The following is a 57,671-nucleotide window of genomic DNA, read 5'->3' as shown; positions in this document are numbered from 1 at the left end:
CCCCAAGTGCCTGAAGCATAATTTGGGAAATCCAGTGAATCGCGACTTTCCCACGCTTCCTGTATTGGCGTAATCACATCCCATGCTTCATCCACTTGATCCGAGCGCATAAATAGCGTCGCATCACCGTTTAATGCATCTAATAGCAGCGTTTCGTACGCTTCCGGAGATTGTGTAGAGCACGTGTCGTAATCGAAAATCATTTCCGACGGATTCAAACTCATGCTCAAGCCAGGCTTCTTGGTCATAAAGCGCAAACGAATATCCATCTGTGGTTGGATATTGATCGTTAAGCGATTTGGCATCAGGTTTTCCGCTGCCTCACCATTCGAAAAAGTGGAGTGCGGTACTGGTTTGAATTGAATCGTGATCGATGAATGTTTTTCCTGCATGCGTTTACCAGTTCGCAGGTAAAATGGCACGCCTTGCCAGCGCCAATTGTCGAGATAAAACTTGATAGCGGCGTACGTTTCTGTATTAGATTTTGGGTTTACACCGGATTCTTCGCGATAGCCGGGCACTTTTTTGCCTTGTAGCCAACCTTCGTGATATTGGCCACGCACTGCATATCGACTTACTTCTTCGGGCTTGATACGTCGGATTGAACGCAACACATCTACTTTGCGGTTGCGAATTTCTTCGGCTTTGAATGAAGCTGGAGCTTCCATCGCCACCATACACAGAATTTGCAACAAGTGATTTTGGATCATATCACGTAGCGCTCCCGCACCTTCGTAATATTCGCCCCGATTTTCAACACCAACCTGCTCCGCTACCGTGATCTGTACGGAGTCAATGTAATTACGGTTCCAAAGTGGTTCAAATAGCGCGTTGCCAAAGCGGAAAGCGAGGATATTCTGAACGGTTTCTTTTCCGAGATAATGATCGATCCGGTAGATTTGATGCTCTTGGAAAGTTTGGGTCAGCAATTGGTTCAATTCTACTGCTGTCTTTTTATTGTAACCAAATGGTTTTTCGATTACGATACGATCTTGCTCTGGCATGCTTGCCAGTCCAGAAGCATTGATGTTTGAAGTGGCCACGCCAATGAAACGTGGTGCGACCGATAGATAGAATAAACGATTTGCCCGCTCGCCCCATTCGGCATCTAGCGCATCTAACTGAGCTGCTAGCTCTTGATAGGATTCTGGTGTTTCAATATTCGACTGGAAGTAGCTCACCTGCGGATTGAAAACCGCCCATTTATCCGCTTCGGGAGCTCCCGTTCGCGAAAACTCAGTCAAACCTTCCTTTAAATGGTCGCGATAGGCATCATTGTCGAGTGCAGTTCTTCCCAGCCCGATGATGGCAAATTTTTCTGGCATCCAATCGTCCAGAAAAAGATTATAAAAGGCGGGAATTAATTTCCGCTTTGCCAGATCGCCGGTTCCTCCAAAGATGACGATAATCGCTGGTCTCGCTTTCTTACTTGTTTTCATGTGTAGACAAATATAACACTCGGTGTTAGCCCCATTGTGTATGGAAGATACCTTCGCGATCAATACGCTCGTAGGTATGCGCTCCAAAATAATCACGTTGCGCTTGTATCAAGTTTGTTGGCAAATTAGCCGAACGGTAAGCATCAAAGTACACCAACGCATTCATTAATCCTGCTGCCGGAATACCTTTCGATACCGCGAAGTTAATCACTGCTCGGAAATTTTCTTGTAAGCCCAATAATTGTTGTCCGATTTGCGCATCCAATAGGATGTTGCGCAAGTCTGGATTACGATGATAAGCTTGTCTGAAATCTTCTAATGCCGCTGCACGAATGATACATCCGCCGCGCCATATTTTTGTCACCGTCTCTAGTTCTAACCCGTATTTGTAAGTGTCGGATGCGACCGTCAGCTGTGCTAATCCTTGTGCGTATGTGATAAGCATGGCAGCGTGAAATGCATCTTTCAGCTGTTTTAATAGTTGATCTTCTGCTATGTCAGATGAGGAAGTTGCGTTCCAAATTAGCTGTTTTGCAGCTTCGATACGCTCCGGCTTGTATTTGGAGATGTCGCGCATATTGACGGCGGCATCGATTACTGGTACGGGTACTTGCAGATCCATCGCATTTTGAGAAGTCCATTTCCCCGTTCCTTTGGATTTAGCCCAGTCGGAGATGGCATGAATCAATGGTGTGCCGTCTTCGTCTTGTTGTTTAAGGATCTCGCCGGTGATTTCCACCAAAAAAGATTGCAATTCAGTTTCGTTCCATTGTGCAAATGTCTGTTGGATCTTATCGTCCGCGATGCCTGCACCACGTTTCATTAAGTCGTACACTTCTGCTAGCAGTTGCATAATACCGTATTCGATACCATTGTGCACCATTTTTACATAGTTACCGGCAGAGCCGCTACCTAAGTATGCTACGCAAGGATCGCCATTGACTTTGGCAGAGATCGCTTCAAATATCGGGCGCAAGCGTTCGTAAGCGACTTCGTCGCCACCGGGCATCATGCTTGGGCCGAATCGAGCACCTTTTTCTCCACCGGAGATTCCCATTCCGAAAAAGTGAATATTCTTCTCAGAAAGGTAGGTATATCGTCTTTCAGTATCTGGAAAATACGAATTTCCGCCGTCGACCAAGATGTCGCCTTCTTCCAAATGTGGAAGCAAACTTTCAATGGCGCTATCTACCGGCTTGCCCGCAGGAACTAACAACATGATGGCGCGAGGTTTGCGTATCGCGTCTACAAAAGTAGCTACATCAGTAGTCGCTTTGATTTGATGATTTGCTGCTGCTTCTGCCTGTAGCGAAGCAGCCTTCTCTGTGTCTAGGTCTAATCCAGCCACAGCAAAAGAATGATCGGCCATGTTCAGTAATAGGTTTCTGCCCATTACGCCAAGTCCTACTATACCAAAATCGTATGATTCCATAAACTAAACTCTGTTTTTGATGAGGATATAATGTTTGTCATTTTGTGCACAAAAGACCTATCAGGCTCGCACAAAATCAAACGTGATTCAAAGATAAAATTTTTCCTAAATAACAGTTGGTTAATCTGTTGAAATGACGCTCGATTAACTTGGATATTTAGCGACCAAAGGAATGGCACGACCTGCACCAAATGCTTTCGGACTTATCCTTAAGATTGGCGGTGCTTGGAAGCGTTTAAATTCTGCTCTGTTAAGCATATTTTGAACGCGCAACACCAACGCTTCGTCAAATCCTAATTGCACTATTTCTTGGCCGGATTTCTCCTGCTCAATCAATTGATAGAGGATGCTATCCAATAATTCATAATCGGGTAGGGAGTCAGAGTCCTTTTGATCCGGTCTTAATTCCGCCGAAGGCGGTTTTACAATTGTATTTGTAGGGATAATCTCGTGATGACGATTGATGTACTCAGCCAGTTGGTACGCTTGGGATTTGTACACATCACCGATCACACTAATAGCGCCTGCCATATCTCCATACAAGGTGCCATAACCTACCGATGCTTCACTTTTATTGGACGTATTAAGCAATATATGTCCAAATTTATTGGCTGTTGCCATCAATATGGTTGCACGAATGCGCGCTTGTATATTTTCTTCGGTAATATCAGGCTGCAAGCCGCTGAAAAGATCACTCAACGTTTCGTCGTAAGCATCTACCATGCTGTGAATGGGCACAATCTGATGATTGCAACCAGTATTGGATACCAAATCCAATGCGTCTTTTAATGAATGATCCGACGAATATTTGGATGGGAGTAAAATCGCCAATACGTTGTCTGCACCCAGTGCTTCGCAAGCCAAGGCGGCAACGATCGCCGAGTCCAATCCTCCAGATAATCCTAGCACCGCTTTTTTGAATCCAGATTTAGTAAAATACTCTTTAAGACCAAAGACGAGCGCAGCATGGATTTGCGCAATTTCTGATCCCGGAAGATATACTTCTCGGTGTTCTTTTTGCTGAAATTCACCCTTTTCCAAATTCAGTTCAGCAAAATCTTCTTCGAAAGCTGATAACACCGTGACAACATCGCCATTGCTATCCAACGCGAATGATCGCCCGTCGAAGATAATATCCGCATGTGCTCCCAACTGATTCAGGTAGATCAGCGGCGCATGCATTCGCAACACGGCGCGTCGCATAATATCTAAACGCGTTTGGTGATGCGTATACGAAAAAGGAGAGGCAGCAATATTGATGATTAAATCTGGTTTTTCTACCGCTAGATCCTGAATGATGTCGCCCATGTAGGTGTTGTCCACACCATTGTCCCACAAATCTTCACAAATCGTCAGGGCAATTTTTGTATCACCCACGATGACACAGTGCACCTCTTTGTTCGGCTCGAAATAACGATATTCATCAAACACATCATAATCCGGCAAATAGGTTTTCTTGACGGTATGCTTTATCTCCCCTTGCTCAATAACTAGTGCCGCATTAAACAAGTGCTTACCTTCCGAATGATTGTTGCGGATCGGGGCACCGATGATACAGGCAATGTCGCAACAAGCACTTGCAATTTCATGCAATGCTTTCTCACAAGCATTTAAATAAGCCTTATTGCGCAGCAAATCTTTAGCAGGATAACCGCCAATCGCCAATTCTGAAAAAATGATGAGTTCGTTTCCCTGCTTTTTAGCTTTGTGGATGGCTTCTATAATCTTTGCAGTATCCGTTTCAAAATCTCCTATATGATAATTGAGTTGAGCTAAAGCTATTTTCATGTGTAGAATGTTAAAATAATAGACCGATTTGGAGCGCTACGTAGGAAATTTTAGGTTCTCCGCCGTTGCGCATAGCGCGCGTAAAACCGTTATTGTATGAAGCACCTGTCAACAAGCCAAGGTTTCCTCCTAAATTCCATTCCACTCCGGTACCGATCTGCAACCCCAACCGTACTAAATCAGTGCCAGAAAGAGATTCATGATCCGCACCAAGTAAATCTGCCTTTTGTCTAGCTGAGACACGTACACCGGCCGTCACACCAAATTGCCCGTAGATGCGGCCAAAATCTTTTTCATCGGTTTTTAGCTTAATCGTGAGCGGCACCTCTGCGTACTTTAATCGGATCGAGTTGTTTATGGTAGAAGGAGCAGTGCCTTCGCGTAGCTGTACTTGTTCTGCTCTCAGGTCATTGATGATCAATCCCGTGGAGAAATAGTAATTTCGGGAAAAGCCGAAATCTGCTAACAAGCCATACCCAAATCGGTATCCAGGATTGCCACTATATTGTGCATTGTCAAAATTGAACCAACTGATGTTGGGGTTGATGACTAATCCAAGACGCATATTGCGTTCATAAGGATATCCTCCATATTGTGCTTGTGCGGTTAATGACACGCTGATAAATGCGATCGCAATAGCTGCGGTTAACAGAGTTTTACGGAATAGGGAATGAGGTAGTTTCAACATGAGTTAGTGTTTAAAAGAAAAGCACCTATCGAGGTGCTTTTCTTCTTTTTATATCGATTTATCGTTTTTCAATGTCTACGACGTCTCTTTTTGTTTCGCCGGTATATACTTGTCTTGGGCGGCCAATTGGCTCTTTATTTTCTCGCATTTCTTTCCATTGTGCGATCCATCCCGGTAGGCGACCTAACGCGAACAATACCGTAAACATTTCCGGTTTGAAGTTCAACGCACGGTAGATGATACCCGAATAAAAATCAACGTTTGGATATAATTTACGATCTATGAAGTACTGATCGTTTAGAGCAGCTTCTTCCAAACGGATCGCGATATCCAAAACTGGATCGTCAATACCCAATTTCTCTAAAATATCATCACAGGCTTTCTTGATGATCTTAGCCCTTGGATCAAAGTTTTTGTACACGCGGTGTCCAAAGCCCATCAAACGGAAAGGATCGTTTTTGTCTTTGGCTTTTGCCAAATACTTGTCCGCATCACCACCATCTTCTTTGATGGCTTCTAGCATCTCGATTACCGCTTGGTTAGCGCCACCGTGCAATGGACCCCAAAGGGCATTGATTCCAGAAGCAATAGATGCATACAAGTTGGCATTAGAAGATCCTACCATACGCACCGTAGATGTCGAACAGTTTTGCTCGTGATCGGCGTGTAGAATAAGAAGTTTTTGCATAGCGCTGATGATCGCAGGATCAAAAGAGCTTTCTGCCGTAACGTCAGAGAAAAGCATGTTCATGAAATTCTCGACATAGTTTAAGTTCTTCTTAGGGTATACAATTGGGTGTCCAATTGATTTTTTGTGAATCCAAGAAACGATCGTAGGCATTTTGGCCAGTAGGTTGATAATAGTTTTATTATCTTCCTCTTTCGTAGCATTTGGATTTAAAGACTCTGGATAAAATGCAGACAGTGCACCTACAAGACAAGATAGTTGCCCCATTGGGTGAGATTGCGAAGGGAAACCTGCGAAGAAATTCTTCATGTCTTCGTGTATCAACGTTTGCTCTTTAATCTCCGAACGGAAGCTTTCCAGCTCTTGTTTCGTTGGCAGCTCACCATAGATTAATAAATAGGCAACTTCTAGGAATAAACATTTTTCCGCTAATTGCTCGATAGGATAACCACGGTAATGTAATATCCCGTTCTCACCATCTAAATACGTGATCGCACTTTTGGTAGCTCCCGTGTTTTTATAACCTGGATCTAAAGTGATGAATTCGGACTGATCTCGCAGTTTGGAGATATCTATTGCTTTCTCATTCTCGGTTCCAACGATTACAGGAAGATCGTAGGTTTGCCCATTTAAGTTTATTGAAGCTTTATTATCTGACATAATTTTCTGACTCGATTTCTACAAATGTATAAAAAATCAAAAACAGTTCGGCTGTCGATAAGCATTAAATTAACATGAAATCGTCATTTATGATGAGGTACACAAACTTCGTGAAAAGCGAAAAAAACTTTATCTACGATTTTTTCGTAAAAAGTTTTTTGTTTCTACGAACTTTTCGTAACATTGTGTAATCGATTGATACAGATATGGAAAAACTGACGATACAAGAAGAAGAAGCAATGCGTGCTATATGGGAAACCGAAGGTGGATTTATCCGAGATATCCTAGCCAATTTGCAGTCTACCGAAGAGATGCCCTACACCACATTGGCCTCTACCGTTCGTAATTTAGAGAAAAAAGGATATGTGCAAGCAGTAAAAGCAGGTAATGCCAAGCGCTACGAACCGGTCATTTCTGCGCAAGAATATAAAGGAAAGTTTATGAATGGTTTTGTGGGCGACTACTTCCACAATTCGTATAAAGATATGGTGTCTTTTTTCATTAAAGAGGAGCGCTTATCATCCGCAGAATTAGAGGAAATCCTAGACATGATCAAAAACAATAAAACGGCATAACATGGAAAATCTATTAATCTATATTCTGCAGGTCAATGTGTTGTTGAGCATCGTGTACCTCGGTTATGTGTTGTTGCTGAAAGGACTTACTTTTTATAATCTCAATCGTGGTTATTTCTTGGTGGGCATGTCATTTAGTTTCGTCTATCCATTTCTGGATGTAAAGAGCTGGTTTACGCGCCATGTAGAACCTATTGGTGAATTGGTGGATTTTATGCCGGATTTTGTGTCTACACCAGCTCCCGACAATCTCTATAGCATCAATAATGTGTTGCTTGCTGCAGTAGCAGTAGGTGCTACCATTTTCTTTTTGCGTCTGCTGATTCAGTCAGCTAGCGTGTTGCGCGTCCATTGGAATTCTTCGTCGGCCTTATGGCACAACCTTGCTTACCGGAATGTTCGCTTCCCGGTCGCGCCTTTTTCTTTTCTTCGGCAGATATACTTGTACCGCAAGCAGCACGATGAGCAGGAGCTCACCCATATTTTCAAGCACGAGTTGGTGCATACTAATGGTTTGCATTCGCTGGATGTACTCTTGACAGAATTGGTATATATCTGCTGCTGGTACAATCCAGTAGTTTTCCTACTGCGCAGGGCCGTACATCAGAATTTAGAGTTCTTGACGGATCAACAAGTGCTGAATCTAGGTATAGATCGCCAAGCGTACCAATACAATCTATTGCATGTTAACAGAACGGGATTAGCTACCCCGATCACAAATAAGTTCAATTTTAAAATGTTAAAACAAAGAATTATGATGATGAACAAAAAGCGTTCCTCCAAATTGGAGTTGAGTAAATATGCGATGCTGATTCCCGTTCTGGTACTCGCATCAGCTGCATTCACGGTAAACCGCGTGGAAGCCAATATCTATAATGCGGTAGAAAAGGGGAAAATTAGTGTGCTAAGCAATGATTTTTTAAAGCATGACGCACCGCTAACAGATACTGGCGCTCTATGCTTGGATGATATTCTTGGGGGAGAAAAGTTTGCTATGGTTGAAACGGTAGATCCGAGAGCCAAGGGGTTAAAGAAAATTGAGGCAGAGTATGCTGATACGACTGTGGTGATCGTGAAAGACGATACATCAAAGGGAGCTGACTCGGGAATATCGATCCGGAAACAGGACGGCGATCCACTGTATGTGGTGGATGGCATAGTAATGCTCCCAAAGGATTTTAAAAATTTAAGCCCAAATGATATTGAACGAATGGATGTTTTGAAAAACAGTCCCTCAATCGAACCTTACGGAGAAAAAGGAAAAAATGGTGTTGTATTGATAACAACTAAAGACGGTCCTTCAACCACTAAAAAGGTAACGGGCAGCGGTACATTTCAAAAAGATAGCACGATCACCAAAATAGTAAAAGTATCGAGTGGAAATGAACCAAAGCCATTGTACGTGCTAGATGGTGTTGTAATCAAGGAATCTGATATGGACGGTGTCGATCCTAATAGTATCGAAAGTATTAGTGTTCTTAAAGATAATAGTGCGCAGGCTATCTATGGTGAAAAAGCTAAAAATGGCGTTATGTTCATCACGACAAAGAAGCTGATCGACGAGGCAAATGTTGTCGAAAAGAAGGTCACAAGTCCATCTGATGCAATAGTGCGCGTTGTCAAGAGCAAGACAGCATTAAGTGAAAATCCCCTCGTTGTAATTGACGGAGTTATTCAAAAGGATGGCTTTGATGTCAAGACGCTTGATCCCAATGCAATGGAGGCTATGCAAATATGGAAAGATGAGAACGCTAAAGAGAAATATGGTGACGCCGGTAAAAATGGCGTTATTGAAATAACCACCAAAGCTGCAGTATCGAAATCTAAAAACAAAAAATAACCCTAAAATACCATTACATCTACTACCAACGGATCAACGCCGATCCCCACGTAAACCCAGCTCCAAAGGCTGCAAAGCATACCAGATCGCCCTCTTTGATCAATCCTTCTTGCCACGCTTCGGACAACGCGATTGGTATAGAGGCGGCCGTTGTATTGCCATAACGTTGGATGTTGCTGTAGATTTTCTCATCAGGCAAACCGAGTGTCTTTTGCACATATTGCGAGATACGAAGGTTTGCCTGATGTGGTATTAATAGATCGATATCGGAAGCCTGTAGATTGTTTTTTGCTAAGGCCTCGTGAATTACCTCAGGAAACTTTACCACGGCTTTTTTAAATACCGCTTGGCCATCCATGTTAGGATACGCCGTACCATCTTCCAGCATTTGCGGTGTCATCAGCATGCCGCCCAATTCTTGATCGGGCCATTGAGGAGGATTTTCCAATCCAAAGCCAGCAGCAGCGCCGGGATAGTACATCGCTAGTTTTTCTGCTTCAGCACCGTCCGAATGCAAATGCGTACTTAATACGCCTTTTCCAGCTTCGGTGGTTGGCTGCATCACGACAGCACCAGCGCCATCACCAAAGATCACGGATACATGTCTGCTTCGCGTATCAAAATCCATGGCAAAAGATTGCTTCTCTGAGCCGACGACAAGAATATTCTTGTACATGCCGGTTTTGATAAACTGATCAGCAATCGAAAGTGCATACACAAAACCCGAACATTGGTTGCGGATATCCAATGCGCCAATCTCGCCCATGCCCATATCCCGCTGTAAAAGTACTCCACAGCCTGGGAAATAATAATCTGGCGAAAGCGTGGCAAAGATGATAAAGTCTACTTCTGCCGCCGTAATACCAGCGCGCTCCAAAGCAATTTTACTCGCTTCAACGCCCATTGAGGTGGTGGTTTCGCCGATCCGATCCGCATACCGACGTTCCTGAATACCCGTGCGCTCCTGTATCCAAGCATCACTGGTGTCCATAAATTGGGTCAGATCGTTATTTGTATATACGTTTTTTGGCACGTAATGTCCTATGCCGGCTATCTTTGACTGAAACATTCTTTATTTTTCCGATTACAATGAAATCCCGACAAAAGTAGAGAAATTTCTAAAAATACCTTATTTTTGCGAACATGGGTACGGAGACCGCTACAGAGACATTTACGCTGGAAGAAATTCTGGCAGCAGCAAAGGATGGACATCGTTTGATCTTATGGAACGACGATTTTAACACCTTCGATCATGTTATCCACTGCATGATGCATCATCTTCAATACTCCGAAGGCGAAGCTTCGCGTATCGCTTTTAAAGTTCATACGGAAGGCAAGTGCCCCATCCTCGAAGGTTCCTACACCGAAATGGAAATATATCGTAAGATTCTTAAATCAGAAGGACTTACTGTCAGCGTGGAATAAGAGCTTATAGCAAGGTAATAATGCGGTTACGTGCGCCCAGTTACGACCGCAAATGCCCACTTTTGCTATTCGAAACTTATTGAATATGCTCTTAATCCGAAATATCAGCGTCGTTTTATTCCTACTACCGGTCTTATTACAAGCGCAGCAAAAAGCTCAAATCCGCGGTATCGTGGTGGATGCTGAAACTAAGGCGCCCATCGCTGGTGCTAGTGTCAATATCCTTACCCAAACAACGAAAGCGTACTTACGTGGTGCTCAAAGTCAGCAAAATGGCCAATTTTCTATTGACAATTTAGATGCCTCGACTTTTGCCTTGCGCATTTCCAATGTAGGATTCGATGATTATTTGCAAGAGAATGTTTCATTGACCGCAGGTCAACAACTCAAAATAGATACTGTTTTTTTACATACCGAGAGCAAAGTCATTTCGGAAGTTACCGTGCAGGGCAGAACGCCAGATATGAAAATCGGTATCGACCGTAAGATTTTTGATGTCTCTCAATCCTTAGTGAGTGCAGGTGGTACAGCCAGCGAATTACTAGCAAATGTACCTACCTTGCAAGTTGATCAGGATGGCACGGTAAGCTTGCGCGGATCGTCGAATGTTCGTATTCTCATAGATGGCAAGGAATCGGCTATGGCCGGATCAGATATTGCAGCATTATTACAAAGTCTTCCGGCAGAAGTCATCGACAAGGTCGAGATTATGACCAATCCATCTTCTAAATATGATGCAGAAGGCCAATCAGGTATTATCAATATCGTATTAAAAAAGAATGCACGTATAGGTTTTAATGGATCGATAAACGCGACCGGTGGATCTTTTGGTAATGCCATGGGGAGCGCAACCTTGAATTATCGAGATAGTAAGTTCAATCATTTTGGTAGTTACAATTTCAATCGTCGTGTTAATCGTGGCGACGGATTTAATGAGAATATTATCTATCGGGATAGCACCGGTGAGTTGGACGCGCCACGTCGCATTTATTCCGAAAATGACTCCCGACGAACAGGGCTAAATCACACAATACGTTTGGGGAGTGATTATTTCATGACGGACAAGACAACGTTTAGTCTGGCTGGAAACTTAAGCTTGCGCGATAATAATCGTAGGCAGGAACTGATGTATCAATACAATAATATTCCAGAAAATGGTCCGACAGGAAGTCGTGTGTCGCAGCAATATGAAGATGATCTGGGTTTTGATTTACAGTTTGACTTCCGTCAGGTTTTAGGTCGTCCGGGAGAGGAAATCACTGCTAACGCTTCCTATGGTTACAGTACCGAAGATGGCACGAACGATTTTAATGAAATTTTCGCCGGAACTCGTCTGGATATTGTTCGCCAGAACTTGACAACGGAAATGGGAAAAAACTATAATGCGCAAATAGATTATATATTGCCATTGGGTGAAAACCATAAGTTTGAAGCGGGATACCGCTCTATTATCCGTACGTCGGAAGATTCGCAATATTCATTCGTAGATCGTACGAATACAGGCAACTTAAATCTAGACGGCCTATTTAGTAATGAGTTTGACCTGAAAAATGAAGTGCATGCTGTCTACGCTAATTATCAGCGTATGCTCACTTCTAAATTGGGAGCACAGTTTGGTCTTCGTGGTGAGCAGATGAGATTAACCTCCACGTATTATGCCGTTGAATCTGAAGCGGCAGAACCGAGAACAGGACCGGCTACCAATGGCGGATTTGATTTCTTCCGACTTTTTCCGAGTGCCTATTTGACCTACGAAGTAGGCAATCAAGGCGATAAGATTCAGATGAGTTATTCACGTCGTATTCGCCGTCCAAATGGTTGGCAGGTCAATCCATTTCTTAATGCGTCGGACGAGTCTAATCTGCGCCAAGGTAATCCAAATCTAAGACCAGAAGATATACATGCGGCTGAAGTCGCTTACTCTAAATCGTACAATCGCTGGAATTTTGTCAGTTCGTTGTTCTACCGCCGTACCAGCGATATGATTAATCCTTTGCAACGTGATCCTTCGGAAATAGATCTTCCACAGGAATTTCAGAACGCTTCTTATTTTGTATGGGAAAACGTTGGACGATCTGATGATGCTGGTTTGGAGTTGATCTCCAAAGTAGATCTGGCACCATGGTGGGATGTCACTGCTAATGCCAATATTTTTAATAATCGCATCAGGCCAGACATTGAAGGCGTAGGCTTGAATCGTGTAAATACGATCAACTGGGATGGTAATTTGATGACCAATGTGAAGATTATGCCGACCTTCTCTCTACAAATGCGTGGCGATTACCGCAGTGGACGCGAACGCCCACAAGGACGTATGAACGAAATGTGGGGCGTAGATATGGCCTTGAAAAAAGATGTATTGCGCAACAAAGGCAGTATTTTGTTTAATGTTCGCGACGTATTCAATTCCAGAAGATTTGAGATGGAAAGCTTTCTGCCCGATCGCTATATCGCTACGGCCAACCGCTGGAACCGTCGGATGCTGACGCTGACATTTACGTATCGTTTTGGTGTTCAGGATCTTTTCAAGCGTGACGATAAGCGCAATGGTACGGCTCCTGAAGAAATGGGAGGCGGAGAGTTTTAAGTTAAATTTCCTTTTGTGGAATGCTTTACTTACTTTAAATAAAATTTTATAAATCTATGAATAAGAGCAAGATTTTCGGTGTATTGGGAGCCGTAGTTATGATGATGTCACATTCGGCATGTTCATCCAAAAAAGGAATGACAAACGAGGCAAATGTGCCGGAGCATGAGGTGCTAGATTTGCCGATGGTAAATGTTAAGTCATTCAAGAAAAACTCCGCAGGAGCACATGTAATTTTTGATGGTACATCATTAGAAGGATGGCGTGGTTATGCAAAAGATCACGTACCTAGCAAATGGACGATAGATAATGGTACGCTACATTTCAATCCAAAACCAGATGGTGTGCAAAACCCAGAAGGTGGAGATATCATCTTTGCATCAGACTTGAAAAATTTTGAATTCGAGTTTGAATGGAAAGTGGCAAAATCAGGTAACTCTGGTGCCTTCTTCTTAGCAAAAGAAGTAAAAGGACAGCCAATCTACATCTCGTCTCCAGAATATCAATTGTTGGACAATGAGAATCACCCAGATGCTAAAATGGGCGTAGATGGTAACAGAAAATCGGGTTCATTATACGATATGATTCCTGCTAAACCACAAAATGGTTTTCCATTTGAGCAGTGGAATAGAGCAAAAATCGTGGTAAACAAAGGAAAAGTAACTCACTACCAAAATGATGAGAAAGTAGTAGAATATGCTTTGTGGACGCCAGAATGGACGCAGATGTTGCAGGCTAGTAAATTTAGCGAAGCTAAATGGCCTTTGGCGTTCCACTTATTGAATAACGTAGGTGGTAAATCTAAATCTGGCGTGGTTGGTTTTCAAGATCACGGCGATAAAGTATGGATGAGAAACATCACCGTTAAAGTGTTGTAGTATCCAAAAATAATAAAACTGAAAAGCTCCTTCATGCTAATATGAAGGAGCTTTTTTTTTGCGCCGAAGATGCCTGCGCTGACATGCTATTGCGGTTATTAAAAAAGCTCCTGTAATTCTTTTAGATCCGAGATGCTATAATTGATGTCGCTTGGCACTGTTGCGGCTAGCGGATTGAAATAGATGGCATCCATGCCGAAATTTTGTGCGCCTCGTACATCGGCATCCAGGTTGTCGCCAATCATGATAGAAGTATCTCGATCTGCTTTTCCCTCTTGCAACGCATGTTGGAAGATCCGGCTATCGGGTTTATTAATACCGACAATCTCGGAAATCGTGATCGTTTTGAAGTACGTAGATAATTGATTACCGGCCAGCTTGCGTTCGCACGCATCCTGAAAACCGTTAGAAATCAAATGCAAAGTATAGCGCTCCTTCAAATAACGGAGCGTTTCATGCGCATTGGGAAACAAGTGCGTTTTATTGGGGCATACGGCCAAATATTCTTCCTCAAAATCCCAAGGAAATAGATTTGGATCTATACCCAATTCGGTAAATGTATCTTCGAATCGCAGTCTGCGTAGCGTTGGTTTATCGATTTTATTATGATGGTACAATCCCCATAGTCGGTGGTTGTTGCTCGTGTATGCCGTAATAAAGTTGTCTGGTGCAGCATGACCGACCAATTCTTCAAACTTGTACTTCACATACAAGTCTTGCAATGTCTCGGTCGCGTTGCGGTCAAAGTCCCAAATGGTGTGATCCAGATCGAAAAAGATGTCTTTTTTGTTGGTAAACATGCTACAAATATACACCAGTCGGCGAAAATGAGCTAAATTGCTATCTGTTCTTTTTGTCATAAAGTGTGGGTAATTTTCTTATGATCGCTTATTTAAGTATTTTTGTACTAGTTCAATTGTAAAGATGAAGAGAGCTCTTTTTTGGCTGTATGTACTAGCCTTTTATGCATTGTGTCAGCTGATTAGCTGGGGCTATATTTTTATCAAATATGTGCCGGAGCGTATGGGGATGATTATCGGAGAGGGAATGATCTTTCTGGCTATCTTTATTATGGCTGTCATCCGTCTCAAAAGCCACTTACAACGCGAACGGAATTACCATCAGCAGCAGCAAAATTTTCTATTGTCTGTTACGCATGAACTGAAATCGCCGCTGGCTTCTGTAAAGCTATATTTGCAGACCATTCTGAAACGCGATCTGGATCGTGAGCAGCAGCAAATGTTTTTGGGTAACTCTTTGAAGGATATTGAACGGCTCGATTATTTGGTAGAAAATGTGCTCTTGGCCACTAAGCTAGAAAGTAGAACGTTTAGTTTTCCAAAAGAAAACTTCGAACTGAGCGAGATTGTGAATAATGTGGTAGATCGCTTGCAGAAGAATGCTTGTAAGTCGCAACAGGCCATCGTGTCCAACATACAATCCGGTCTGATGATTCATGCAGATAAGTTTGCCATCATTAATGTGGTGAGTAATCTGGTCGAAAATGCGATTAAGTATTCGCCACCCTGTGCGCATATCAATGTGATTTTAGAACAGCGAGAAGAAGGTATTGTATTAGAGGTGGCCGATTTCGGAGAAGGGATATCGGATGTGGAGAAGAAGTTGATATTCAACAAGTTTTACCGTGTGGGCAACGAAGCTACGCGTAAAACTAAAGGAACCGGATTGGGTTTATATATAGTGAAATCTGTATTGCATAAGCATGAAGCGGCAATCCGTGTGAAAGACAATACGCCAAATGGAAGTGTTTTTGAAGTAAATTTTGGGAATTATGCAAGTTAAGCAACGTATATTATTAGTCGAAGACGAAGAGCATTTGTTAGAGGCCATCAAGTTAAATCTGGAAATGGAGGGTTACCGAGTAACCACCGCTACCGATGGGAAAAAAGCACTAAAAATATTCAAGGAAGAACGATTCAACTTGGTTATTCTGGATGTGATGATTCCAGAGATCGACGGTTTTCAGGTGGCGGAAACCATCCGCTTGCAAAACACCGTGGTGCCGATCATGTTCTTGACCGCTAAAAATAGTAGTGAAGACCGCGTTACCGGACTTAAAAAAGGAGCAGACGATTACTTGGTAAAACCATTCAACCTCGAAGAGCTCATTTTGCGCGTTGGCAATCTCATCCGTCGGGTGATGAAGGGTGATGACCTGAAAGAATTAAATTCGTATGTAATCGGCGATAAAACGATCTATTTCAACTCGTACGAATTGCATCATGCAGATGGCAGCATTACATCATTGACCAAAAAGGAAACGATGTTGCTCAAACTGTTAATCGAGCGCCGCAATGAAGCGGTGTCCCGAGAGCAGATTTTGGAGACAGTTTGGAATTACGATGTATATCCATCTACCCGCACGATTGATAATTTTATCCTGACGTTCCGTAAATACTTTGAGCCTGATCAGAAACGCCCGACATACTTCCACTCTATCCGCGGGGTAGGGTACAAGTTCATGGATCAGTAAGCTACCAACATCGTCTATGAATACCAGAGGGAGATTAATTGCGGCGGGAATTATATTTACGTTTATCGTTTACGCGATTACCGTGCAGCAATATAATATTATCGTGTATCTAGCTGGTGCACTGGCTTACCTTTTGTGGAGTCATCTGCGCGAAGGTACGGTATATCTTGCTACGCAAGCTTTCCATCGCCAAGATTACGAAAACACCAAAAAATTGCTTGCTGAGATTGATAATCCGGATCGCTTGCGCAAAGGTCGTCGTAATTTCTACGAATTTATGATGGGAAATATTGCGCTCAAAGAAGACCGGTTTGAAGAAGCGGAGTACCATTTTCAGTTGGCTTCACGTTTGCCGTGGCGAAAGGATTATGAGAAGGGTATGGTATTGGTTAATCTGGCTAATATCAATTTGCGCAAAAAAGACTATGAACGCGTGGTTGGTTATTTGGACGTGGCCGAACAATTGAAGCTCACCGCACGCCAAAAAAGTATCGTAGAAAAAATTAGAATAGAAGTTAATAAACATATATAAGTGAAAGACACCTTACAAAACGATTTGCTACTCCGCGCTGCTTGGTCGCAGCAAACTGAACGTCCGCCGGTGTGGATGATGCGCCAAGCTGGGCGATTTATGAAAGAATACTGGGAGATTAAGAATAAGTATTCGTTTCTGGAAATGTGCAAAACCCCAGAGATCGCGGCTGATGTCACCATGTTACCTGTCGATCTATTGGGTATTGATGGCGCCATTCTGTTTTCTGATATCCTCGTGACCGCCGAAGCGATGGGTGGAGATCTGTCTTTTGAGCAAGGTGTTGGGCCACGATTTGCTAATCCGATACGCACGGTAGCTGATATGGAGCGCTTATCTGTCGACTGTCTGGATCGTTTACAATATGTGGCAGACGCGATCAAAGTGATTCAGCAACGTTTGGATAAACGTATTCCGTTGATCGGTTTCGCTGGTGCGCCATTCACTATTTTGAGCTATTTGGTAGAAGGTGCTTCGTCCAAAGATTTCAAAAGAACGAAACTCATGCTGAATAATGAGCCCGAGCTGGCGCATGCTATTTTGCAAAAGGTTGCTGATGTAACGGTAGAATACCTAAATATGCAAATAGCTGCTGGTGTCAATGCGATTCAACTTTTTGATAGCTGGGCACAAGCACTATCGTGGAATGATTACCATGAATTCTCTCATCATTATAACAAATACATTATCTCGAAACTGAACAGACAGGATATCCCTGTGATCTCTTTCTGTAAGGGAAGTTCGGTATTTGCGCCGGTGATGGCCGAAGCCAAACCAGATGTGATTTCGGTAGATTGGAATGCGGATTTGTTGAATATTAAACAAGCATTGCCAGCTAATATCGCGGTACAAGGAAATCTTGATCCATTCGTATTGTATGCCGATAAGAAGGTGATTCGTGAGAAGATTTTGCAATTGTTTGAGCGCATGCGCGGTGTAGATGGCTTTATCTTCAATCTGGGACACGGCATTATGCCTGATATTCCATTCGATAATGTGAAATACGCGATCGAAGTCGTAAAAGAATTCAGATATTAAGCGAAGCGTACAAACGACTTTTAAAAATTATTGTTATACCAACGTGGGGTGCTTGTGTGATTGGCCGATTAATAGACACAAGTACCCCACGTTGCACTTTGAAATACGGTCATGATATACCTTTACGCTAAGTCGATACATATCATCTTCGTGGTTTGCTGGATGGCGGGCTTATTTTACATGCCGCGCCTGTTTATCTATCACACAGAGGCAAAAGCTAAATCGCCAGAAGTTTATAATGTGTTGCATCAGCAATTTCAAATCATGGAACGCAGATTGTGGTGGGTAATTACGACGCCAGCGATGTATCTCGTGTTCGTATCTGCATTGACCATGCTGTGGGTAAATCCGGCTTTATTATCGCTTGGCTGGATGAAGCTAAAATTGGCGTTTGTGGCCGGTTTGGCGGTATATCATTTCATGTGTCAACGCATGATGTTTGCCTTGGCCAATGAAAATCTGACGTGGACATCGGCACAATTGCGCTTGTGGAATGAGGTATCTACGATTTTTCTTTTTGCCATCGTATTCATCGTAGTTCTCAAATCCGCATTTCAGTGGATGTATGGTGTAGGCGGGTTAATAGGACTAGCCATTCTGCTCATGATCGGTATAAAAACGTATAAAAGATATCTGGCGCGAAAAGCGCAAGATCAAAACTAAAAAAATGAAAAAATTATTACTATTACTGGTTGCTGTAGCTGGATTATCTAATTTGCAGGCACAAGAGCACGATTGGGCGTTTGGTTTTTATGGAGATATGAATCTACAAGCGCCAGAATTTGGTGAGCGGGGTAGAGGCAGCTTCGGTATTCAAGGAAAGTACGATTTTGCATTGCATCATGGTGTGCAAGTGTTGGTGCATGGACAGAAAGATTTTGCTGCTTTTGGTGGAGATTATATTTATACTTTCCTAGATCGTACGACCAATAATTGGAATGTATTTGCTGGTGGTGGAGCAGCAAGTGAATACGATCGTATTCTTAGCTTTGACGATAACAATATCCGTAACGAAGACTATAATCAGCGTACCACGCTAAATGCACAAGTGGGAGTGAGTTATTATGTGCCAGATGTCGCGCTGTCGCTATATGCTGGTTACAAAATCAAATCAGAAGTGCGATTTAACGATGATCGTCCGCACTTCTTGATGGTCGGTTTACGCTACCATATCTGGTAAAACAATAAAAGCACCGTCAAGGTGCTTTTATTGTTTATTGGCCGTAGCTGATGTATTTTATTTCCAGATACTCGTCTAATCCGTGATGAGAACCTTCTTTACCGACACCGGATTGCTTCACGCCACCAAAAGGTGCCGATGCATCGGAGATCACGCCGGTATTTACGCCCACCATGCCCGATTCCAATTGCTCGCTGACACGATGGCATCGTCGCACATTTTCACTGTAAAAATATGCCGCCAATCCGAAAGGCGTGTTGTTGGCCGCCTGTATCGCTTCTTCTTCTGTAGAAAATCGGAATAATGCGCATATCGGTCCGAAAGTCTCTTCACTAGCGATAAGACTTTCTGGGTGTACATTCGTCAGCACCGTCGGAGCATAGAAGTTGCCTTCGAGCTGCGTACCCCCAGTTTCTACTTTTGCACCGAGATCTTGCGCATCTTGCACATGTTTGCTCACTTTCTCCACTGCTTTCTCGTTGATGAGTGGGCCGACTTTTACGCCTTCCTCCATGCCATTTCCGACTTTTAGCTTGCTGACTTCTTTGCTCAATGCTGTCGCAAAAGCATCATATATAGCATCGTGCACATAAAAACGATTCACAGAAACGCAGGTTTGGCCTGCATTTCTAAATTTGGCGGCTACGGCGCCAGTTACTGCAGCAGGTATATCAGCATCGTCAAATACGATGAACGGCGCGTTGCCGCCCAACTCCATCGATGTGCGTTTGATCGTGCTAGCAGCTTGTTCCATCAATGTTCTACCAACGCCAGTCGATCCAGTAAACGATATTTTGCGAATCAGCTGGCTGGTGGCCAATAATTTGCCAACGGCTTGGCTATTGGTCGACGTAATAACTTGAAATGCACCTCCCGGAATGCCTGCTTCTTGTGCTAACTTGGCAAAAGCCAATGCGGTGAATGGCGTTTGCGAAGCAGGTTTTAAGATTACAGTGCAGCCAGCGGCTAATGCCGGAGCAACTTTGCGCGTTAGCATCGCCAGTGGGAAATTCCAAGGTGTGATAGCTGCTACTACGCCTACACTTTGTTTGATGGTGAATAGTTTGTTTTCACTGCTAATCGCAGGAATAGTATCTCCGTACGCGCGCTTACCTTCTTCGGCAAACCATACAATAAATGAAGCCGCATAATCTACTTCTGCTAAGGATTCCTGCAACGGCTTGCCGCTTTCTAAGGTCATTACTTCGGCCAACTGTTCACGGTGTTCCAAGGTGAGCTGATATAACTTTTGCAATAGCGCGCTGCGCTCTCCAACGGGAGTTACTTTCCAAGACTTCCAGGCTTTATCAGCATATACGACCGCTTCCTCTAGCTGCTCCAATGATATATTTGGCACTTGCCCAATAGCTACATTGGTAGCAGGATTGAGCACGTCAAATTTTTCGTAAGCATCTACAAATTCTCCTTGTAGGTATGCTTTTTCTATTATCCAAGTATTATCATTCATAATCATCTTTTTATTATTTCAGTGTTGCTGTAGTTCGTTAGTTGTGTAGCATACAAAATAGCAACTGCTCTAAATTAAAAAAGGACGCTAGCGTCCTTTATGTTTTGATTATATGTTCTTTAAGCTATGACCCATTCGGTCACGTTTTGTTTTGAGGTAAAACTCATTGTGCGCATTTGCTGCAATCTCGATTGGTACATTTTCGATCACTTCCAGACCGTATCCTGTCAAGCCAGCACGTTTGGTCGGATTATTCGATAGCAAGCGCATTTTTGTGATGCCCAATGCACGCAATATCTGCGCACCTACGCCGTAGTCGCGAAGGTCAGGTTTGAAACCAAGCTGAATATTAGCATCTACCGTGTCGATTCCCTGTTCTTGCAATTTATATGCTTGCAATTTGTTGATTAGCCCGATACCGCGACCTTCCTGATTCATATACACGATCACGCCTTTTCCTTCTTGGTCAATGAGTTCCATCGATTTGTGTAGTTGCGGGCCACAGTCGCAGCGGCAAGATCCGAAGATGTCACCTGTAATGCAGGAACTATGTACGCGCACGAGGACTGCTTCATCTGGTTCCCAAGTACCTTTGATCAATGCTAAATGTTCTTCTCCGGTATTCTTTTGGCGATAGGCTTGTAATTGGAAATCTCCCCACGTCGTAGGCATCTGTACTTGCACGACTTCCTCGATCATTGAATCGTGCTTTAGTCGATATTCGATCAGATCTTCGATGCTGATGATTTTTAGATTGAAGCGCTTGGCTACTTCCAACAAATCTGGAAGGCGCGCCATTTCTCCATCATCTTTCAATACCTCAACCAACACACCTGCAGGTTCAAAACCAGCTAAGCGAGCCAAATCCACCGCTGCTTCGGTATGTCCGGTGCGGCGTAACACGCCGCCATCCTTAGCGATCAATGGGAAAATGTGACCTGGTCGGCCTAATTCTTCATTTTTAATCTCAGGATTAATTAATGCGAGTATTGTTTTGGAGCGATCGGAAGATGAAATCCCTGTCGTACAACCATAACCTTGCAAGTCTACAGATACGGTAAAGTTAGTCTCATACACCGCCGTATTATTATTAACCATGAGGTTTAAATCCAGCTCTTTACATCGCTTTTCGGTCAGCGGAGCACAGATCAGTCCACGGCCATGCGTGGCCATAAAATTTATTACCTCTGGAGTAGCATTTCGCGCCGCCGTCACAAAATCACCTTCATTCTCTCGGTCTTCATCGTCTACAACGATGATAACCTTTCCAGCTTGAATATCAGCAATGGCTTCCTCTATGGTGTTTAATTGTACTTTCATGTTATTGATTAAAAAAAATGGCGAGTAATGCATTAGGGCACTATTATGCTTGCCATATGTACAAAGTTAGTGGTAATTCGAAGATATTCTATAAGGATGCTGTCATAATCTTTAGCTGGCGGCATTTGCGCCAGTTTTGTGCTTATTTCGATCCTGAAACTTTTCGACTTTATCTTTCAGTTTGTTAAATATCTTTTGCGCTTTAATTTTGTATTGATCTACGTCGAATAAGGCAGAGTCGGTCGTAGATTTGTACGTCAGAAAAAGAGCCAAAGGCGTAAGAACAATAATAGCCATCCACATGCCGATTACCGGATCCAAACTGCCATCTTTAGCCGCTTTCTCTGAGATCGTGAATATTACGTGATAGATTAAGAAAAAAACGATGGCCATAACAACAGGTAATCCTAAACCGCCTTTGCGGATAATCGCTCCTAAAGGTGCGCCAATGCCAAAAAGCAATAAACAAGATGCTGCTAATGTGAATTTTCGATGCCACTCGATATCGTATCGAATGTCTTTCTCTATGTACAATTTATATTCCTGTCCTCGATTTTGAGCAATATCTTTCACGTAATTTACTTGGCTATTGGCATTGCTAATAATATGACGTTTACTGCTATTATTTACCGCTTGGAGGTCTAGATCTGGATAGCTATAATCACCCGCAGCCACCAAGGTGGTTTTTAGTGAATCGCGTTTCTGGTTATAATAACTCGTAAAGTAGTTGATATGTCGTTTGGTATCTTCTGCTATGATATGTCCTACACTATCCAGTTGCATATGATTCGAATCAGAATAATGTTTCAGCTGCTTTAAATTGAGCATCTGATGATGCGACTTAAAGAGACTGGCATCGGTTTTTTGCGCGCCAAAAGACTCCATACTGAATTTCTGCGTCGACTCTTTAAAGCGAAAACGAGTAAATTGTTGCCGTTCGTCGTACCGTTTGGCATTCTTCGCTCGAGCATCTTCATACTGTACCCCATCTTTTAGCTGCAAGATCATGTATTGATTGTCGCCGGAGTTGTGCATATAACCCTCTTTAGCGATCAGGATATTGGTGGCTTTACTACTACTAGTGTGGTTATAAATCAATAAATCGTGCAGTATGGTGCCGTCCTCACTTTTGCTTTTGGCTCGGATCGAATAACCGGGAATACTGTTGTTGAATACACCAGGTTTAATCAGGAAATCTGCTTTTTGATTTCTGATGTCTAATAACATCGTTCCCATCTTAAGGTTGACGACGGGCAAGGTGTAATCAGAAAAAATGAAAGCGCCACCCGCGAAAATAGCCACCAAGACAAATAGTGGTGCCATTGCATTTCGTAGCGATACACCAGCCGCTTTGATGGCAACCAGCTCATAGCTTTCGCCCAGATTGCCAAAGGTCATGATGGATGACAATAACATGGATAATGGCAAAGCCATGGTGAGCTGCACAATACATTGGTAGCCCAATAACTCTAAAATGGTATACCACTCTAAACCTTTACCGATAAGATCATCGATGTACTTAAACAAAAAAAGCATCAACAAGACGAACATCACAATCGTAAATGTGACGAGGAACGGTCTTATAAATGCTTGTAATATAAGTAAGTGTATCTTCTTCATCTCTACCAGACGCCTAACATTGTTAATAGACTATGCGAATAGCTAAAAGTAAAGGCAAAGGTACAGAATTTTAAGCGCCAATCACACTCTGCAAGTAGCTAATCGAATTATTCCAAATCAATTTTCGATCTTCCAAATTGTCCTCTTTTACATAGTCAGTAATACTCAATGCTACGTCATTTGTCAATTCGTCCAATACGATTTCGATTTCAAAATAATACGGTTCGTCTTCTAGCCATTTGTATTTCACACACTTATTTTCTTTGGAATGGACGAGCTTTGCTTTGAAAGATTCATCATCCCATACAAATTCATAGATTCCTTCGGAATAATTTACATCATCAGCAAACCACTGTGTCAGTTCATTCGGTTCAGACAGATAGGGGAATAATATTCGAGGAGATGAATTTACGACATATTCTAAGGTCAATTTTACTTTCTCTGCCATACACTGGGATGAATTATTAATTACGTTATAATGGACGGTTATCAATCTACTTCGTTGATCGACGGTTGGTTTTGTCCGCACGTAATAATACACAAATATTCTGTTAAACAAAGTATAATCTGTGCGAAATTATTGATACGTTAAGTTGAAGTGATAAAGAAAGATTTTGATTTGCATGATGACGCTAAGTGATGAAATTTGTGATTTTTACTTTGATAATAATTCCTAATTACTATATTTGCATCACGAAAAACGGCGGGGTAGCTCAGATGGTTAGAGCGCAGGATTCATAACCCTGAGGTCGGCAGTTCGATCCTGCTCCCCGCTACCAAAAAAGCTTCAAGGAAACTTGAAGCTTTTTGTTTTTTTTAGCCCTATTCATGTTGATTCGTTATTGCGTCTCGTCAGTGTCTACCAAAGCCGCTGCCACGCCAAGTGCACCGAGAACTCCGACAGTTCCGACAATGGCTCCTGATTTATTCACCTCGGACAATTCTGTGATATCTGCTCTTGAATCCAACATTCTCCTCACGCGTTTTGATCCAATTCCACGAATTCGTGTGAAGTTTGTACTATAAAAGTTTTGCACGTTTACACCATAGTTTAATGGTTTGTTTTGTGCATCTAATAAAGCATAGCTTACATGGCTTCGTATTTTTAGCGGCGAGTTTTCCGCATTGTATTCTGCAATTACTGCTCCGGCATAATCATAATCAATAAATACTTGCCCTCTGATACCCTTGAAATCATTTTTAAAAACTTGCATCATATCATGATGCAATCCTACAAAAGAACCTTCAGTATAGGATTTTTGCTGGAATGAAAATTACGTTCTCATCCTTGTAAATTGTTCCGCTGTAATCACCACGAATAGTGCTCTCTTTAAACGAGCCATTGTTAGACCAGTCAATTGTCGATGCTTGCGCTCCCAATCTTCCTTGAACAAAGGATGTACCATCGATGAAGGCGTGCGATTTGCCGTTTACAATCAAAGCTGATTTGGACAAATCCATAATCATGGATTGTTCTGTATAGTTCTCAAAACGTACCCGTACAGATCCATCTATGTTATTAAAGGCATAAGAAATTCCAAGTATATCATTTCCGCTATAAAAAGTACTATCTACACTGTTTTTTAACATGTTACTACTTTGCATAGTAGCTAGGTAGTGATTAGAGCAGCTGAAGAATAGTGGTATTGTAAGAAGTGCAATCCAAAGGGATTTGATTGATGGTTTTTGCATAATAAGTCAGTGTCGTGTTGTTCCTAATATAAGGAATATATCTAGGGTAGCGTAAGCGATAACAGATTTTTTAAGTTAAATGCGCTCCCTAATCAATCATATCGTTTTTACAGAATAAATATTAAACCCATTGATTATGTAGTGTTTATAATTAATGTAATTTACCTTTGGTTAATATGGTTAAGCTTGAAGGTTTTTGTGTGGATGGTTTTCAGATTTGATCAGTGTCAAGACTTTGGTTGAATGAATCGGGGCTTAAAAGGTGTTATACTAATGCTTCAATCATTATCGTCAAAGTAAAAATTATAAATTCATGACGCTGTTAAAAACTTTCCTCCTCCGACTTATCTTCGCACTTCACATAGCGATTCCTTTAATAGGATATGGGCAAATAGATCCCCAGTCGATTATAAATGCTACGATCTATGGCAGGATCGTAGATTCTGTAGATCGATCGCCAATTGCCAGCAACGGTACTTATCAAGTCGGTAGGCGTCTGTCTATCCATAAATTATTGTGGATGGTGTCACCGGATTCACAGGTTCGGCAGGAGGAGACGTTGGAAATAATCCTTTGGCAAATATAAATCCTGCTGATATTGAGTCGATGGATGTGTTGAAAGATGCGTCTGCTAGTGCCATTTATGGTTCGCGAACAGCCAACGGTGTTTTGATCATCACCACAAAAAAAGGTAAGCTTGGTAAACCTACGGCAAGATAGAATAATTGGATGAGTATTAGTAGACCCATTAATTTGCCTTCCGTACTCGGTGTGTACGATTACATTGGACTAAAAAAACGAATCGCGCATAAATGCTGGATTGTCTCCAAGATTTGTGCTTGGTACTGATGCGCAAGGAAATGTTATTCAGACAGATTGGTATGATGTAGCTTATCAGACTGCTGTGACTCAAAATCACCACCTCTATCTTTCGGGAGCGACGCCCAGTACAAGCTATTACGCAAGTGCTAACTTTACCCAATCAAAATGGTATTGTCCGAACTGGTGTTATCGCGATACTGATAATGGTTGCTACATTTGGGAGCAATAACGGTCTGATTAATTTGGGTGCACGAGTATATTATACAATGGCACAAGATGATTGTTTTTTTTAAATCTTCTGCTCAACTAAATAGATACGCTGTCCCCGCTTATGCTTTATGGTATCAATCCATTATGGTATCACATCTTTGCTTGAGCGGTGGTTATGGGGGCTTGTTAGACATGATAACTTTTATCGCTGTATTGTTATTACGTCATCACAATTGTTGGTATTTATGTACTACGAGTTCGAAAACCTGAGCTATCAAGGCCTTATCGCGCTATCGGCTATCCTTTGTTGCCTGCATTATACATTCTGATGGGTTTAGCATTCTGTATATTGCTCATCATATATAAGCCTGATTTTACTTGGCCAAGGTTACTGATTGCATCAGCAGGAATACCAATCTATTTTCTGCTAATGCGGCGTAAGCGAGGCTAACAAAAATACAACCGTACACTTCTCAAGGTTATTATCTGAGAACACTAAAATTAAAGCGACAGGTAAACGTAGAGTCTACGGTCGCCACAATAATAATCTGAAAAATATGGATGATTGGAGACGGTGATTCACCTTTGCGAGTATAATTCAGCACTTAGACGACTTTGGAAAGACGTAACATTAGTTCAATAAATCTTTATTGTGGTTTCGAAGATACATCGCATGTAATCCCATCTCTTGATTGGTGGATACCGCTACAGAGAATGATTGATCTGGTGCTTCAAACATGTACATATCACCGATCTTGCCGGACAACTTGTAACGTTCTGCATAAAATCTTGCTACATCCGATGCAATGTTTGCTTCTTGCATATTAAACATTAAAATACAAGAGCTTAGCTCTCCATCTTGAAATGCATACAGCAGCTCTCTTACTTTAGTGCTCTGGCCTGAGTATAAAATACCAGCCGCACTCTCCCGTAACAAACCTCTAGTTTCAAAAGATTTGATTTGATATTTTTGAAGACCAAAGCCTACAAGGGGTTCCATGATATCATGGAAGTTTTGCTCAACCGCTGTTTTTCCCATAATCTGATAATTATAAATATTGTATAAAGTAATTTGATTTAGTGCTGGTTTTTTTTGTTTTGTCGCTGATCGTTTACGTATTGGTCACTAGCAAAAGCCAGATGCGACAAAATCGAATTTGGAGTTCTTATAATTCCAATTGCACTTTGGCGATACCCTCTGTGAATGTTGTGTGATTTATAACCTAAAAAATAGTGTAGCCTCATTGTGCAATAACAAATGAAGGCATTTTACTTGTAAGTATGAATTTGTTTTTTCAAAAAGGTTTAATCTTGTATGTAAATAATTTACGATTTTGTGCAGTATTCGTAGAAAATAGGTTTTATTTTATCCTAGACTTAACGCTATGATTTTAACATTTTACAGCGCCTTACATTGGGATTGGGGCGTTTCAGCTTGTAAGCTGTCGGTTTCAGTCACTTTGAGGTGATGGTAATCAGGATAATGATCGATTATTGTGCGAGAATTTTAAACGATATATTATGAATTGGTTAGCATTAGTTTTTGCAGGATTATTTGAAATTGGATGGCCGATCGGTTTGAAGATGGCTCAAAATCCTGGAGTCAACAAATTTCCTTGGATTTTTTTGGCTGTGTTCTCCATGGCCGTGAGCGGTACATTGCTTTTTATGGCACAGAAAACGATTCCTATAGGCACAGCTTACGCTGTCTGGACTGGTATAGGTGCAGTGGGAACTCTCATTGTGGGTATACTATTCTTTGGTGATTCCGCAAGTGTACCACGTATGCTGTCGGCGATCTTGATTGTTGCAGGTATTATTGGTTTGAAACTATTTTAGTAGATAGCCAATTAGTAAGTATAAAAAAAGGCTCATCGTGCGAACGATGAGCCTTTTTTTATAGACATACAGATAGGTGTTATGCACCCAATTGTACGCGTTTGAAAGAAGTAACTGTCAAACCTTTGTTTACGCTATCTAAGAATTGAGCGATAGATTTAGAAGAATCTTTCACAAATTCTTGGTTCAACAAAGTGTTGTCTTTGTAGAATTTGTTCAATTTTCCAGCTGCAATTTTTTCTACCATTTCTTCTGGTTTACCTTCTGCACGGATTTGCTCTTTCGCAATTTCTAATTCACGTTCGATGGTGTTAGAATCCACACCATCTTTGTCGATCGCTACAGGGTTCATAGCGGCGATTTGCATCGCTACGTCTCTTCCCGCCTCGTCAACACCAGCAGCATCAGCAGAAAGACCTACTAATACGCCCAAACGGTAGTTACCGTGGATATAAGCAACAACTTTATCAGCAGATACCAATTCGTATTTAGAAACGTCGATTTTCTCACCGATTACACCAGTTTGCTCGATCAAGTATTCTGCTACCTTGCGTCCTTCCAACTCAAGACCTTTCAACTCTTCTAAAGAAGATGGTTGGCTAGTCAATGCCAAGTCAGCGATTTTTTCAGCGAAAGCTACGAAGTCAGCATTTTTAGCTACGAAGTCAGTTTCACAGTTTACTTCTACTACGATACCTGATTTGCCATCAGCAGTAGATTTAGCAATGATTACACCTTCATTAGAGTCACGATCTTGGCGGCTAGCCGCTACTTTAGCACCTTTTTTACGAAGGTAATCTACTGCAGCTTCGAAGTCACCATTTGCTTCTACTAAAGCTTTTTTACAATCCATCATACCTGCGCCGGTTTGTTGACGCAATTTGTTTACATCTGATGCAGAAATTTGTACTGACATGATATGTTTATTTTTAAGTTATAGACTTTTTTGAAGCTAACAAATTAGCATATTGGTATAAACTGATTGTTAGCCTAACAATAAATAAGTAAAAACCGGAGAGGCAAGCTAGTTTAAAGAAGCAGAAGCTTCCAGAAACGAGCACTTGTCTGTCCGGCTTTAGTGAGTAGAATGATTATTCTACGTCTTTTGCTTTACGAGTGCGTTTTCCGGCAGTTGCATCTTCCGCAACTTCTGCGCCGTTATCGATAGCTGCTTTAGAAGCTGCTGCTTCTTTTTCAGCCTCATCTTCTTTATCGCGCTTACGCTCATCAAGACCTTCTTGAATTGCTTTACCAATTACTTCTGCAATTAGATTGATCGACTTAGTCGCGTCATCATTCGCAGGGATTGGAAAATCAATGTTAGTAGGGTCAGAGTTGGTATCTACCATCGCAAAAGTAGGAATGTTCAATTTCATTGCTTCTGCAACAGCGATGTGCTCTTTCTTAACGTCTACGATGAATAATGCAGCAGGAAGGCGGTTTAGGTCAGCAATACCTCCAAGAAGGTTCTCTAACTTGATACGCTCACGCTGAATCATTAATTTCTCTTTTTTAGATAATACGTCGTAAGTACCGTCTTTTTGCATCTTGTCGATGTTACCCATCTTCTTGATAGACTTGCGTACTGTTGTGAAGTTGGTAAGCATACCACCTAACCAACGCTCTGTAACGAAAGGCATACTTACATCTTTCGCTTGTTGCGCGATGATTTCTTTAGCCTGTTTTTTCGTTGCTACGAATAATACTTTACGACCTGATTTTACGATTTGTTTGATAGCTGAAGCAGCTTCTTCCAATTTCGTAAGTGTTTTGTTCAAGTCAATGATGTGGATACCATTACGCTCCATGAAAATGTACTTAGACATTTTCGGATCCCATTTACGGGTAAGGTGACCAAAGTGCACACCTGCATCCAATAAATCTTGATATGTTGTTCTTGCCATTTTGTGATCCTCCTTTGATTAACGTTTACTGAATTGGAATCTTCTACGAGCTTTGCGACGTCCTGGTTTCTTACGCTCAACCATACGGTCATCGCGAGTCATCAAACCTTTAGCACGTAAAGCTGGTTTCACTTCCGGGTCTAATTCTACCAATGCTTTAGCAATTGCCAGACGCACAGCTTCTGCTTGTCCTTTAACGCCTCCACCTTGTACGTTTACTTTAACATCAAAGTTGGCCAATGATTCTGCTACTGTCAAAGATTGAGTAGCGATGTATTGCAATGGCAATGTTGGAAAATATACCGTGTAGTCTTTACCATTCACGGTAATAGTACCGTTACCTGCAGTCAAGTAGATGCGGGCAACAGCCGTTTTTCTTCTACCTGAAGTATTAGTTGTTGACATAATGAATCTCCTTAAAATTTAACAGTTTTTGGATTTTGTGCCTGATGTTTGTGCTCAGAACCAGCATAAACAAAAAGGTTTCTAAATAGCTCACGGCCCAAACGGTTTCTAGGCAACATACCACGTACCGCTTTCTCGATGATGCGCTCTGGATGTTTAGCCATTAATTCTTTTGGAGAGACAAAACGTTGACCACCTGGGTAGCCGGTGTAGCGAACATAAACTTTGTCGCCCATTTTGTTTCCTGTCAACTTAATCTTGTCTGCGTTGATAACGATTACATTATCTCCACAGTCTACGTGTGGGGTGAATGTAGGCTTGTGTTTGCCGCGGATTACTTTCGCAATCTCGCTTGCCAAGCGCCCCAAAATCTCTCCTTCAGCGTCAACAACGATCCATTCCTTGTTTACGGTGTTTTTGTTAGCAGAGACAGTTTTGTAACTTAACGTATTCACTTGCTTTTGTTTTAAAATTAATTAATAAATTCTTTCCTTCCTGTACTCACTACAATAAGGTCTGCAAAGGTAAGCAATATTTATCAGATCATACAATGAATTTTAATTATGTGACGTTGCGCATGGGGCTCTTTTCTATTCGTGCACAAAAGATGTAAAAATATCGCTTTTAAAATTTCTTTATTATTATTTAATTATTAAATTGGTTTAATATTTTAATTTTAAATAGTTGTTTGTGCTATTGTATTACCGCTTTGTAGTAGACTAATACAGCTGTAACTGTACAGCTCACCAATTTGATAACCAATACAATAAGATATGAAGCTTTTTATGAGTGTACTATGTTTGGCTCTTTTCAGCCAAGCAAGTTTTGGTCAGGGATCTTCGGAATATGATTCTGGTATCAAGGTAGATTTAAATGAAGACGGATCAAAATACGTCCGATTTGTGATCTGGAATCAAATCTGGGCAAGATCTACGCAGAATAACCCAGGCTCTATGATCAATGGCGAAGAGGCCGACCGCAGTTATGATATTGCCAATCGACGTTTACGATTCTTGATGTATGCGCAAATTACCCCTCGTTACTTAGTATTTACTCATGTAGGTGTCAATAATCAATCTTTTGTAGGAGGCGGTGCACCGGGGCCTGATGCGCAGGGGACGGGTGCAAATGGTGCGGGAAAAAAACCTGGAATCTTTTTCCATGACGCATGGAATGAGTATGCGGTAGTATTGCCTTCAGCCGACAAACCCTTTAGCTTGTCCATTGGTGGTGGTTTACATTATTACATGGGGCTTTCTCGCTCTACGATGACTTCAACGCTAAATATCATGACGCTCGACGCACCGATATTTAACTGGCCGCTAATAGAAAATTCGGATCAGTTTGCACGACAAATGGGATTATTTGCAAAAGGTAAATATGGTTCTATTGAATATCGTTTTAGTGTGAACAAACCATTCGCTACGAATCTGACGCCGATAAATGCGACCAATCCCGAGCAGGCCATTGCAGTCGACAATAACGGGAACTCACGACTATCCACTGGTGGATATGTTGAATATCAATTTTTGGAAAGGGAATCTAATCTATTGCCTTTCAAAACGGGCTCGTATCTCGGCACGAAAAGAGTATTTAATCTGGGTGTGGGTTTTTACAACGCAGCGAGATCAACCCGTAGCATGGTGGCTGGAGAAATTAGTCAACATGCTATGCGATTATACTCGGCGGATGCTTTCTTGGATTTGCCAATAGGCATACCAGAGCAAAAAGCTGCGTTGACAATGTATTCCGTATTTTACAATTATAATATGGGGCCAAACTATCTAAGGAATCTTGGAATTATGAATTTAGCAGTCGAAGATCCGAATTTCACGGGATCTCGTGCGCTAGCAGGTCCGGGCAATCTCCAGCCCATGATTGGTACGGGCAATATATGGTATACTCAAGCTGGATATTTGATCCCGACTTCGAAGGAAAAACCGAAGGTCCGTTTTCAGCCTTTCGGAGCATATACTTACAAAAATTTTGAACAATTGCAGTCCGCAAGTTCGCAGTTTGATATAGGTGCTAATCTGCTTTTAGATGGACAGCACGCCAAAATTACAGGACAGTATTCTACACGCCCGATCTATAGAGCTATCGGCGGCGAACGAGATGGTTCTCGAGGAGATTTCATTCTTCAATTACATATTTATTTATAAGATCAAATCTATTCGAGAAGATTTCTAACTTTAAATAACCAAAAAAACTAAATTTTATGAGCAATACCAATCCGCAGAAGCCAAGTGGAATATGGAGCGTTATTACCGCGTCTTCTATGGGCACTTTGATCGAATGGTACGATTTCTATATTTTCGGAAGTCTGGCCGTTGTGCTTTCTACCAAGTTTTTTCCTTCCGACAATCCCACTGCAGCATTTTTGTCAACCTTAGCCACCTTTGCGGCAGGTTTCGTCGTGCGGCCGTTCGGTGCATTGTTCTTCGGTCGCTTAGGCGATATCATCGGCCGAAAGTACACGTTCATGGTCACCTTATTATTGATGGGTGGAGCCACCTTCATTATCGGTTGTGTGCCGAGTTTTGAAACGATCGGTTATGCTGCGCCAATCATCGTCTTATTCATGCGCCTGCTGCAAGGTTTAGCTTTAGGTGGAGAATACGGCGGAGCAGCTACATACGTAGCCGAACATGCGCCTAAAGGACAAAAAGGATTCTGGACTTCGTGGATTCAAACGACGGCGACTGTCGGTCTGTTTATCTCGCTGCTAGTCATCTTGTTTACCAGGACCATGCTCACACCAGAGCAATTTGATTTGTGGGGATGGCGTATCCCTTTTTGGGTATCTATTTTGATGGTCTATGTATCATACTTGATTCGTAAGAATATGAGCGAATCCCCAGCTTTTGCGAAAGCAAAATCGGAAGGGAAAACATCGTCTAATCCACTTAAAGAAAGTTTTGGAAATAGGTACAATCTTAAATTTGTATTACTCGCTCTATTTGGTGCAGCCATGGGGCAAGGAGTAATCTGGTATACTGGCCAGTTTTATGCCATGAGTTTTCTAGAACGCGTCATGTCCGTAAATCCCGAACAGGTAATCACAATTTTAGTGATGGCCTTGCTAGGAGGTACACCTTTCTTCATTTTCTTTGGTTGGCTCAGTGACAAGATTGGTCGTAAAGCAGTGATGATGTCGGGCATGCTGATCGCTATTTTGTCTTATCGAGCGATTTATGAAAAAATGTACCAAACGACCAATCTGGAACACAAAACTGAAATGGTGGAACGACGAATGGAGACCAATGCGCTAAAACAGTTGGGAGATACCCAAGATTCCGTGTTTACGACCATACGGTATTTTGAAGATGGTACGGCCGTTACGGAGACGCGCACCTTACATCTGGAAAATGGCATGGCAAAAATAGTTAGTGGAAAAACACAAATAGCACAAGCCAAATCTATCGAGGTGAACAGTGCGGATAAATGGAGTCTAACTTTTCTAGTTTGGATACAAGTACTCTTCGTAACTATGGTGTATGGTCCTATTGCTGCTTTTTTGGTCGAACTGTTTCCTGTACGCATACGATATACTTCGATGTCGCTGCCTTATCATATTGGTAATGGCATTTTTGGTGGATTGTTACCTGCAATCTCTACCTACTTCGTTTCCAATGCGCAAAGCGAGGGCAAGGCCGATTTTTATCTGGAAGGACTTTGGTATCCGATTATTATTGGTGCTATCTGTTTTATAATCGGTGTGATCTATATTACCAAAAAGATGACCACACGCTATACCGATTAACGGATTGATTTTTTAATTATTGATGTAAACGAAATTAATATGAATGCGATAAAAAGATTTTTAGGTATAGTTTGGATTCTTCTGGCAGTAGGTATGGGCTACTTTCTCGTTACTTTTGGCTGGCCAAAATTCGTGTCGGGTACGCAAGATGGTCTTGTTTTTGGGATTATTATTTTGTTTGTCCTATTGCCTTTGATTGTGGTAGGATTGATGGTATTTGGCTATTATGCGCTAATTGGAGAATACACACAAGAAGAATAACGGTAAATTGGTGCTGTATTAATTGCTGTATATCAATCCATTTTTTAATGATATCTCCGTTGTGATTCTGCTCCTGACAAGATGGTCATGATGCCGTTTTTTCGGTCATTTGTTAATTTTCTGATAAACCAAAAAACAACATACTGTTTAGAACTTTATTATTTTACTTTTGTTTAAACTATCTTTAGTGTAATTTAATAAATAAGATTCCCATAATATTAGTTCAATCCATATATGTTTTCAAATTCTTTTCAGAGAATCCTTCTGTTATCAGCCCTATTCGTTTTGACGATTTTCACGAGGTCGGAAGCGCAACAAGGGACGCCAGATACTGCGTATCAGCAGAAATTGATCGAATTCCAACAATTACTGCAAGCAGGACAAGTAAACGAGGGTGCTGAGTTGTTGGATAACCTTATTCAGGAATATTCCGATTACTCGGAAGCATATTACGCGAAGTCCTTATTGTATGCGCAAATGGGGGATGTAGAAGGCAGTTTGCCATTTGCTCAGCAAGCTATTCGCCTTAAACCGAAAGATCTGACCTACAATAATCATCTGCTTGGTCTTTACAAAACGATGGGAGATGGCGAGGCTATCGTTCGTACACTCAATCAGCTTTTGCAGTATTATCCGAATAATCCAGTAATTCTGCGCGAAAAGATGTTGATGTTGCATGCTTCGGATAAATCCGAAGAAGCATTGGCGGTATATGATGAAGCGACCAAAGCGATCGGCGCTTCGGATACGCTGGACGTGGTGAAGGCAGAAGTATTGATTGATATGGGTAAGCTCAAAGAAGCACGTACCTTATTAGAGAAATGGTATAAAGAACGTTCACCAATACGCGAGGTGTATGGCACATTGGCCTTCGTAAACAATAACCTCGGACAGGGGAAACAAGCTATCCAAGTAATAGAGGACGGTTTGACTTTTACGAAGAATGATTTTCTTTACTTTGACCTAGCGGATATTTACAATAACCAGAAAAAACCGCAGCGTGCATATGCCGCGTTGCAAGAAGCTTTTCGTTCGGAAAGTATTCCTTATCCCGAAAAACACCGCGTGATGACGCAGATCGCAGCAAGTCCGGATATGCTGACCTTACCACAAAAACAAGATCTGGCGAATATGCTGGTGCTGAAGTACCCACGTATAGCAGAGAACTATAATTTTAAGGCAGACATCCTTTGGCAAAGCCAAAACTTGGCGGAGGCCAAATCGTTATATCTGACCTCGTTGGGTATCAATCCTCGGCAGGCTGATACGTGGAGAAAACTGATGAATGTGGAGATGGCGGCCAATCAGCTCAGCGAAAGCATTATGCACGGGCAGGAGGCATTGATTCACTTTCCGGATAATGCGGTATTGTTTTACTTTACGGGAATTGCTTATTTCATTAATAAAGATACTACTGCCGCCCGCGAATATTTAGAAGCCGCATTGGATAACAGTGCCAATGAAAATGATTACGTCAAATCTATGATCTACGGTTCACTAGGAGATTTGTACCACGCTTTGGATATGATAAAAGTATCTGATGCGGCCTACCAAGAAGCGATCGCATTGGATAGTACCAATGCATCTGCTTTGAATAACTTGGCTTATTACTGGTCGATTCGGAAAGAAAATTTGGATCAAGCGGCCGCATATGCCAAGCAAGCTACTGAGTTAGAGCCAACTTCCAACACCTTTATGGATACCTATGCTTGGGTATTGTTTCAGCAAGGAAATTACCAAGAAGCGCAGATATGGATTGAAAAAGCGATGAAAGGCGAGAAGCCTTCGGCTGTCTTGTTAGAGCATCATGGCGATATCCTATCTAAACTAGGTAAAACTAAAATTGCTGTGGCGCAATGGCAGAAAGCATTAAACCTAGCCCATGAAGACAAGTCTGTAGATGTAGATAAATTAAAAGAAAAGATCCGTGAGAAAAAGTTTATTGACTAAATACGTTTGCGCGTTGCTTGCTGTTGTGGTCTTCGCATCATCCTGTTCATCTCGCCGGAAGACGGCCAAGGGGGCAGAAGTGCCCACAACAGATATGTCTACAGATAACTCCATCAAGACATTTGAAATGAGTAATCTTGACTATTTCACATTTTCTGGCAGGGCAAAGGCCAAAGTTACGATGGACAAAAATAGCCATGATGCGACCGCCCACATTCGGGTGGAACGGGATAAAGCCATTTGGATTTCCGTTACTGCCTTGTTGAATATTGAGGTGGCGCGTGTATTGATTACGCCAGATAGTATCAAGATACAAACGAAATATCCGAGGAAGGAGCTGATTACTCGCCCATTCTCGTATGTGTATAATTATATCAATCCTGGACTTACTTTTAAATCATTGCAAGATATTTTGGTGGGCAATCTTTCGCCCGAGCTATTGCGTTCATCCCAAGTGCAGATAGCGAGCAATGGCGATGATGTTATCATCGTAGGAGCGAAGAACAATGTGACATTCCAATACGGTATGAATGCACAAAATCGGCCTTATGCCACCAAGATAGAAGACAAGCAATTAGGCCAGATCCTGGATGCATCTTACGATCAATATGGTTCGTTTAATGGTCACGTATTTCCACAGCGTTTTATCCTTAACGTACAAGGAGAAGGCTTGCAAGTAAAAGCAGATTTGCAGTACAACCGTGTGCAATTCAATGAGAAGTTGGAAATGCCTTTTTAGAGTTCAGATGCGTATGTTCTGTTAAATTTCGTAAAATGTCAAAAAAAGACCTATCCCCGTGTCAGCTTAACTGATTAATATCGTTAATTTTGCCTCTTTACAAATGATTGGATAGCTAGTTCCGGTAACTCTTATGATCAAAAAAATAATCTTCAGTATAGCTTTCGTGTGTTTTGCAGTGGTTTTGTCATTCGGACAAAGCAGTGCTGAGCTGAAGAAGCAAAGAGAAAGAATCGATGCTGAAATTGCGACGCTACAGAAAGGATTACGTGCCAAATTGCAGGAGAAATTGCTTTCTCAAAATGAAGTAACTGCATTAAGCAAGCAGCTGAACCTGCGAGAAGATAAGATCGGAACGATCAATAAAGAATTGCAAATCATCAGCAATCAGATTACTAAAAATACCCGTGAGGTAGCAGCGCTCGAAGCAGAACTCGAGAAGATGCGCCAAGATTATAAGAAAATGATCTTATTCGCTTTTCGCAACAAGAATGCCTATAATAAAATGATGTTCATCTTCGCGTCGCGAGATTTCAACCAAGGTTTCAAACGGGTAAAATACTTGCAGCAATTCAATGACGCTCGAAAGATCAAAGCTGCTGAAATCGAAGGGACACAAAAACAGATACAGCTGAAACTTGCGCAACTAGAGGTAGATAAGAAAGCTCAAGCCAAATTGTTGGCTGAGCAACGTGCGGAGCGCGATGTGATATCTAAAGATAGATCCAATCACCAGCAAGAGTTGAGCAAGTTGGTGCGCGAGGAGCGCGGTTTCCAAAGCCAACTGACAGGTAAGCAGCAGGAGAAAAAACGACTAGATGCTGCTATACGCAATGCCATTGCGCGTGAAGTAGCTGCCGCAAAACGCTTGGAAGAAGAGCGCCGACGCAAACTAGCGGAGGAAGAAGCTAAACGCTCTGGTACCACGGTCGTAGAAGCCGAGAAAAAGATCGAAGCGAAAACGGGTTCTAATGTATTGAATAGCACGCCAGAAGCTACACGTCTATCGGCAGACTTCAAATCGAATCGCGGTCGCCTTCCTTGGCCAGTAGCACAAGGCAATATTATTAGCGCTTTTGGTCGCAAAACGGTAGAGCGCGGTGTTACAGTAGATGATTTGGATGTCGGTATTCGGACCGGATCAAATGCGACTGTAAGAGCTGTGTTTGATGGCGAGGTGGCGCAAGCTTTACCAGGGTTAGTGGTGGTACGACATGGTGAGTTCTTTACCACGTATTCAAACTTAAAATCGCATTCAGTGCGTCGTGGAGAGAAAATTTCGAGAGGGCAGACCATCGGTACAGTAGATGATGATCCAGATCGTGGATTCCCAGTACTTAACTTTGGCGTGTACCAAGGTCAAAATCCGCAAGATCCTTCTGGATGGTTGGCACGGTAAGAATTAGTTGAATAGTAACAAAATAATTGAAATATTAGTATTATTCCCTGATAGTGACTACATTTGAGTTCAGTGTTATGGGATAATTAGGAACAGATATTATGAATACAGCACATTTAGCGTTCATAGGAACGCAAGAAATTATCATTATTGTCGTCATCGTTCTACTTCTTTTTGGAGGTAAGAAAATTCCTGAATTGATGCGTGGATTGGGTAGAGGTGTAAAGGAATTTAAAGAGGGGCAACGTGAGGAGCCTACTGCTGAAGATACTGACACAACACATACCAGAAGAAATGACTCAATCAACGATCCAAGATAATCGGATCTTGAATAGATAACGGCCAAAAAGTTCTGCTAGCTAAGCGTTAGCAGAACTTTTTGGCTTTTTGTATTTATAGTGTTGGCAACTAAGCATTAAGCCAGCGCCCATTTAAACTAATCACACCCATTCATAATGGACAATAAGATAAGCTTATTACTATTGATGTTTGTGATGGTCTTCCAAACGACCACAGCACAAAAGAGAACTAGAAACGTACTACGGAAGCCTTTACAGCAATCCATACAAAAGCAATTCGAGCAGGAACGAGAATCGGTGGTCACCCATTTAGATTCCGTCAAAGAAGTGCACGGTGCGCAGGTCGATTTCTCGTATGATGATGTGCTTATTGGGCAACGCATCCAGCGGATGCAGAAAACCATTCCATTGGAATACAACCATCTCGTCAAAGCTTATTTAGACAAATACATTTCGCGTAACTACAAGCCTTATATGGAGAAATTATTAGGTTTGAGCGAATATTATTTCCCGATTTACGAGCAGATTTTTGAGGAAACACAGGTGCCGGACGAAGTAAAATACTTGTCCGTCGTAGAATCGTCGCTAAATCCACATACACTTTCTACCTCTGGTGCCTTAGGTCCGTGGCAGTTTATCTATGGTACCGCAAAAGGGTATGATTTGGTGATGGATAGCTATATCGATGAGCGCAAAGATGTCTATCTCAGCACGTACGCCGTCTCAAAATATTTGACGGATGCTTACGACGAGTTCAATGATTGGCTATTGGCTTTGGCGTCGTACAATTGTGGTCGTGGTTGTGTACGACGTGCCATACAACGTTCTGGTATGCATGCGCCAACCTTCTGGGAGTTATCACCTTATTTACCGCAAGAGACGCGCAATTATATTCCAAAATACATTGCCATGTCTTATGTCTTGAAGCATGCACAGTCGCATCAGCTTGCTGCACAAACGACCGATTTGCAGTCTCCTTATCGCGTGGTGATGGTAGATCGGCAAGTAGATCTAAATCTAGTTGCTCAGGCGGTAGATTGTTCTTTGGAGGTGATGCAAGCGTACAATCCAGCTTTTAAACGGAAGCAGGTGAATGGCACGGTCGAACATCCAAAGCGACTCATTGTGCCTACGCAAGAGCATATGAATGATTCTTTGTTGTATGTGGCACTCCACCAACAAGGCGTACCCATTGTAGATAAAATGCTCACTGGAGTACATTATACGGTGAAGGCTGGCGAAACATTGGCCACCATTGCACGAAAGCATGATGTAACGGTATCAGAATTATTGGCTTGGAATGATCTTTCGTCCAAAAGTGTTTCTACAGGCAAGACTTTATGGATTGAAAAAGAAGAAGAAGCACAACGTGTAGATACGCGGTTAGCGTCTAATGTGAGCAAAGCAAAGGCAACAGCAGCACCGGTGAAACAAACTGCTTATGTTGTGCACACCGTGAAGAAAGGTGAAACGTTGACAGGGATTGTATCTCGGTACAAGGGAGCGACGATCGCGCAACTAAAAGCGGATAATAATATCAAAAATAATCACCTGTCTATCGGTCAGAAAATCAAAGTTGCCCAGATAAAAGGAAGAATCTAAGTCGGTTACGCAAGGTAAGCGGCATCCGAAGCCACACCATCGTGTTCTTCAAACTCTACCTCCACATGCTCTTTCAAGATAGTCGAGAGCTTCAACCCGTAGTAATCACTGAAAATCGGGAAGGAGTGATGGCTGCGGTCTATCAATACCGCCGTGCGCATTTTCTTCAAGGGAATATTTAAGAATAATCCTAAGCCATAAGCCAAGGTACGACCACTATTTAATACATCATCTACTAACACAATTACTTTATCTTGTGCAATGGTCAAATCTTGATCTGCGCTGGCATCCAGCTGACGCTTCAATTTGTCGATTGTTACGCGCATCAACTCAATGTTTATTTGCGGAGCGATCTCCTGCAGCAATTTTTGCAAACGTTGCGCAAATACATAACCCCTATCAGCAATACCTACCAGTACGATATCCGTCTCATCAAAATTATCTTCGATGATCTGGTACGCGATACGTTTAGATTTTTGGTGAATCTGTTCCTTATTTAAAATCAGGGTTTTCGTTGCCGACATAATGTAATGGTATTAAATGCCATAAAAATAGCAAATCTTTCAAATAAAAAAGTCTGAATGTGCATCACATTCAGACTTAAAATATCATTAAAATTCTCTACAGAGAATTGTTTAGTTCAAGTTGTTGTCTTCTTCTTCGCTACCGATGTTTGCCATCATCACGCGATCTTGGTCTACCTTAGGGCGTCCGCCACTAAAGTAATAACGACGCCAGTAAGCTTCGTCCAGATTACTCACCATGACTCCTTTACTAGAAGATGCGTGCGCAAACTGATTATCACCCAAATAAACACCTACATGTGTGATGCTTTTGCTGCGAATTTTGAAAAATACTAAATCACCTGCCTGTAGGTCATTCTTTTGTACAGTCGTTACATTGGCATACTGATTGCGACTGTTATAACCGATGGTCGTGTTGAATACGTTCTCATACACCGCCAACGAGAACTTAGAACAATCAATACCGCGTTTGGAATCTCCACCTAGTCTATAAGGTGTGCCGACCCATTCGTATACAAATTGATAAAGTTTGGTATTGGTAGTAGCATTTACAGCGACGCCCATAATTTGTGAAAAGTACTCTTTCGCCAGATTATCAGGGTCAGAGGATTTTGTTTGTGTTGTTTGTGCCTGCGACACTAGACATAAGCCTATGAAAAGCATTGCTGCTACTAGTTTCTTTGTTTTCATTAAATCGCGATTTCGCTGATGTATAAATGGATCATTAGGTATAAACCCCCTAACCCGCTATGTACTTAACACAAATGTAATGTATAGATACGCGAGTTGCAAGAGAAATTATTTCATTTCTATGATAATTCTGCCAAACAGGTACTTATCCCACCATAGCGCTAAAAAGAATTAGCTCTCAGAGCTTGCATTAGGTAATTTTTTAATTTTTAGCATAATGTTTGGATTATTTAAAATAATATCCTTTATTTGTTGTAAGAATTTTATTTGACATGCTTACATCGATCACTATTATTACAATTATTACCACCGGGATTAGTTCTCCGGAGGAAGTTTTTGTATGGTAGCGATTCAACGTACTTAATTATACAAAGCCTTCCTCCGAAACGAGGAAGGCTTTTTTTATGGAGTTTATTTATCGCAATATTATATGAAAGTTTTAAAATTTGGTGGCACATCTGTTGGCTCGGTAGAAAGTATCCGGTCTGTACTAGCGATTATCAAAAAATCTTACGATAGTGACGAACAGCCAATCATCGTGTTGTCGGCCATGTCTGGCATTACCAATACCTTACAAGCCATGGCGGAAGATGCTGCTTCTGGGAATTCTTTTGAAGCAGGACTTGCTGAGATGGAGGCCCGACATTTTGAGGTTGTAAAAAACTTGATCCCTGTCAAATTTCAAAACCCCGTACTAACCCGGCTGAAACTTTTATTTAATGAAATCGATGCCTTACTTCAAGGTGTTGCCGTATTGCAAGAGTTGAGTTTACAAAGTAAGGACTTGTTGATTTCCTACGGAGAACGTTGTTCTAGCTATATGGTATCCAAGATTATGGAGCAGGAAATTCCTAATGTGTCATTTATAGATGCTTCATCCTACATCAAAACCGATTCAAATTTTGGACAGGCCAACGTGGATCAGGAGCGAACCATACCGTTGATTCAGGCATTAAGTGACACGCATGCCGATAAATTGCTTTTTGTGACCGGATTTATCGGCTCGAATGAAGCAGGTCGTGTCACCACATTAGGAAGAGGCGGTTCTGATTATACAGCAGCGATCTTCGGGGCAGCGCTAGATGCAGAGCGTATCGAAATTTGGACCGACGTAGACGGTATGCTGACGGCAGATCCGCGCATTGTATCTAAAGCCTTTCCATTATCTACGTTATCGTACACCGAAGCTATGGAGCTTTCCTACTTTGGGGCAAAAGTGATTTACCCGCCAACGATGTTGCCGGCCTTCACAAAAAAAATACCCATCGTTATTCGTAATACCTTCAAGCCGGATTTTGCAGGCACGGTGATCCAGTTTGAAAGCGAGAAATCGTCGTATCCTATAAAAGGTATTTCGTCTATTGGCGATATCTCCGTGATCAATATGATTGGTAGCGGCATGATTGGTCGTACTGGTTTTAGTGGTCGTTTATTTAGTTTACTGGCGCGCGAGCAGATCAATGTGATCTTGATCACGCAATCATCTTCGGAGCATAGCATCACCTTTGCGGTGAGTCCGCGAGACACGCAAAAAGCGCAGCAATTGATTTATCAGGAATTTGAACTGGAGATTGGCGCAGGAAAACTCATCTTGCCGGCGCCCGAGTCTGGATTGTCCGTATTGGCCATCGTGGGCGAAAATATGAAACGCACGCCGGGTATGTCGGGTAAGCTATTTCAAGCCTTAGCGCGCAACGGAATTAATGTTCGCGCGATAGCGCAAGGATCTTCTGAATTGAATATTTCGGTCATCATCGATAAGGAAAATTTGGGAAAAGCCCTAAATGCAGTACATGACGCATTTTTTGCTACGCTGAATAAAACCTTGCATGTATTCAGCTTAGGCACGGGCAATATCGGCGCTACTTTGTATGAGCAATTGCGGGAGCAACATGATTTTCTGGTGGAGCACAATGATATCGATATCAAAGTAGTAGGCATTGCCAATTCTAGAAATATGCATTTCGATGTGGCTGGGATCGACCTTTCGGCATGGGAATCTACTTTAGAGCAGCAAGGAGAAGTATCTGATCTATCTGTTTTTGTAGAGCGCATGAAGCTGTTCAACCTGCCGAACTGTGTATTTATTGATAACACGGCCAGCGCTTTGCCTTCGACCTATTACGAAGAGATTTTTAAATCCAGTATATCGATCGTTACCTGTAATAAGATTGCGAACTCCGGATCTTTCGCTAATTACAAGCTATTGCGCGATACGGCACGTCGTTTTGGCGTAGATTTCTATTACGAGACCAATGTAGGTGCTGGCTTACCGATAGTTCGCGTGCTCAAAGATTTGATGATGAGTGGCGACCGACTGTTAAAGATCGAAGCGATACTGTCGGGTACGATTTCTTATATCTTCAACAATTTTGTCGAAGGCGTCTCCTTCTACGATGTGGTCAAACAAGCACAAGAGTTGGGCTATACCGAGCCAGATCCGCGTGATGATCTGGGCGGTGTGGATTTTATGCGCAAGATGTTGATCCTTGCTCGTGATGCCGGACATGAAATCGAACCCGCCGATGTGGTTTTGGGCAATATCTTGCCAGCATCTTGCTTGGCTGCGACCTCGGTGGCAGATTTCTATGAAGAGCTCCAAAAATCAGACGTTTATTTTAATGACTTGCGCGATCGTGCTGCTGCCGAAGATAAAGTATTGCGGTACATTGGTAAGTTGGCCGAAGGAAAGGTGTTTATCGAGTTGGAAATGGTAGGCGCAGATCATCCGTTTTATTCGCTATCGGGTAGTGATAACATTATTTCCTTTACTACAGAACGTTACAAGGTCCGTCCGTTGGTTGTGAAAGGACCGGGCGCCGGCGCTGAGGTAACTGCCGCAGGGGTATTTTCGGATTTGGTGAATATTGGTGCATAAAGGATAAGATCAAACTAGCAATCTAAAAGAAACGATATGAATGATAATAAAGGCGCTGACGTCATGATAGATCAGCGAGTAAATATGGAAAATATCCGCGAACAGGTTCGCGTATTCGCGCCTGCGACCGTGGCCAATATGATCTGTGGATTTGATATTTTGGGATTTGCAGTGGATGCGCCCGGCGATGAGGTAACGATGACCAAAGTCGATCAACTAGGCGTACGCATTACGTCTATTAAAGGGGACGATGGTCGGCTTCCGCTGGATCCAGCACAGAATACGGTGAGCGCCTGCGCGATGAAAGTCTTGGAAGACCTGGGACTAGCCGATGAATTCGGAATTGAAATAGAATTGGTCAAACATATGCCGATCGGAAGCGGATTGGGATCTAGCTCCGCGAGTACGGTTGCTGGAGTTTTTGCGATCAATGGCTTATTGGGAAATCCATTAACAAAAGAAGAATTGCTGCCGTACTGCATCGAGGGCGAACGCTTAGCTTGTGGACATGGACATGCCGATAATGTAGCGCCGGCATTGATGGGCGGAATTACACTGATCCGCTCGTACGAGCCATTGGATATTGTGGCTTTGCCAGTACCAGACGGCATGTATGCTGGGATTGTGTTTCCACATGTGGATGTGCCGACCAGAGATGCGCGCCAGTTAATCAAAGAACGCGTTGCATTGAAAGACGCCGTCGTGCAGTGGGGAAATGTTGCTGGATTAATAGCAGGCTTGTATCGTAATGACTTTGCGTTGATCGGGCGCAGCATGCAAGATGTGATCATTGAGCCGGTGCGTGCGATCCTGATCCCTCAATTTGCCGAGATGAAAGAAATTGCGCTGTCGCATGGCGCATTAAGTTTTGGTATTTCGGGATCCGGTCCTTCCGTGGTGGCTATCACGCAGAGCGAAGAAGTTGCTCACGCCATTACCCAAGAAATCAAAAAACACCTCGATCAGCAAGAAATAGATAGTAATACCTACGTTTCTGCCGTCAATACACAAGGTCCAAGATTATTAGATTAAACACGCTCACACCAGATGAAATTTTATAGCACCAATAATAAAGCATTACGCACCGATTTTAAAAATGCCGTGTTCCATTCCCTGCCGGCAGATAAGGGGCTGTATATGCCAGAAGAGATTCCGAAGCTGGATCCGCTCTTTATTAAGAACATCACCCAATATTCATTGCAAGAGATTGCACTGGAAATTGCCAAGCTCTATGTGGGCGATGATATTCCAGCACCAGCATTAAAAGATATCGTAGCAGATGCCATCAACTTTGATGCACCGATTCGCTTTTTAGATAGTGAAACGGGCGTTCTAGAATTGTTTCATGGACCATCCTTCGCATTCAAAGATTTTGGAGCGCGATTTATGAGCCGCATCATGGGTTATTTCTCTAAAGAAGACGATAAATTATTGGATGTCTTGGTCGCGACTTCTGGTGATACAGGTGGCGCCGTTGCATTAGGTTTTCTCGGTGTGCCCGGCACACGCGTCACGATTCTATATCCAAAAGGTAAAGTTTCTAAAGTGCAGGAACAGCAACTGACCACCAACGGACAGAATATTCGCGCCATTGAAGTGGATGGCACGTTTGACGATTGCCAAGCCTTAGTAAAGCAGGCTTTTAACGATGCGGAGGTCAATCAACAATTGCGACTTACCTCGGCCAACTCCATCAATATTTCGCGTCTGATTCCGCAAACTTTCTATTATTTCTGGGCGTATGCGCAGCTGCGCATACAAGGCATCTCGGAGGTGGTATTCACGGTGCCGAGTGGCAATTATGGAAATATCGGAGCGGGATTGCTCGCCTATAAAATGGGCTTGCCGGTGAAAAACTTTGTGGCAGCTACCAATGCGAATGATACCGTGCCACGCTTCTTGACGTCTGGCAAGTACGAGCCAAAACCATCGGTGCAAACCGTGGCAAATGCCATGGACGTAGGTGATCCAAGCAATTGGGTGCGGATTCAAGACCTGTTCAATCACGATTTGGCCACTTTGCAAAACTTAATTCAGACCTATACTTACAACGACGAAGAGACTTTGGCAGGAGTACAGGAAATGTATGATCAATATGCTTACGTCGCTTGTCCGCACACGGCCATCGCGTATTTGGCGGCCAAAGCGCACCGGGCAGCGCAGCCAGGAACGTATGCATCTGTACTGCTTTCTACGGCACATCCTTGCAAATTTCCAGACGCCATACCAGCAGCGTTATTTAAGGAAGTAAAATTGCCCACAGGAGCAGATCATTTAGAGCATGGAGAAAAGCAAGCCGTACCTATGTCAGCCAGTTATGATGCTTTCAAAGAATATTTAATCAAGAATAAATAACAGCTTAATTAAGGAGATGCCAGCTGCATCAATAAGGCGGTAAGCCAGCCAGCGTACGTGCCTATGGCATAGCTGAAAACACACAAAAGTACCGCCGCAGAGATCAACGAAGGATGGAAAGCCGAAGCCGTAACAGAAGCCGAAGCTACGCCACCTACGTTGGCCATGCTGCCCAAGGCGAAGTAGAAGAATGGTATTTTGAAATATCGACCAACGACGAATAGCAATAGCGCATGAAAAAATAACCAAAGAAAACCGACTAAAAATAAGCCGGGGTTATCGCTAATCGCTAAAATATCCATCTGCATACCAATCGTGACGATCAGCATATATAATAAAACCGTCGCCAGCTTAGAAGCTCCCGCAAATTCCAACCGGCGGGCTGGCGTAAAGGAAAGTCCGATTCCAATAAGCGTGGCAAATAGTATAATCCAAAAATAGGTATTGGTCAACGACAGGTTGGCCATTGCGGGATGGTAAGTTTGGATGTATACGGCTATTGGCTCTGCCAAAAAAGTAGCCAGACCTGTTCCTCCAAGCGCAAAGCTCAACATCAGAATCAAATCTTTGACCTCCGGATTGCGCTTATTTTGCTGTTCTCGCTGTTGCATTCTTTCTGTCAGCAATGCTACATCGGCACTATCTGCCCGAAACCAGCGATCAACTTGAGCAAACCGCGAAGCACCATATAGTAACAAGGCCATCCACGAATAGGCCACAAATACATCGACCGCGATAATGGCCGAGAAAAGTTTGGTGGATGGTTGTACAATCTCTCGCACCGCTAATTGATTGGCACTGCCACCAATCCACGAGCCAGCCAACGTGCCCAATCCGCGCCAAACAGCATCTGGCCCAGCACCTCCAACGGTTTCTGGAGAAATAAATGCCGTAATCCAAACGGCAAGCGGACCGCCTACTACAATGCCTATCGTTCCCGTGATAAACATGATGCCAGCGCGCTTGCGTAAAGACCACAATTCTTGGAGGTCGAGATTTAGTAAAAAAAGAATAAGGCAAGATGGCAATAGATATCGACTGCCAACCTGCGGTAAAGGCGAATTGGAATCATCAAACACACCAGCAGAATTCAAGATACCCGGTAAAAAATAGCAAAGTAAAAGGGGGGGGATAACCCGATAGAATCCGACGATATATTTATTTTGTAGCGCTGAAGTATAAAAGACGAATCCCAAAATCAGCATTAATATTCCCAGAATGACTGCTTGATCAGTAATCATAGGTGCTGCGTATAGAATCGGGTATTGCATGGGGAACATAATTTAGCTAAATTGTTCTGAAAGTAAGCATTTCTATTCATTTCTGTAGCTATCTATCTACTGAGATGTTAGAGAGGTTGTGCAAAAACAAATCTATGAAGACGAGAAAAGTATTTATTACCAAAGATATTCCTGCGAAAGGTATCGAATTATTAGAAAAAGCCGGTGTGGAAGTGATCGTACATCAGGGAGATAGCACCTTGTCGGAAGCGGAACTGATAGAAGCCTGTCAAGAGGTAGATCTGTTATTGAATGTGGGACAGTTACCAATTACAAAGTCATTCTTAGAAGCTTGTTCACACTTGCAAGGCGTTGCACTCGCCAGTGTAGGTTATGATCATGTCGATTTAAAAACTGCTACAAGCTTGGGCATTCCTGTATCTAATACGCCAGATGTACTGAGTGGCGCTACCGCCGATGTTGCTTTTTTGTTGATGTTAGCCGTTTCGCGAAAAGCATTTTTCCGATCAAAAGAAGTTATTGATGGGCAATGGAAAGGTTTCGGATTTACAGAAGAGTTGGGCATTGAGCTAAATGGTAAAACTTTGGGCGTCTTGGGTCTAGGACGTATTGGCGTAGAAATGGCAAAAAAAGCAAAAGGCGCTTACCATATGGATATCATCTATCACAACAGAAATCGTAATACAGAAGCAGAAGAAGCACTAGATGCCAAATACGTGAGTTTTGAAGAATTGCTTGCACAAAGTGATGTGTTGTCGGTACATACTAACCTTTCGGACGAAACGCGACATAAATTCAATAAAGACGCGTTTGCCAAGATGAAATCATCTGCCATATTCATTAATACGGCCCGAGGCGCGATCCATCACGAAGCAGATCTGGCAGATGCCTTGCGTGATGGACAGATTTGGGGAGCAGGCTTGGATGTGACCGATCCAGAACCGATGACTGCGGATAGCCCGCTGTTACAAATGTCTAACGTATGCGTTTTGCCACATATAGGATCTGCAACAATCGAGACGCGTACCGCCATGGTCGAGATGGCGGCTAAAAACCTGTTAGCGGCATTGGAAGAGAAGCAGATGCCGCAAATAGTAAATGCAGATATTTATAAATAAAATCATTTAATAAATTTTAAAGAAATATATTTACTTAATTATCAATTAGGTAAAAGTGTTTCGGTTGCTCCTCTTCTTATTAACGGTTACGCGCATTTCAGCGCAGGTGTTTCAAGCGCCTGCGCTGTTGGGTATGGGCAATACTGCTGCCGCATACCAAGGCATACATAGTCCGATGGCAAACCCTGCAGGAATGGCACGGCAACAAAATTATTCCATTAGCGCGGCTTACCAAACGCATTACGCATTGTCAGATTTGTATAGCTACGGTGCGTATGGTGTGTTGCCGATCTTTAAAACGGGTGCAGTAGGTGTGCGAATCCATCAGTACAACAGCTCCAATGTGTTGCAGCAAACGGCTTGGGAAATAAGCTATGCCTATCCTTTCGCCAATAATTGGCGTGCGGCAGTCGGGTTTCAGCAACGTCGCGTAGCTTGGGAAGACATTCCAGCAATCGCCACGAGTAGTCTAAGTGCAGGACTACAATATCATCGCAACAACTTGGTGATAGGCGGATATCTTCGAGAAATCAATTTTTCCAATTCGATCAATGCGCTCCTGCCACGAGAAGCGCTGGAAACAGTAGTAGGGATAAGTTATCTATTTTCCGAACAAGTTTACTGGGCTACCGATATCTTCTGGGAGCGTGATCAGAATCCCGAGCTCCGCACAGGTTTAGCGTATCAATTTCATCGATATTTTAGTGTGAGAGGTGGTGTTTCGTCGCAACCGGTGCAATATTATGTGGGCGCGGGGATAGTGAGTCGAAACATTCATCTAGATATTGCCGCTTCCATACATCGTGAATTGGGCACTTCGCCGCAATTAGGTTTTTCGTATGTTTTCTAAGCACCATACACTCTGGGCATGTCTGCTATCGTTGCTGTTTTTCAAAGCACAGGCGCAGCGTTTGGAAGATGCTTTTATGGAAGAGCAATTGCTGGAGCAACTGGTAGAAGATCTAGCGCCTGATTTGGATGTGAGCGAAATTTTGGAGCGACTTCGGCAGTATTTGATCCGTCCGATCGATCTCAATCAAGCGACGGAACAAGATTTTGCTGCTTTGGTGTTCCTAACGCCATTACAAATTAATAATTTACTGTTGCACCGACAACAAAGTGGCCAATACCTCTCGGCATTGGAACTGCAAGCGGTAGATGGTTTTGATCTACAAACGGTGCGTTTGCTGCAGCGATTTGTGCGTGTAAATACGCCAAGCGAGTGGCAACGTCAATCTTTGCGCAACATGATGCAAAAGAGCCATTCCGAAGTGATGGTACGCTACGGTCGCATTCTAGAAACGCAGCAGGGCTATCAGATCACCGATGAAAATCGTTCTCGATATCTGGGCTCACCAGACCGTGTAGCTGTGCGATTCCGTATGAATTACGAAAATCGCTTGGAAGTTGCGGTGAATATGAACAAACATGCTGGCGAACCTTTCTTTCGGTACGAGCAGCGCTATGGCTTTGATTTCTATTCGGTGAGCGTGCTGATTAAAGATGTTGGCATTTTCAAGCGCATTGTTATTGGCGATTATGCCTTGCAGGTAGGGCAAGGGTTGATTTTGTGGAATGGATTGCACTTTGGCAAGGGCGCATGGATGGCGAGTGTGGCTCGGCAAGGAGTGGGATTGTTGCCCTATAAGTCGCTCAATCAAAGTAATTTTATGCGTGGCGCATCGGCTGTTATTGCCCACAAAAATTGGTCATTCACCCCTTTTGTAGCTTGGAACAAGTTGGATGGTAATGTGATTGAAGTGGATGGTCAACGCGAAATTCGTACCATCAATTATTCGGGTTACAGTCGTACGCCGACTGAGCAAAGTTACCGGCGGGCGATCAATCAATACGTTTATGGCGCCAATGTGGTTTATCAACATGATCGATTAAAGTTGGGCGCTACTTGGCTATCTACCACATTCGATGGATACATCCAACCGAACGATGAATTGCGTAATCGTTTTTCTTTTGAAGGGAATCAGCTTAATAATGTTGGCGTTTACTATAACTACACTTTTGGGAACACTTATCTTTATGGAGAAGCGGCACACAGCTTGGGTAGTGGCTATGCCACGAATAATGGATTAATGGCCAGCCTGCATCCCAAATTGACCGTTGTAGTAAACCACCGATATTACGAAGCGAACTATCATCAGTTCTTCGCGCAATCAATTAGTGAGTTGTCTACTTTGGGAAATGAACGCGGTCTGTACACCGGATTGATGTACCACCCATCTCGCAAGATAGAATGGGTGAATTATCTGGATGCGTTTAGCTTTCCTTGGTTGCGCTTTCGGGCAGACGCGCCATCATCGGGCGTAGATTTTTTATCTCAACTTTCATACATTTGGTACAAGCAGGGCCGATTAATCTTTCGTTTTCGACATCGCCTGCGGCAAGAAAATGTGACGGATCCTAGCCGGCCGGAAAATATGCAGGCCGATATGATCCGAAATCAAGGGCGGATAGATTTCCAGTATAAATTGAATGAGATATGGGCAATACGATCTAGAGTTGAGGTTTCTTATTATTTTAAAGAACTCACTTCGCGTGAGTTTGGCGTATTGGTTTTTCAGGATCTTTTGTGGAGTAGTAGAAACAATAAAATTTCGGGCAATGCGCGCGTTGCATATTTTACGACAGAATCTTTCGATTCTCGCATTTATGCCTATGAGCAAGATGTGCTTTATGCCGCATCATTTCCTATGTATTATGGTAGAGGTTGGCGCACGTACGCTAATATGCGTTGGCGGTTTTCGAGGCGGGCAGATCTTTGGGTGCGGTACGCCATCACTAAGTTCTCAGGTGTTGAAAGTATCGGCTCACAATTGGATCGAATTGATGGTGATCAAAGAAGTGAAGTAAAACTGCAAGTAAGATACCGATGGTAACGTATCCGATCATTCGATTAGAAGGTGGATTGATGCCATTTTTGAAGCTATTGCTCGGCTATTTGTTGGGGATTGTTGCGGCTCAATGCTTCTTTTGGAGTTACGCTTTGGTGCTATTTATCACAGGTGTTTCCTTTAGTTTGCTATTATGTTTGTTGGTTTCCTTAATGCTAAGCATTCCTGCTAAGGCAATAAACTTGCTATTGTATTTCAGTTGGATTTCGCTGGGGCTGATGCAATATGGTCGTTCTCTGCCAGAAACTAAAGTAGATTATGTGGCTGATCAAGATTTTACCCAACTCATTGGCGACGTCGTGGAGGAACCTTTGGATAAGAAAGGAACGATTCGACTTCGAGTAGATTTACAGGCGGGGATTGATTCTTCTGGTACGACACAGCAGGTTTCAGGTAGGGTGCTGCTCAATGTTTATAAGGACAGTGCCACCACGCTATCGCCAAGATATGGAGATCGGATACAGTTTCCCGCAAATTTACGGCGCGTTGCGCCACCGTACAATCCCAATGAATTTGATTACAAAAAGTACCTAGCCAATCGTGGGATTCATCATCAACAACGCTTATCCGCCGCGCAACTTCTGATCCTCAAATCGCAAACCACTTGGTACACTTATGTACTGCATTTGAAGGAGCGCGTCGTAACCCAGTTTCGGTCGAACATTGCCGATCAAACCGCGTTTTCTGTAGCAGCGGCTCTGGTGTTTGGTTATCGGGCAGAGATGGATCCCGAAATCTATTCGGCCTTTACTGATACAGGGACTATTCATATTCTCAGCGTTTCGGGGATGCACGTTAGTATGGTTTTTATCTTGTTGACTTTCCTGTTGCGACCCTTGGATCGGTGGACGTACGGCAAATCGTTTCGTTTTAGCTTGGTATTGTCTTTCATCTGGTTGTACGTCGTGCTCACGGGCATGGCACCGCCCATATTGCGCGCTGGTATCATGATTAGTTTCTTTGTGTTGAGTCAATGGATTGGTCGTCGGCAACAGAGTTTAAATGCACTTTTCGCCTCTGGTTTTTGTATTTTGTGGTACGATCCGGCCATGCTTTTTGATGTTGGATTTCAGTTGTCATACCTCGCAATGTTGGGCATATTTCTGATTTTTCCGCTGCTGCGGTCGCTGTATCTTCCTCGCCACCGCTGGCTGCGAACTTTAGTAGAATATAGTTATATCTCGCTAGCCGCTCAGCTGGTAACGACTCCGTTAACGCTCTATTACTTTGGGCAATTCCCCAACTACTTCCTTCTAGCTAATCTGCTCATCACAATTCCGGCTACGGCCATTATGTATCTAGGCGTTGGGCTAATGTTGTTACCGATTCCTGTGGTAGCGCAGCTACTCGGTACGCTAGAGCATGTAGCAATCCATGTGATGGTCTCCACTTTAAAGTGGATTGGCAATTTACCTGGAGCGACTTGGCAAGGTTTTTCCTATACTATTCCACAAGTGATTTTGTTGTTTGGAGCAGTGGCTGCCTTTTTTGTCGCGGTGAATTACCGCTCAAAACAATCCTTGTATGCACTAGGCACTACTATATTTTTTTTGGCGAGTATATCTTTCTGGCAATGGCATCAAAGGATAAATTATCGTGGGCTGCATGTTTATCAGATGCGGCAGCATGTGGCTATGGCTTGGTACGAACGAGGCCGGGTTATTTTGTTTAGTACATTAGATTCTTTGCAACATGCCAGTATTCAGTATGCGGTGATGCCGGATTTAAAATTCTATCGCGCGCAAGATCAGATAGAATTGGTTCAAATCTCTGCACAACAAAATAGCTTGTTGATCCTGGCCAATCTCCGATTGTATGTGTGGAATGAGGGCGATTATGATCCACCAGCAGATGCTGGACTGATCTTAGTGCGAAACAATCGGTCCGTACGAGCAGATCATATCTGGCAGCCTACATTGCATGTGTTGGATGGTAGCAACAGTGCCTTTTACATCATAAAAAATGCCGCAGCACTAATGGATGCAAAAGTAGACTATTATGCCTTAAAGGATAATTTTGCTTATGTTTGGAAGACAGAATAAATGAATCCGACAAGCCTTTCTATATTAAAACAGTATTGGGGATACGACCAATTCAGACCACTTCAAGAGGAGATTATCCACGAAGTGTTGATGCGGCAAGATACGCTCGCGCTGATGCCAACAGGTGGTGGCAAATCCATTTGCTTTCAAGTGCCTGCCATGCTTCAAGAAGGGATCTGCATCGTGATATCTCCCTTGATTGCGCTGATGAAAGATCAAGTGGAGCGATTGCGCAAGCAAGATATTCAAGCAGTAGCGATCTATTCGGGCATGACAAAGCGCGAAGTGGATATCACACTCGATAATTGCATTTTTGGAAACATCAAATTCTTATATCTATCGCCCGAACGTTTGTATTCGGACATCGTATGGGAACGTCTGCGGCATATGAACGTCAATCTTTTTGCGATCGACGAAGCACATTGTATCTCGGAATGGGGCTATGATTTTAGACCATCGTACCTTCAACTGCATCGACTTCGAGAATTGCACCCCGACATTCCTTTTCTTGCGTTAACCGCAACAGCGACGGAAAGGGTGATCTTGGATATTCAGGAGAAACTGCTATTTCCCAAGCCCAATGTATTGACCAAAAGTTTTCAGCGTGAAAACCTAGGTTATATGGTGCTACCGGAAGAAGATAAGATGGGCCGGATGTTGCGGGTGATCCAAAAAATCGGTGGCAGCGGAATTGTGTATGTGCGCAATAGACGCGAAACGCAAGAAGTTTCCCGTTATCTAATGAATCAAGGTATCTCGGCTGATTTTTATCATGCCGGTCTGGATATGCCAACGCGCACCGAAAAACAACAACGCTGGGCGAGTAATGGCACGCGCGTGATTGTGGCCACGAATGCCTTCGGAATGGGGATTGACAAAGCCGATGTACGATTTGTCATTCATCTGGACATCCCCGACTCACTAGAAGCGTATTATCAGGAAGCTGGTAGGGCAGGGCGCGATGGCAGAAAGGCATTTCCTGTGCTATTGTATAATCAAGAAGACCGAGATCGCCTTTGGGCGAATCTGGAATCTTCCTTTCCGGATGTCTCGTTTATTCAACAAGTCTATCATCAGCTGGCCAACTATTTTCAGATCGCTTACGGCGCTGGTTTGGGCACGGTGTTGTCTTTTGATGTGGTCGACTTTGCGAAAAAATATAATCTGGGTGTGCTACCTACCCTGAGTACGTTGAAATTCTTGGAGCGCGATGGTTGGCTGAGTCTTTCGGAGGCGGTCTTTATTCCTTCACGATTGAAGTTTGAAGTGGATTACCAGGAAGTGTACAAATTTCAAGTGCAGTCTGCGAAGTTCGATCCACTGATTAAGCGTGTTTTGCGGAGCTATGGCGGAGCATTTGATTTATTTGTACCGATCAATGAATATGAATTTGCCAAGGCGCTGAGCGTTCCTTATCAGGAAATAGTGCACATGTTGCAAACGATGCAACAGATGGAACTGATTACTTATATGCCTAAAACAGATGCCCCGCAATTGCAGTTTTTACGCCCTCGAATTGATCGGAAAAACTTGTACGTCGATACCACTTTTATTCGAGAACGTCGTCGTGTCAAAGAGGAACAAACCAAGGCGATTTATCATTATCTGGATACCGATAACTGCCGCAGTATCGCTTTGTTGACTTATTTTGGTGAACATAATGCTACTCCCTGCGGCGTGTGTGATCTTTGTTTGGTACGTGCTCACCATGGAAAAGTTTCTTCTCAAATTAGGGAGCAAATTAAAAACTTATTGCTGGACAAACCTTTGCCTTTGCGAGAACTCATCGACCAGATTGGTATTGGTTCCGAAAAAGCAAAGCTAGACGTATTCAGAACCTTACTGGATGAGGAGCAGCTCGTTCTTAAAGAAGATTTATACTATTGGAATGTGGGGTTTTAATACTCCACGGTTCTAAATCCCGATTACTTGTTTCAATCTCGCATAACCCGATTTGCTAATATTTACCTTATCACCCGAATGCAGAATCGCAATGTAACTGTCTTTTTCCATCGGTTCGATCTTGGCTAGCTGATCCACTTTGATCATGAAGGAGCGATGTATACGTACAAATTGCTTTGCATCCAGCTGTTTCTCAAACGAACTCATTGTTTTATTCTTTAAAAACATGCCATCAGTCGTGTGGATCTTCACATAATCATCGTATGCTTCCAAAAAGTTGATCTGCTGTACGGGAATTATCTTGATCTGCGAACCATTCTTCACCACGATACGCTCCAAACCTTGTTCTTCCATAGATTCCTGCAGCTGATCGCTCGCTTTCCTAGCTTTTGCTTCGGTAGTGCCGCTAAAGTTACTTTTGAACTTGTCCAAGCTTTTTTCAAAACGATCTGGACTGATCGGCTTTAGTAGATAATCAATGGCATTTTTCTCAAAAGCTTTGATCGCAAACTCATCGAACGCCGTCGTAAAGATGATGTGCGGTTGGTCCTCCAATAATTCCAACATTTCGAAACCTGTCAATTTAGGCATTTGAATATCCAAAAATACCAAATCGGGCTTGTGCTGTTGTATGGCTTTTACACCCTCAAATCCGTCGTTGCACTCGGCAACCACGTCAAAATCGGGGTAAGATTGTAAGTATTCTAATAAAATGCTTCTGGCTAAAGGTTCGTCGTCAATCAAAATGGTCTTAATCATATTGAGGTATTCTTAGGGTGGATATAAAGGTGTTATTATCGGTACTTGTTGTTAGTAAATCGGTGCGCCCAAAAAGTAAATAAAGGCGTCGCTGTATGCTGGATAGGCCAAATCCCGTGCCTCTTTTGTTTTCAAACTGATCCACATCAAAGGGATTCGTAATCACAATGAAAAGCATATTTTCTTCTTTGTAGGCATCAATCGTAATCAACACATCGCCTGTTACGTTATACAGCCCGAACTTAATGGCATTCTCCAGTATCGGTTGAATAATCATGACGGGAACTTGGGCTGGTAAAATAGCATCATCATAATCAAAAATCGTCTTTAACCGATGCCCAAAACGTACTTTTTCAATGTCTAAATACAAACGTAAGTGCTTCAATTCATCTTCTAACAAGATAAATTGCTTTTCATCTTTGCGCAACGTGCCGCGCAGAAAATCGGATAACTGAAAGGTCATGCTTCTAGCTTCCTGTGGTTTGCTGCCGATCAGTGCGATGATCGAGTTGAGGCTGTTAAATAAGAAATGCGGTTGCAATTGCTGGCGTAGATTGTAGAGTTCGGCATCGCGTACCATGCGCTCAGACTGTGCTTTTCGTTCTTTGTTTTCCTCATATTCTTCCTGAATATTCCAGAAAATATTGATAATCATAATACAGGTAATCACCAGGAAATTGATCACGAAACGAAAAGGCATGCTGAACGTAAGGTAA

Annotated in this window: 54 protein-coding genes and 1 tRNA gene (2 of these 55 cut by a window edge); 31 read left to right on the top strand and 24 right to left on the bottom strand. The window is 42.7% G+C overall.

What is annotated here, in order from left to right:
• From zwf to AC3IRT_RS14875, 5 genes are all read right to left on the bottom strand, one after another.
• Nucleotides 1-1,439 carry the 5' portion of a glucose-6-phosphate dehydrogenase gene (gene zwf / locus AC3IRT_RS14895; RefSeq protein WP_489394001.1) on the bottom strand. The gene continues 97 nt to the left of window position 1, outside the view, so the window shows 1,439 of its 1,536 coding nt (coding positions 1-1,439); the start codon lies at nucleotides 1,437-1,439; the stop codon falls past the left edge of the window.
• Between the two features lie 25 nt (nucleotides 1,440-1,464).
• A complete protein-coding gene (gene gndA / locus AC3IRT_RS14890; RefSeq protein ID WP_489394000.1) occupies nucleotides 1,465-2,871 on the bottom strand; it encodes an NADP-dependent phosphogluconate dehydrogenase in 1,407 nt (468 codons plus the stop codon).
• 144 nt (nucleotides 2,872-3,015) lie between these two features.
• Nucleotides 3,016-4,659 carry an NAD+ synthase gene (locus AC3IRT_RS14885; RefSeq protein ID WP_489393999.1) on the bottom strand — a complete coding sequence of 548 codons (1,644 nt, stop codon included), beginning with the start codon at nucleotides 4,657-4,659 and terminating at the stop codon, nucleotides 3,016-3,018.
• 10 nt (nucleotides 4,660-4,669) lie between these two features.
• Nucleotides 4,670-5,347 carry an outer membrane beta-barrel protein gene (locus tag AC3IRT_RS14880; protein WP_489393998.1) on the bottom strand — a complete coding sequence of 226 codons (678 nt, stop codon included), beginning with the start codon at nucleotides 5,345-5,347 and terminating at the stop codon, nucleotides 4,670-4,672.
• A 58-nt stretch (nucleotides 5,348-5,405) separates the two neighbouring features.
• Nucleotides 5,406-6,695, bottom strand: a complete 1,290-nt coding sequence (locus AC3IRT_RS14875; RefSeq protein WP_489393997.1) for a citrate synthase — start codon at nucleotides 6,693-6,695, stop codon at nucleotides 5,406-5,408.
• A 206-nt stretch (nucleotides 6,696-6,901) separates the two neighbouring features.
• Here AC3IRT_RS14875 and AC3IRT_RS14870 point away from each other — a divergent pair, with 206 nt between their 5' ends.
• Both AC3IRT_RS14870 and AC3IRT_RS14865 read left to right on the top strand, forming a co-directional pair.
• Entirely contained in the window at nucleotides 6,902-7,270 is a 369-nt protein-coding gene (locus AC3IRT_RS14870) for a BlaI/MecI/CopY family transcriptional regulator (protein ID WP_489393996.1), read from the top strand.
• 1 nt (nucleotide 7,271) lies between these two features.
• Nucleotides 7,272-9,110 carry a TonB-dependent receptor plug domain-containing protein gene (locus AC3IRT_RS14865; protein ID WP_489393995.1) on the top strand — a complete coding sequence of 613 codons (1,839 nt, stop codon included), beginning with the start codon at nucleotides 7,272-7,274 and terminating at the stop codon, nucleotides 9,108-9,110.
• 22 nt (nucleotides 9,111-9,132) lie between these two features.
• Here AC3IRT_RS14865 and AC3IRT_RS14860 read toward each other — a convergent pair whose 3' ends face one another.
• Nucleotides 9,133-10,179: a 3-oxoacyl-ACP synthase III family protein gene (locus AC3IRT_RS14860; protein WP_489393994.1), complete on the bottom strand. Its 1,047-nt coding sequence runs from the start codon at nucleotides 10,177-10,179 to the stop codon at nucleotides 9,133-9,135.
• A 74-nt stretch (nucleotides 10,180-10,253) separates the two neighbouring features.
• Here AC3IRT_RS14860 and AC3IRT_RS14855 point away from each other — a divergent pair, with 74 nt between their 5' ends.
• The 3 genes from AC3IRT_RS14855 to AC3IRT_RS14845 all read left to right on the top strand — a co-directional run bounded on the left by AC3IRT_RS14855 (nucleotide 10,254) and on the right by AC3IRT_RS14845 (nucleotide 14,000).
• Nucleotides 10,254-10,535, top strand: a complete 282-nt coding sequence (locus tag AC3IRT_RS14855; protein WP_489393993.1) for an ATP-dependent Clp protease adaptor ClpS — start codon at nucleotides 10,254-10,256, stop codon at nucleotides 10,533-10,535.
• 85 nt (nucleotides 10,536-10,620) lie between these two features.
• Entirely contained in the window at nucleotides 10,621-13,122 is a 2,502-nt protein-coding gene (locus AC3IRT_RS14850; protein WP_489393992.1) for a TonB-dependent receptor domain-containing protein, read from the top strand.
• Between the two features lie 56 nt (nucleotides 13,123-13,178).
• Nucleotides 13,179-14,000, top strand: coding sequence for a 3-keto-disaccharide hydrolase (locus AC3IRT_RS14845; protein WP_489393991.1), 822 nt, complete (start codon nucleotides 13,179-13,181; stop codon nucleotides 13,998-14,000).
• Between the two features lie 98 nt (nucleotides 14,001-14,098).
• Here the strand turns inward: AC3IRT_RS14845 and AC3IRT_RS14840 are convergent, their stop codons facing one another.
• Entirely contained in the window at nucleotides 14,099-14,860 is a 762-nt protein-coding gene (locus tag AC3IRT_RS14840) for a YjjG family noncanonical pyrimidine nucleotidase (protein WP_489393990.1), read from the bottom strand.
• A gap of 64 nt (nucleotides 14,861-14,924) precedes the next feature.
• Between AC3IRT_RS14840 and AC3IRT_RS14835 the strand changes: the two genes are divergently transcribed.
• The 6 genes from AC3IRT_RS14835 (at nucleotide 14,925) to AC3IRT_RS14810 (ending at nucleotide 19,244) form a co-directional block, all read left to right on the top strand.
• Nucleotides 14,925-15,803: a sensor histidine kinase gene (locus AC3IRT_RS14835; protein WP_489393989.1), complete on the top strand. Its 879-nt coding sequence runs from the start codon at nucleotides 14,925-14,927 to the stop codon at nucleotides 15,801-15,803.
• Nucleotides 15,793-16,494, top strand: a complete 702-nt coding sequence (locus AC3IRT_RS14830) for a response regulator transcription factor (protein WP_489393988.1) — start codon at nucleotides 15,793-15,795, stop codon at nucleotides 16,492-16,494. The genes AC3IRT_RS14835 and AC3IRT_RS14830 overlap by 11 nt, the downstream gene beginning before the upstream one ends.
• Nucleotides 16,495-16,510: 16 nt before the next feature.
• On the top strand, nucleotides 16,511-17,026 hold the full coding sequence (locus tag AC3IRT_RS14825; protein WP_489393987.1) for a hypothetical protein: 516 nt from the start codon (nucleotides 16,511-16,513) through the stop codon (nucleotides 17,024-17,026).
• Nucleotides 17,027-18,064: a uroporphyrinogen decarboxylase gene (gene hemE, locus AC3IRT_RS14820; protein ID WP_489393986.1), complete on the top strand. Its 1,038-nt coding sequence runs from the start codon at nucleotides 17,027-17,029 to the stop codon at nucleotides 18,062-18,064.
• A gap of 111 nt (nucleotides 18,065-18,175) precedes the next feature.
• Entirely contained in the window at nucleotides 18,176-18,727 is a 552-nt protein-coding gene (locus tag AC3IRT_RS14815; protein ID WP_489393985.1) for a CopD family protein, read from the top strand.
• A 4-nt stretch (nucleotides 18,728-18,731) separates the two neighbouring features.
• A complete protein-coding gene (locus tag AC3IRT_RS14810) occupies nucleotides 18,732-19,244 on the top strand; it encodes a hypothetical protein (protein ID WP_489393984.1) in 513 nt (170 codons plus the stop codon).
• A gap of 34 nt (nucleotides 19,245-19,278) precedes the next feature.
• On the opposite strand, the gene AC3IRT_RS14805 is transcribed toward AC3IRT_RS14810, so the two are convergent.
• The 4 genes from AC3IRT_RS14805 to AC3IRT_RS14790 all read right to left on the bottom strand — a co-directional run bounded on the left by AC3IRT_RS14805 (nucleotide 19,279) and on the right by AC3IRT_RS14790 (nucleotide 24,100).
• Complete coding sequence (locus tag AC3IRT_RS14805) at nucleotides 19,279-20,712, bottom strand: NAD-dependent succinate-semialdehyde dehydrogenase (protein WP_489393983.1); 1,434 nt, start codon at nucleotides 20,710-20,712, stop codon at nucleotides 19,279-19,281.
• A gap of 108 nt (nucleotides 20,713-20,820) precedes the next feature.
• On the bottom strand, nucleotides 20,821-22,032 hold the full coding sequence (locus AC3IRT_RS14800; RefSeq protein ID WP_489393982.1) for a bifunctional 3,4-dihydroxy-2-butanone-4-phosphate synthase/GTP cyclohydrolase II: 1,212 nt from the start codon (nucleotides 22,030-22,032) through the stop codon (nucleotides 20,821-20,823).
• Between the two features lie 111 nt (nucleotides 22,033-22,143).
• The gene (locus AC3IRT_RS14795; protein WP_489393981.1) at nucleotides 22,144-23,652 is read right to left on the bottom strand and encodes an LptF/LptG family permease; all 1,509 of its coding nucleotides are present in this window, start codon (nucleotides 23,650-23,652) and stop codon (nucleotides 22,144-22,146) included.
• 70 nt (nucleotides 23,653-23,722) lie between these two features.
• Nucleotides 23,723-24,100 carry an START-like domain-containing protein gene (locus tag AC3IRT_RS14790; RefSeq protein ID WP_489393980.1) on the bottom strand — a complete coding sequence of 126 codons (378 nt, stop codon included), beginning with the start codon at nucleotides 24,098-24,100 and terminating at the stop codon, nucleotides 23,723-23,725.
• A gap of 254 nt (nucleotides 24,101-24,354) precedes the next feature.
• On the opposite strand from AC3IRT_RS14790, the gene AC3IRT_RS14785 reads away from it, so the two are divergent.
• Nucleotides 24,355-24,431 (top strand) — tRNA-Met (locus AC3IRT_RS14785).
• 60 nt (nucleotides 24,432-24,491) lie between these two features.
• On the opposite strand, the gene AC3IRT_RS14780 is transcribed toward AC3IRT_RS14785, so the two are convergent.
• The 3 genes from AC3IRT_RS14780 to AC3IRT_RS14770 all read right to left on the bottom strand — a co-directional run bounded on the left by AC3IRT_RS14780 (nucleotide 24,492) and on the right by AC3IRT_RS14770 (nucleotide 25,852).
• On the bottom strand, nucleotides 24,492-24,869 hold the full coding sequence (locus AC3IRT_RS14780; protein WP_489393979.1) for a hypothetical protein: 378 nt from the start codon (nucleotides 24,867-24,869) through the stop codon (nucleotides 24,492-24,494).
• A gap of 28 nt (nucleotides 24,870-24,897) precedes the next feature.
• The gene (locus AC3IRT_RS14775) at nucleotides 24,898-25,242 is read right to left on the bottom strand and encodes a hypothetical protein (RefSeq protein WP_489393978.1); all 345 of its coding nucleotides are present in this window, start codon (nucleotides 25,240-25,242) and stop codon (nucleotides 24,898-24,900) included.
• A gap of 475 nt (nucleotides 25,243-25,717) precedes the next feature.
• On the bottom strand, nucleotides 25,718-25,852 hold the full coding sequence (locus AC3IRT_RS14770; protein ID WP_489393977.1) for a hypothetical protein: 135 nt from the start codon (nucleotides 25,850-25,852) through the stop codon (nucleotides 25,718-25,720).
• Nucleotides 25,853-25,860: 8 nt separating this feature from the next.
• On the opposite strand from AC3IRT_RS14770, the gene AC3IRT_RS14765 reads away from it, so the two are divergent.
• Both AC3IRT_RS14765 and AC3IRT_RS14760 read left to right on the top strand, forming a co-directional pair.
• Nucleotides 25,861-26,064 (top strand): TonB-dependent receptor plug domain-containing protein, encoded by a 204-nt coding sequence (locus AC3IRT_RS14765; RefSeq protein ID WP_489393976.1) that lies wholly within the window; start codon nucleotides 25,861-25,863, stop codon nucleotides 26,062-26,064.
• Between the two features lie 100 nt (nucleotides 26,065-26,164).
• Entirely contained in the window at nucleotides 26,165-26,395 is a 231-nt protein-coding gene (locus AC3IRT_RS14760) for a hypothetical protein (protein WP_489393975.1), read from the top strand.
• A 612-nt stretch (nucleotides 26,396-27,007) separates the two neighbouring features.
• Here the strand turns inward: AC3IRT_RS14760 and AC3IRT_RS14755 are convergent.
• Entirely contained in the window at nucleotides 27,008-27,415 is a 408-nt protein-coding gene (locus AC3IRT_RS14755; RefSeq protein ID WP_489393974.1) for a hypothetical protein, read from the bottom strand.
• A 455-nt stretch (nucleotides 27,416-27,870) separates the two neighbouring features.
• Here AC3IRT_RS14755 and AC3IRT_RS14750 point away from each other — a divergent pair, with 455 nt between their 5' ends.
• Nucleotides 27,871-28,215: a DMT family transporter gene (locus AC3IRT_RS14750; protein ID WP_489393973.1), complete on the top strand. Its 345-nt coding sequence runs from the start codon at nucleotides 27,871-27,873 to the stop codon at nucleotides 28,213-28,215.
• A gap of 79 nt (nucleotides 28,216-28,294) precedes the next feature.
• Here AC3IRT_RS14750 and tsf read toward each other — a convergent pair whose 3' ends face one another.
• The 4 genes from tsf to rplM form a co-directional block, all read right to left on the bottom strand.
• Complete coding sequence (gene tsf, locus AC3IRT_RS14745; RefSeq protein WP_489393972.1) at nucleotides 28,295-29,131, bottom strand: translation elongation factor Ts; 837 nt, start codon at nucleotides 29,129-29,131, stop codon at nucleotides 28,295-28,297.
• A gap of 175 nt (nucleotides 29,132-29,306) precedes the next feature.
• Entirely contained in the window at nucleotides 29,307-30,119 is an 813-nt protein-coding gene (gene rpsB, locus AC3IRT_RS14740; RefSeq protein WP_489393971.1) for a 30S ribosomal protein S2, read from the bottom strand.
• An 18-nt stretch (nucleotides 30,120-30,137) separates the two neighbouring features.
• Nucleotides 30,138-30,524 (bottom strand): 30S ribosomal protein S9, encoded by a 387-nt coding sequence (gene rpsI / locus AC3IRT_RS14735; RefSeq protein WP_489393970.1) that lies wholly within the window; start codon nucleotides 30,522-30,524, stop codon nucleotides 30,138-30,140.
• 11 nt (nucleotides 30,525-30,535) lie between these two features.
• Nucleotides 30,536-30,979, bottom strand: a complete 444-nt coding sequence (gene rplM, locus AC3IRT_RS14730; RefSeq protein ID WP_489393969.1) for a 50S ribosomal protein L13 — start codon at nucleotides 30,977-30,979, stop codon at nucleotides 30,536-30,538.
• A gap of 330 nt (nucleotides 30,980-31,309) precedes the next feature.
• Here rplM and AC3IRT_RS14725 point away from each other — a divergent pair, with 330 nt between their 5' ends.
• The 8 genes from AC3IRT_RS14725 to AC3IRT_RS14690 all read left to right on the top strand — a co-directional run bounded on the left by AC3IRT_RS14725 (nucleotide 31,310) and on the right by AC3IRT_RS14690 (nucleotide 40,537).
• A complete protein-coding gene (locus tag AC3IRT_RS14725) occupies nucleotides 31,310-32,686 on the top strand; it encodes a hypothetical protein (RefSeq protein ID WP_489393968.1) in 1,377 nt (458 codons plus the stop codon).
• A 56-nt stretch (nucleotides 32,687-32,742) separates the two neighbouring features.
• Nucleotides 32,743-34,287, top strand: coding sequence for an MFS transporter (locus AC3IRT_RS14720; RefSeq protein WP_489393967.1), 1,545 nt, complete (start codon nucleotides 32,743-32,745; stop codon nucleotides 34,285-34,287).
• 39 nt (nucleotides 34,288-34,326) lie between these two features.
• Nucleotides 34,327-34,548 carry a DUF6814 family protein gene (locus AC3IRT_RS14715; protein ID WP_489393966.1) on the top strand — a complete coding sequence of 74 codons (222 nt, stop codon included), beginning with the start codon at nucleotides 34,327-34,329 and terminating at the stop codon, nucleotides 34,546-34,548.
• A 285-nt stretch (nucleotides 34,549-34,833) separates the two neighbouring features.
• Nucleotides 34,834-36,498: a tetratricopeptide repeat protein gene (locus AC3IRT_RS14710; protein ID WP_489393965.1), complete on the top strand. Its 1,665-nt coding sequence runs from the start codon at nucleotides 34,834-34,836 to the stop codon at nucleotides 36,496-36,498.
• Nucleotides 36,476-37,237: a lipoprotein insertase outer membrane protein LolB1 gene (lolB1, locus tag AC3IRT_RS14705; RefSeq protein ID WP_489393964.1), complete on the top strand. Its 762-nt coding sequence runs from the start codon at nucleotides 36,476-36,478 to the stop codon at nucleotides 37,235-37,237. The genes AC3IRT_RS14710 and lolB1 overlap by 23 nt, the downstream gene beginning before the upstream one ends.
• A 133-nt stretch (nucleotides 37,238-37,370) precedes the next feature.
• On the top strand, nucleotides 37,371-38,636 hold the full coding sequence (locus AC3IRT_RS14700) for a murein hydrolase activator EnvC family protein (protein ID WP_489393963.1): 1,266 nt from the start codon (nucleotides 37,371-37,373) through the stop codon (nucleotides 38,634-38,636).
• 101 nt (nucleotides 38,637-38,737) lie between these two features.
• Complete coding sequence (locus AC3IRT_RS14695) at nucleotides 38,738-38,956, top strand: twin-arginine translocase TatA/TatE family subunit (protein WP_166335195.1); 219 nt, start codon at nucleotides 38,738-38,740, stop codon at nucleotides 38,954-38,956.
• Nucleotides 38,957-39,091: 135 nt separating this feature from the next.
• A complete protein-coding gene (locus AC3IRT_RS14690; protein WP_489393962.1) occupies nucleotides 39,092-40,537 on the top strand; it encodes a lytic transglycosylase domain-containing protein in 1,446 nt (481 codons plus the stop codon).
• A gap of 5 nt (nucleotides 40,538-40,542) precedes the next feature.
• Here the strand turns inward: AC3IRT_RS14690 and AC3IRT_RS14685 are convergent, their stop codons facing one another.
• Together AC3IRT_RS14685 and AC3IRT_RS14680 are read right to left on the bottom strand one after the other, a co-directional pair.
• The gene (locus AC3IRT_RS14685; RefSeq protein WP_166335191.1) at nucleotides 40,543-41,061 is read right to left on the bottom strand and encodes a phosphoribosyltransferase family protein; all 519 of its coding nucleotides are present in this window, start codon (nucleotides 41,059-41,061) and stop codon (nucleotides 40,543-40,545) included.
• 111 nt (nucleotides 41,062-41,172) lie between these two features.
• Entirely contained in the window at nucleotides 41,173-41,751 is a 579-nt protein-coding gene (locus AC3IRT_RS14680) for a C40 family peptidase (protein WP_489393961.1), read from the bottom strand.
• Between the two features lie 430 nt (nucleotides 41,752-42,181).
• On the opposite strand from AC3IRT_RS14680, the gene thrA reads away from it, so the two are divergent.
• Genes thrA through thrC form a run of 3 tightly spaced genes read left to right on the top strand, consistent with a single transcriptional unit; the run spans nucleotide 42,182 to nucleotide 46,984 of the window.
• A complete protein-coding gene (thrA, locus tag AC3IRT_RS14675; protein ID WP_489393960.1) occupies nucleotides 42,182-44,629 on the top strand; it encodes a bifunctional aspartate kinase/homoserine dehydrogenase I in 2,448 nt (815 codons plus the stop codon).
• Nucleotides 44,630-44,665: 36 nt separating this feature from the next.
• Complete coding sequence (locus tag AC3IRT_RS14670; protein ID WP_489393959.1) at nucleotides 44,666-45,661, top strand: homoserine kinase; 996 nt, start codon at nucleotides 44,666-44,668, stop codon at nucleotides 45,659-45,661.
• 15 nt (nucleotides 45,662-45,676) lie between these two features.
• A complete protein-coding gene (gene thrC, locus AC3IRT_RS14665; protein WP_489393958.1) occupies nucleotides 45,677-46,984 on the top strand; it encodes a threonine synthase in 1,308 nt (435 codons plus the stop codon).
• A gap of 8 nt (nucleotides 46,985-46,992) precedes the next feature.
• On the opposite strand, the gene AC3IRT_RS14660 is transcribed toward thrC, so the two are convergent.
• Nucleotides 46,993-48,225, bottom strand: coding sequence for a DUF819 family protein (locus tag AC3IRT_RS14660; protein WP_489393957.1), 1,233 nt, complete (start codon nucleotides 48,223-48,225; stop codon nucleotides 46,993-46,995).
• Between the two features lie 134 nt (nucleotides 48,226-48,359).
• Here AC3IRT_RS14660 and AC3IRT_RS14655 point away from each other — a divergent pair, with 134 nt between their 5' ends.
• The 5 genes from AC3IRT_RS14655 (at nucleotide 48,360) to AC3IRT_RS14635 (ending at nucleotide 56,196) form a co-directional block, all read left to right on the top strand.
• The gene (locus AC3IRT_RS14655; protein ID WP_489393956.1) at nucleotides 48,360-49,343 is read left to right on the top strand and encodes a 2-hydroxyacid dehydrogenase; all 984 of its coding nucleotides are present in this window, start codon (nucleotides 48,360-48,362) and stop codon (nucleotides 49,341-49,343) included.
• Nucleotides 49,344-49,407: 64 nt separating this feature from the next.
• Entirely contained in the window at nucleotides 49,408-50,193 is a 786-nt protein-coding gene (locus AC3IRT_RS14650; RefSeq protein WP_489393955.1) for a hypothetical protein, read from the top strand.
• Nucleotides 50,183-52,237 (top strand): ComEA family DNA-binding protein, encoded by a 2,055-nt coding sequence (locus AC3IRT_RS14645; protein WP_489393954.1) that lies wholly within the window; start codon nucleotides 50,183-50,185, stop codon nucleotides 52,235-52,237. The genes AC3IRT_RS14650 and AC3IRT_RS14645 overlap by 11 nt, the downstream gene beginning before the upstream one ends.
• Nucleotides 52,231-54,294, top strand: a complete 2,064-nt coding sequence (locus AC3IRT_RS14640; protein ID WP_489393953.1) for a ComEC/Rec2 family competence protein — start codon at nucleotides 52,231-52,233, stop codon at nucleotides 54,292-54,294. The genes AC3IRT_RS14645 and AC3IRT_RS14640 overlap by 7 nt, the downstream gene beginning before the upstream one ends.
• A complete protein-coding gene (locus AC3IRT_RS14635; RefSeq protein WP_489393952.1) occupies nucleotides 54,295-56,196 on the top strand; it encodes a RecQ family ATP-dependent DNA helicase in 1,902 nt (633 codons plus the stop codon).
• Between the two features lie 12 nt (nucleotides 56,197-56,208).
• Here the strand turns inward: AC3IRT_RS14635 and AC3IRT_RS14630 are convergent, their stop codons facing one another.
• Both AC3IRT_RS14630 and AC3IRT_RS14625 read right to left on the bottom strand, forming a co-directional pair.
• Complete coding sequence (locus AC3IRT_RS14630; protein ID WP_489393951.1) at nucleotides 56,209-56,955, bottom strand: LytR/AlgR family response regulator transcription factor; 747 nt, start codon at nucleotides 56,953-56,955, stop codon at nucleotides 56,209-56,211.
• Nucleotides 56,948-57,671 carry the 3' portion of a sensor histidine kinase gene (locus AC3IRT_RS14625; RefSeq protein WP_489393950.1) on the bottom strand. The gene runs 320 nt beyond the window's last position, so 724 of the gene's 1,044 nt are visible here — the last part of the coding sequence; its start codon lies off the right edge, out of view; it ends in the stop codon at nucleotides 56,948-56,950. The genes AC3IRT_RS14630 and AC3IRT_RS14625 overlap by 8 nt, the downstream gene beginning before the upstream one ends.

The organism is Sphingobacterium sp. KH_072, from assembly GCF_057837975.1.
The sequence above is the reverse complement of the archived record's forward strand: the minus strand, read 5'-3'. Positions and strand labels throughout refer to the sequence as shown.

Coding starts and splice junctions, on each gene's coding strand:
- rpsI (WP_489393970.1), bottom strand. CDS start 30,524: ATGTCAACAACTAATACTTCAGGTAGAAGAAAAACGGCTGTTGCCCGC.
- AC3IRT_RS14830 (WP_489393988.1), top strand. CDS start 15,793: ATGCAAGTTAAGCAACGTATATTATTAGTCGAAGACGAAGAGCATTTG.
- AC3IRT_RS14725 (WP_489393968.1), top strand. CDS start 31,310: ATGAGTGTACTATGTTTGGCTCTTTTCAGCCAAGCAAGTTTTGGTCAG.
- rpsB (WP_489393971.1), bottom strand. CDS start 30,119: ATGGCAAGAACAACATATCAAGATTTATTGGATGCAGGTGTGCACTTT.
- AC3IRT_RS14630 (WP_489393951.1), bottom strand. CDS start 56,955: ATGATTAAGACCATTTTGATTGACGACGAACCTTTAGCCAGAAGCATT.
- thrA (WP_489393960.1), top strand. CDS start 42,182: ATGAAAGTTTTAAAATTTGGTGGCACATCTGTTGGCTCGGTAGAAAGT.
- AC3IRT_RS14780 (WP_489393979.1), bottom strand. CDS start 24,869: ATGATGCAAGTTTTTAAAAATGATTTCAAGGGTATCAGAGGGCAAGTA.
- AC3IRT_RS14835 (WP_489393989.1), top strand. CDS start 14,925: ATGAAGAGAGCTCTTTTTTGGCTGTATGTACTAGCCTTTTATGCATTG.
- AC3IRT_RS14715 (WP_489393966.1), top strand. CDS start 34,327: ATGAATGCGATAAAAAGATTTTTAGGTATAGTTTGGATTCTTCTGGCA.
- AC3IRT_RS14670 (WP_489393959.1), top strand. CDS start 44,666: ATGAATGATAATAAAGGCGCTGACGTCATGATAGATCAGCGAGTAAAT.
- AC3IRT_RS14810 (WP_489393984.1), top strand. CDS start 18,732: ATGAAAAAATTATTACTATTACTGGTTGCTGTAGCTGGATTATCTAAT.
- AC3IRT_RS14825 (WP_489393987.1), top strand. CDS start 16,511: ATGAATACCAGAGGGAGATTAATTGCGGCGGGAATTATATTTACGTTT.
- AC3IRT_RS14770 (WP_489393977.1), bottom strand. CDS start 25,852: ATGGATAGACAGACGCCTACCGACTTGATAAGTACCGTTGCTGGCAAT.
- AC3IRT_RS14680 (WP_489393961.1), bottom strand. CDS start 41,751: ATGAAAACAAAGAAACTAGTAGCAGCAATGCTTTTCATAGGCTTATGT.
- AC3IRT_RS14635 (WP_489393952.1), top strand. CDS start 54,295: ATGAATCCGACAAGCCTTTCTATATTAAAACAGTATTGGGGATACGAC.
- thrC (WP_489393958.1), top strand. CDS start 45,677: ATGAAATTTTATAGCACCAATAATAAAGCATTACGCACCGATTTTAAA.
- tsf (WP_489393972.1), bottom strand. CDS start 29,131: ATGTCAGTACAAATTTCTGCATCAGATGTAAACAAATTGCGTCAACAA.
- AC3IRT_RS14640 (WP_489393953.1), top strand. CDS start 52,231: ATGGTAACGTATCCGATCATTCGATTAGAAGGTGGATTGATGCCATTT.
- gndA (WP_489394000.1), bottom strand. CDS start 2,871: ATGGAATCATACGATTTTGGTATAGTAGGACTTGGCGTAATGGGCAGA.
- AC3IRT_RS14795 (WP_489393981.1), bottom strand. CDS start 23,652: ATGAAGAAGATACACTTACTTATATTACAAGCATTTATAAGACCGTTC.
- AC3IRT_RS14850 (WP_489393992.1), top strand. CDS start 10,621: ATGCTCTTAATCCGAAATATCAGCGTCGTTTTATTCCTACTACCGGTC.
- AC3IRT_RS14690 (WP_489393962.1), top strand. CDS start 39,092: ATGGACAATAAGATAAGCTTATTACTATTGATGTTTGTGATGGTCTTC.
- AC3IRT_RS14840 (WP_489393990.1), bottom strand. CDS start 14,860: ATGACAAAAAGAACAGATAGCAATTTAGCTCATTTTCGCCGACTGGTG.
- AC3IRT_RS14660 (WP_489393957.1), bottom strand. CDS start 48,225: ATGATTACTGATCAAGCAGTCATTCTGGGAATATTAATGCTGATTTTG.
- AC3IRT_RS14685 (WP_166335191.1), bottom strand. CDS start 41,061: ATGTCGGCAACGAAAACCCTGATTTTAAATAAGGAACAGATTCACCAA.
- AC3IRT_RS14880 (WP_489393998.1), bottom strand. CDS start 5,347: ATGTTGAAACTACCTCATTCCCTATTCCGTAAAACTCTGTTAACCGCA.
- AC3IRT_RS14775 (WP_489393978.1), bottom strand. CDS start 25,242: ATGTTAAAAAACAGTGTAGATAGTACTTTTTATAGCGGAAATGATATA.
- AC3IRT_RS14645 (WP_489393954.1), top strand. CDS start 50,183: ATGTTTTCTAAGCACCATACACTCTGGGCATGTCTGCTATCGTTGCTG.
- AC3IRT_RS14755 (WP_489393974.1), bottom strand. CDS start 27,415: ATGGGAAAAACAGCGGTTGAGCAAAACTTCCATGATATCATGGAACCC.
- AC3IRT_RS14790 (WP_489393980.1), bottom strand. CDS start 24,100: ATGGCAGAGAAAGTAAAATTGACCTTAGAATATGTCGTAAATTCATCT.
- AC3IRT_RS14695 (WP_166335195.1), top strand. CDS start 38,738: ATGAATACAGCACATTTAGCGTTCATAGGAACGCAAGAAATTATCATT.
- AC3IRT_RS14885 (WP_489393999.1), bottom strand. CDS start 4,659: ATGAAAATAGCTTTAGCTCAACTCAATTATCATATAGGAGATTTTGAA.
- AC3IRT_RS14805 (WP_489393983.1), bottom strand. CDS start 20,712: ATGAATGATAATACTTGGATAATAGAAAAAGCATACCTACAAGGAGAA.
- AC3IRT_RS14855 (WP_489393993.1), top strand. CDS start 10,254: ATGGGTACGGAGACCGCTACAGAGACATTTACGCTGGAAGAAATTCTG.
- AC3IRT_RS14815 (WP_489393985.1), top strand. CDS start 18,176: ATGATATACCTTTACGCTAAGTCGATACATATCATCTTCGTGGTTTGC.
- AC3IRT_RS14865 (WP_489393995.1), top strand. CDS start 7,272: ATGGAAAATCTATTAATCTATATTCTGCAGGTCAATGTGTTGTTGAGC.
- AC3IRT_RS14655 (WP_489393956.1), top strand. CDS start 48,360: ATGAAGACGAGAAAAGTATTTATTACCAAAGATATTCCTGCGAAAGGT.
- AC3IRT_RS14860 (WP_489393994.1), bottom strand. CDS start 10,179: ATGTTTCAGTCAAAGATAGCCGGCATAGGACATTACGTGCCAAAAAAC.
- AC3IRT_RS14870 (WP_489393996.1), top strand. CDS start 6,902: ATGGAAAAACTGACGATACAAGAAGAAGAAGCAATGCGTGCTATATGG.
- AC3IRT_RS14720 (WP_489393967.1), top strand. CDS start 32,743: ATGAGCAATACCAATCCGCAGAAGCCAAGTGGAATATGGAGCGTTATT.
- AC3IRT_RS14845 (WP_489393991.1), top strand. CDS start 13,179: ATGAATAAGAGCAAGATTTTCGGTGTATTGGGAGCCGTAGTTATGATG.
- AC3IRT_RS14700 (WP_489393963.1), top strand. CDS start 37,371: ATGATCAAAAAAATAATCTTCAGTATAGCTTTCGTGTGTTTTGCAGTG.
- AC3IRT_RS14875 (WP_489393997.1), bottom strand. CDS start 6,695: ATGTCAGATAATAAAGCTTCAATAAACTTAAATGGGCAAACCTACGAT.
- AC3IRT_RS14800 (WP_489393982.1), bottom strand. CDS start 22,032: ATGAAAGTACAATTAAACACCATAGAGGAAGCCATTGCTGATATTCAA.